Consider the following 57,671-nt stretch of genomic DNA (forward strand, 5'->3'; position numbering starts at 1 on the left):
GATGGAAATAAGTATCCTGATCAGCGCCTTTTGCTATCCTTAAAATATCGAGGTCTTCGTTTGCTTTATTGTTATTATTTGCAAAACTGCCAAAAATATTGACATTTTTATCCCGGTGGTTGATGGAGATCCCAGCATCGCTTTTCGCGTTTTTTCCGTATCCAAAGCCCAGATCTATACTTCCATTTGTGCCGTAACTGGTATTCTTTTTTAACTTGATATTGAGTATCCCTGCATTCCCTTCGGCATCATATCTGGAAGATGGGTTAGTCATCAGTTCGATCATTTTAATTTCATTACTGTTTAACGATCGCAGCCTTGTAGCCAGTTGTTCTGCTGATAAATATGTCGATTTTCCATCAATCAGCACATTTGCGCCTGATTTTCCTTTTATACTAATGATCCCATCCTGATTAACGGATACGCCTGGCATTTTAGCAAGGATTTCGAGCGCTGTATTGCCGGTTGCAACAATGCTGTTTTCTACATTCATTACCGTTTTATCGTTATGCCTTTCAATTAATGCTTTACGACCAGCAACCACAACGCTTTCGAGTTCTTTTACCCCAGCTTCGAGGTTAAAACTTAAATCCATATCGGTTTTGCCTGCAAATGACTGAAAAGTTTCTTCAACCATTTTATAACCCACTGCATTAACCACAACCTTGAAATTACCTTGTGGAAAGCCTTCCAATACATAATTGCCTTCTTTATCGGTGCTAACTATTTTAACAAACGAGGTATCTTTCAGGCTGGTGAATTTAAGGTTAGCTAAAACCTTAATTCCGTTTTTGGTAACCACCATACCTGTAATGCGGATTTTTGTATGCTGTGCATAAACGGTATTCCAAAATAATAGAGAGAGCATAAAATATGGAGCAAATATTTTCATTGTTAATTAGGGATCTGATGATTAGTTTTCCTTTTATCTGATTAGGAATTAAAACGAAACTAAATCATTAGGTGCATTAAGCAGTGGTTTTTAACAATGTTTAACCCAATTAACATTTTTTTACATAAAATAGTTCAGTGGTTCATTGGTCATTTGTTCATTGGTCTTTTCCAAAGTTCAGAGTTTAGTACAATAGCGATCGCTTTAGTTGAATCCCACTCGATTGGTTACGCTGAGCGGAGTCGAAGCGTATCTAAAGTTTCCGTGTTCTCTGTGTTTCCGTGGCAAAAAAAAAATCAATTGTTTATCGGTCATTTGTGTTGTGCAAAGTTCAGGGTTTGTTGCCAATGGCGGTGGTATTATTTAAATTCAATTCGGTTTGTCACGCTGAGCGAATTAGGAGCGTAAAGGTTTCCGTATTCTCTGTGTTTCAGTGGCAAAAAAAAATACAGGGTCTTAGCGGGACGCTAAAACCAGAACTAGTATTAATCTGTGTTCATCCTTTTTATCTGTGGTTCATAAAAACAAAAAAGTCGTGGCGAAACGCCACGACCCGTATGATGTAAAACGAGGTGAAAACCTTCCAGCCCTCCACCTTCAAACCTTTCACCTCTCCTTATCCCAGTTTCTCCAGTTCTGTTTTCACAAAACCGGCCAGTTCTTTCACATATTCTGCGCTGAAATCAAATTTAATACCTGCAGTTTCATATATTTCGTTCATTGGTTTGGTGTAGCCCAAAGAAAGTGCAGCCAGGTATTGCTCCAAAGCTTTTTCAGGATTTTCTTTATAGTTTTTCCAAACGGCAATGGCACCTAATTGCGCAATGGCATACTCGATATAGTAAAATGGAACTTCGAATAAATGAAGCTGTTTCTGCCATCCGTTACCAAATTGCTGTTCCAAATCTGTCCAATCGGCAAAACCAGCGCCAAAGCGGTTATAAATCTGTTTAAAAGTTTCTTCGCGGTCGGAAGCGGTGTGGTTAGGGTTGGTATAAATCCAGTGTTGAAACTGATCGATTACCGCAACCCAGGGTAATGTTTTTAACACATCGGCCAGCTGCTCTTTTTTAGCACGGTTTAAATCTTCTTCATTGTCGAAATAAACATCCCAGTTATCCATTGAGATTAACTCCATACTCATAGAGGCCAGCTCAGCAACCTCAGACGGACAGTGTTTAAAGTCGTTCAGCTCCAGGTTAGCTGTTAAAAAAGTATGGATGGCATGTCCTCCTTCATGAACCATTGTAGTTAAATCGCGCAGCGAGTTTGCCGAGTTCATAAATATAAATGGCGCTCCGGTTTCGGCCAGAGGATAATTGTAACCACCCGGTGCCTTGCCTTTTCTGCTCTCTACATCAAAAAGATTATTGGCTTTCATGGTAGCCAGTTTTGCACCCAATTTTTCGTCAATGGCGTTAAAACAGGCAATACTTTTATCTATCAGTTCTTCACCATTATTAAAGGGTTTTAAAGCTGGTTTACCACTTACGCTTACCTCCAGGTCCCAGGGTTTTAGTACCTCTAAACCTAATGCTTCGCGGCGTTTTTCAGCCTGTTCTTTTAAAATCGGAACAATTTCTTTTTCAATCGCATTGGCAAAATCATAACAATCCTGAGGCGTATAATCAAAACGGCCCAAAGCCTGGAACATGTAATCGCGGTAATTTTCGAAACCTGCATTTAACGCTACCTGGTTACGTAGCTTAATTAACTCATCAAACAGGATATTTAAGTCATCTTTATCAATCAAGCGGCGCTGCTGGATCGTTTTCCATGCATTTTCACGAACCTCGCGGTTTAAATCTTTAATGAAGATCGAAGCCTGCTCCAAAGTATATTCCTGTCCGTTAATTTGCACGCTCATTGCACCTGTGGTGCTTTGGTATTTCTGTTGTTTTACCTGTAATTCAGTAAACAGCTCAATGTTTTCGTCGCGGTAAAGTTCTAAAGCTTTTTTAATTGCACGGCTGTAAACGAAATACTTTTCCTTATCAAGTGCCTCCATAAACGGACTTTCTACAAACTTTTTATTCAGTTCGTTGCCTAACGGAGAAATTTTCGGTTCTATTTCTGTTGCAAAATATTGAAAGTTCTTTACCAGCTCTTCATTAGCGGTATCGCAACTCATTTTAATGTATCTCCACGCAAAATCTTCTTCCAAAGCGGCTTCCAGTTCCGAGCGGTCTTTTAGCCATTGCTCCAGTTCAGCTGCGTTGTTTATTTCGCGGTGTTGTAATTCAGTAAAAATCGGTTCTAAATTTTCCCAGGTAATGGTTAGTTCCTGCGGAATATATGTTCTGGGTTTTTTCGTTATCATCATAATATTTAATTATTGAATGTGAGAAGGATTGAATCAGAGAATGGTCATCACTCACTCATTTAAAACTCATTCATTCTCTCATTTTATTTATGTCTCAAATACGCATCTATTAAAAAGCATACGGCAAATACTACCGATGCATAACCATTTAAGGTTTGAAAAGCCCTGTTTACTTTGCTGATATCGTTAGGTTTAACCAATAAATGCTGATAAATCAACATCGAACAGAAAAACACAATACCTACGTAATAAACCCAGCTGAAAGATGTAAAAAACACTGGTAAAATTACACAGGTAGCCGATAACACATGTAGCAGCACTGAAACATTTAAAGCATTTTTGATGCCAAGCGCAGATGGAATGGAGTGTAATTTTTCTTCACGGTCAAATTCTTCGTCCTGTAGCGCATAGATAATATCAAATCCGCTTACCCAGAAAAGTACCGTTAACGAATAAAGTACAGGAACGAGGGCAAAATGTCCGGTAACGGCAATATAGGCACCAATTGGCGCCAGTGCAAGTCCTAAGCCTAATACCAAATGGCATAGTGCAGTAAATCTTTTAGTATAACTGTAAAATAAAACCACAAACAGCGCTACCGGAGATAAATAGAAACAAAGCGGGTTGATAAAGTATGTGGTAATGGCAAACAGGACACAGTTGATTATGACGAAAATCATCGCCTCATTTGCAGAAACCTTACCAGCCGGAATGTCCCTCATTTTTGTACGCGGATTTTTAGCATCGATATTCCGGTCCAGATAACGGTTAAATGCCATGGCAGAATTCCTTGCGAAAACCATGCAAAGCAAAACCAGAATCAGTTTATACCACGAAAATGGACTTTCGGTAGTGGTAACGCCCAGAAAGAAGCCAATCATGGCAAATGGAAGCGCAAAAACTGAGTGAGCGAATAATACGAGTGAAAAGTATTTTTTCATTTAATAGAAAGGGTTAACTGTATAAATTGGTTAACGGTTAATTGTGTTAGTTGGTTCAATGGTTTGATCGTTATAGTTGAAAATTTAATAGTTTAAAGAAAAATCAGTCGTTAAATAGATTTCTGAAACTTGCTATCGACAACCCAACCATGGACCATGAACTACAAAACTATTAACCATTGACCAATAAACTAAAGACTAATGAACTACTAAACCATCTAAAACTTTTTATAATCTGTCGGAACAACAAAGTCTTTATTCACCTCATAAATGAAATTTAAAACATCATCTTTTCCGTTTCCTTTTTCAGCAGATGTAATAAAGGTTGCCGGGATTTCTTCAAAAAACTCCCCTAATTTTTTCTTAAAGGCAGCTACATTTTTCTGGGTGGTGGTCATTCCCTGTTTATCGGCTTTAGTGAAAATCAAAGAAAAAGGAATCTGTTTTTCACCTAACCAGTAGCAAAATTCAATGTCAATTCCCTGAGGCTCCAAACGGCTATCAATTAAAACAAAAACGCACTGTAAGCTTTCTCTTTTGGTAATGTAAGCGCGGATAAATTTTTCCCATTTTTCTCTGCTTGTTTTCGAAACCTTGGCATAACCATAACCCGGCAAATCGACTATATACCATTTCTCATTAATTAGAAAATGATTAATTAACTGGGTTTTTCCTGGTCGCTGGGAAGTTTTGGCCAATCCATGCTGATTTACCAACATATTGATCAGGGAAGATTTACCCACGTTAGAGCGGCCAATAAATGCATATTCAGGCATTAATGGCGCCGGTAAAGCCGAAATCTGGGTATTGCTGCAAACAAATGTTGCCGTTTTGATAATCATAGGCGCAAAGGTAGGGTTTTGAGTCGGAAGTCCGAAGACCGAAGTCCGGAGTCCAATTTGATAATCTTTTTTAATCTCATTTTTGACAATACACTGAATACTTTGCGTCAAAGACTTCTGACTCCGGACTAAAGACTCCCGACTTTTATCTATCTTTGCCTCATATCATGAATCAGAATATCACCCCATACCAAGTAGAAGATGCAACTAAAAAAGAGCAGGTTGCAACCATGTTCAACAACATTTCGGGCACTTACGATTTTTTAAACCATTTTCTGTCGTTAGGCATTGATGTGTTGTGGCGTAAGAAAGCCATTAAAGAACTGGTTTCCATCCAGCCACGGATTATGCTTGATGTAGCTACCGGAACAGGCGATTTTGCCTTTGAAGCCATTAAAAAGCTTCATCCCGAAAAGGTAATCGGTGTAGATATTTCTGAAGGCATGCTTGATGTAGCCAGAAAAAAAATCAACGAGCGTAATTTGAACGAAACTTTTACCGTTCAGGTGGGCGATTCGGAGGGTTTACACTTCGAAGATGATACTTTCGATGCCATTACCTGTGCTTATGGCGTGCGTAATTTCGAAAACCTCGAAAAGGGATTAACCGATATGTACCGGGTGCTAAAACCCAATGGAAAAATGGTGATTTTAGAGTTTTCCAAACCAAAGGTATTTCCGGTAAAACAATTATATAACTTCTACTTTAAGCACATCACGCCGTTTTTTGGTAAACTGTTTTCTAAAGACCACAGGGCTTATACTTATCTGCCCGAATCGGTAGCGGCTTTCCCTGATGGAGAGGATTTTACAGGCCTGATGCAAAAAATCGGTTTCAAAAGTACCAAACAAAGAATTTTAACGTTTGGAATAAGTTCGATATACATAGGGACCAAATGATCAGAAAATTAAGCCTCATTCTTTCATTCTTCGCTGTTTCTGCAACTGCTTTTGCCCAAAACTGGGGTGGTGGTATAGATGATGAAGACTGGAGTTTTGGTTTTAATTTTCAATACATCTCTGCAGAATACAAAATCCTTAAAAAAACAAACTGGCGTGAGCCTTTTTACGAAGTACCAAATTCATTAGGGGTTTCTTATGATCCCAATTCGGGCATTCCTGTTACTTCGCGTTTAAATGCGATTTACAGTACCCCCTCGCAAGGGTTTGGACTGGGCTTTGTAATGAACCGGATGATTTCCGATAACTTTGATATCCGTGCAACCCCTTCACTTATATTCAGCGATAGGGTAGTCAGTTACGAATATGAACCAAAGGAACCGATTAACCTGGGTAACGGACAGACCAAAAATTTTCAATCACTGGTTGAGCGGAAAGTGCAGGCTACCATGTTCGAATTTCCACTGGGGATAAAAGTAAAATCCAACCGCCTGAACAATTTCAGGGCTTACTGGCTCGGTGGTGCAAAATACTCGATAGATATTGCCTCGAAGAAGAAAACCTTCGATGAAGGTGAAAGTCCGGTAAACAAATTGTTAAAAAATCAGCGTAATTATCTTTCTTACGAAACGGGGATTGGCTTTGATATTTATTTCGAATATTTCAAAATGTCGCCCGAAATTAAACTGTCGTATTCTAAAGGCGATCTGCTCCAGCATGACGATACCGTTTATGCCAATCCGATAGATAAGTTGAAATTACGTCAATTAACATTCAGTTTGATTTTTCAATAGTCCTGCAATTCAAAAAAACTTACCTTTGCTGATGTAGGTAAACCTTGAAGTGTTAGCTTGGGGCTTACCGTGACTTAAAATTCATAAACATGTCTAAAATTGCATTAATTACAGGCGCAACTTCTGGTATTGGCGAAGCCTGTGCACATACATTTGCCCAACAAGGTTACAATTTGGTGCTATTGGCGCGCAGAGAAGACCGACTGGCTAAAATTGCGCATCACCTTGAAGATAAATATGCCATCACCATTAAACAGGTTCTTGCTGATGTACGCGATAAAGATAGCCTTACCGCGGCTTTAGCAATTTTGCCTGCAGAATGGAAAAAAGTAGATGTGTTAGTTAACAATGCAGGTTTAAGTCAGGGTTTAGATCCGATTGATAAAGGCGATACCAACGATTGGGATACGATGATTGATACCAATGTGAAAGGTTTGCTTTATGTAACCAAAATTGTTTCCAACTGGATGATCCCTCATCAATCAGGCCATATCATCAACATCGGTTCTATCGCAGGTAAAGAGGTTTATCCAAATGGAAACGTATATTGTGCCAGTAAACATGCGGTTGATGCTTTAACCAAAGGCATGCGCATCGATTTGCTTAGCCACGGGATAAAAGTGACTGCAATTAACCCGGGTATGGTAGAAACCGAATTTTCGGTGGTGCGTTTTAAAGGCGACGAAGAGCGGGCAAAAAAGGTATATGAAAATTTTGAACCTTTAATTGCTGATGATATTGCCGATGCCATCTGGTACGTGGTGAGCAGACCAAAGCATGTAAATATTAACGACATGCTGATAATGCCAACCGCACAGGCAACAGCAACGATAGTGAATAAAACCCCCTAACCCCCTGAAAGGGGGGATTACGTGGGAAATTTAATAAGAAATAATTCAAATTAATAAAAAGAAAGCCCCTTTAGGGGTTTGGGGTAATAAAAATGATATCAGATACTATAAATCAGGAAATGAAAACAGCCATGTTGGCTAAAGACCAGGCAACATTACGAGGTTTAAGGGCAATTAAAGCTGCTTTACTTTTGGCTAAAACAGAAAAAGGTTCAGCCGAAGAAATTACAGAAGAAGCTGAGCTTAAAATCCTTCAGAAACTGATTAAACAACGTCGTGAATCTGCTGATATTTATAAACAGCAAAATCGCGAAGATTTATACCAGGTTGAAGAAGAAGAGATTGAAGTAATTAACCGCTTCCTGCCTAAACAGCTGGACAGGGCAGAAGTTGCCGCAATTATCGAAGAGGTAATCAAACAATCTGGTGCTACATCGGTTAAAGATATGGGGAAGGTAATGGGCCTGGCAAATAAAGCACTTGTTGGTAAAGCCGATGGAAAATTAATTGCCGAAATTGTTAAAGAAAAACTGGCTTAATTAAGGTAAAAGGTAGAGGTTTGAAAGGTTTAAGGCTAATTTATCGCCAGCTGCTAGCCGCTTTACGCATTACAAATGGAGTTTTTATACCGTTTTCGATTTTATTTCAGAAAAATGGCATAGAAATGCATAAATTTAATTTTACTCTACTAACTTAGTAGCACAATACCATCTAAATATATATGACTTACCCGATAATAGAAGAAGACGGATTTAAATACATCGAAGCTGGAAAAGGCGAGACACTGGTATTGCTGCACGGCTTAATGGGCGAACTAAGTAACTGGGAGCTTGTTATAGAGCACTTTAAAGACCGTTACCGTGTAATTATCCCGATTTTACCCATTTATGATCTGCCTATTTTAACCCTCGGTGTAAAGGCTTTATCCAGGTACATTCACCGTTTTTTAAAATATAAAAATTTAAACCAGGTAGTGCTTGTAGGCAATTCGCTTGGTGGCCACGTTGGACTGGTATTTACAGTTGCACATCAGGAATTTGTAAAAGCCCTGGTACTCACCGGAAGTTCGGGCTTATACGAAAATGCTTTTGGGGGTTCTTTTCCGCGCAGGGAGAGTTACGATTACATCAAAGAAAAAGTAGAATTTACTTTTTACGATCCGGCAACGGCAACCAAAGAACTGGTTGATGACGTATTTAAAACCGTTAACGACCGCTCGAGGGTAATCAGGATTTTAACCATGGCTAAATCGGCAATCCGCCACAACATGGCCAAAGAACTTTCAAAAATTACCATCCCTGTATCATTGATCTGGGGAAAAAACGATAAAGTTACCCCACCGGAAGTGGCAGAAGAATTTCACCAGTTGTTGCCAAATTCTGAATTAAACTGGGTAGATAAATGCGGGCATGCGCCTATGATGGAACATCCCGAAATATTTAATACCTTTTTAGATAAATTTTTAGATAGGATATTATTGAAATAATGTTTGCTGCAGAAATCATATCAGATGCAATTCCATCATTAAGAACCGCTGACACGGTGCAAAAAGCTTTAGATCGCATGAACGATTTTAAACTAAAGCATTTGCCGGTAGTTAACGAGGCTACTTTGCTGGGTTTGGTTTCTGAAGATGATTTATTAAATATCCCTGATCACGATACCCTTTTAAGTGATGCTGCCGTAAATACACTTAATGTTTTTGTGCTCAACAATGCACATACTTATGATGTAATCAGGCTGTTGAGCCAGTTAAAACTTACTGCTGTTCCGGTACTGGATCAACAGAAAAATTATGTAGGCTTAATTTCCATCAATAATATGGTTAATGCCGTAGCAGAACAATACGCCGTAAATGAACCCGGTGGAATTATTGTGCTCGAAATCAGCAACCGTGATAATTCACTTGCGCACATCGCTCAGATTGTTGAAGCCGATAATGCACAGGTACTCTCTTCTTACGTAAACGCTTTCGAAGATTCTACACGTTTAGAAGTAACGCTCAAAGTAAATAAAACAGAAATTACTTCATTGGTAGCTTCTTTCGAAAGGTACGATTACCTCGTTAAAGAAGTATATAATAACACACAGATTGATGATGGGTCGCAGGAGCGTTACGATTCTTTCATGAATTATTTAAATGTATAAACCTGCTTTATGAGGATTGCAATTTACGGGAGAGATTTTAATGATACGGTTTTGCCCTATGTTCAGGAGGTTTTTGATCATTTTGCCGAACATCATATCCAACCCGTTTTATATTCTAAATTTAAGACATCCCTTCACGGCAAAATCAAACTGCCCTCAAATACCCTTATTTTTCATGACCACGCCGAGCTTAAAGACCATGCTGATGTATTGCTGAGCCTGGGTGGTGATGGGACCTTGTTAGATACATTATCGCTAATCCGCAATTCTGGGATCCCCGTAATCGGGATTAATTTTGGCCGTTTGGGTTTTCTGGCGAGTATCAATAAAAATGAAATCGGACAGGCATTAAAGGCCTTGAGCAATGGCGAATATACTTTAGATTCCCGCTCGTTATTAACTTTAGAATCGGATAATGGCTTATTTGGCGAAGAAAACTTTGCTTTGAACGATATTACGATCCACCGACGCGATAATTCGGCCATGATGATTATCCATGCCTCCATGAACGGTGAGTTTATTAATTCTTACTGGGCAGATGGATTGATTATTGCCACCCCAACAGGATCTACCGCTTATTCACTAAGCTGCGGCGGGCCGATTATTTACCCCGATTCCAAAAACTTTGTAATTACGCCCATTGCACCACATAATTTAAATGTTAGGCCGGTAGTGGTTCCTGATGGCAACACCCTCTCTTTTGAGGTAGAAGCCAGGGAATCGAAATTCCTCGTTTCCTGCGATAGCCGCACGGTAACAGTAGAGCGTTCGGTTAAAATCAGCATCAAAAAAGCCGATTTTTGCATAAATCTGATCCGCCTTAACAATGAAACGTACTTAAACACGTTAAGGAATAAATTATTATGGGGCATTGATACCCGTAACTACTAAGTATGACGCCAGGCAAACAGCTATTCATTATCCTCTTTTTCTTCTTTAGCGGGCAGCTTGTCCATGCACAGCGTGCACCTATAGGCGAACCCTCCTGGGAAGTTGGGCTGATGGCTGGTGGGGCAGGTTATATTGGTGATCTCAATCAAAACAATCCTTTATATATTAGTGGTTTATCTGGCGGGGCTTATGTGAAGCGGAATTTTAACCAATACCTGGGTGTTCGTTTAAATTATACCTATGGAGAGGTAAAAGCTGATGATTCCTATTCGAGCAGTGAGCAGTTCCGTGAGCGGAACCTGCGTTTTAGAACTTCATTGAACGAATTTAGCGGACTGGTGGATTTTAATTTTTTTAATTTCAACCTTGGTGGCGGAACGAGGCAATTTACGCCATACCTCTTCACCGGGGTGGGTTTACTGGTATTTAAACCAACTGTAAAAGTAAACGGCGAGCGGTACCGGTTAGATCGCCTGGCTACTGAGGGGCAGGAAAACGGCTATAAAAATGCAGTTTTAACCATTCCATATGGCCTGGGCTTAAGGTATAATTATAAAGATACCTGGAGTGTTTTTACCGAACTGGGTTACAGAACACCTTCTACCGATTATATTGATGATGTAAGCGGCCGCTATCCGGTTAATCCCGTATTTGTTGGAAATGGCCAGAATCAGGTGAATTTATCCGATCCTTCACGTTATCAAATTGGACAGCCAGGCACACAAAGAGGCGATTTTCGAAAAAGGGACACTTATCTATTTGTTAGTGTTGGCATATCTTTTACCTTTGTATCCTCAAAATGCTATTCCTTTTAAGCTGATTTTGACATAATTAATGGGATTTAAAGAACAAATAGACTATAGCCGCCTGCCAAAGCACATTGCCGTAATCATGGACGGTAATGGAAGATGGGCGAAAGGCCAGGGTAAAGTGAGGGTTTTTGGCCATGAACAAGGTGTACTTTCTGTGAAAGACATTGTAGAAGGCTGCGTGGAAGTAGGTATCGAGTACTTAACTTTATATGCATTTTCTACCGAAAACTGGAACCGGCCTAAAGAAGAAGTGGATGCTTTGATGCAGATTCTTATCTCCACCATCAATAAAGAAACCGAAACACTTAATAAAAACAACATTAAGCTTAACGCGATTGGCAACATTGCATCTTTACCGCAGGAGTGTATTGATGATTTGAAAGAAGCCATGGAAAAAACGGCCCATAACGAGAAATGTACACTAACACTGGCATTAAGTTATAGTGCAAAATGGGAAATTATAGAGGCGGCCAAAAAAATAGCATCAGCTGTAAAAGATAATGCGATATCGTTAGATGATATTGATGAAAACCTGTTTTCGTCTAAACTCACCACCGTAAATATACCCGATCCGGAGTTGATGATCAGGACCAGCGGAGAGCATCGGATCAGCAATTATCTGCTTTGGCAAATGGCTTATACAGAGTTTTATTTTACCGATGTTTTATGGCCGGATTTCAGACGTGAGGATCTTTTCGAGGCTATTGTAGACTATCAAAAACGCGAACGCCGTTTTGGCAAAATTAGTGAACAATTAAACTAATTTTTCTTTTAACACTTTTTAACAAGCGTTTAAACTAACTTAGCACCACTTTTATACGATAAATGAAACCATAATAAGGGAAACACAATAAAGAAAAATTTGCTTTATAAAACATTGTTACCTTCGTGGCCATTACTGAACAAATTATTTTAATGAAAAGAATATTTCAAGTTTTAATTCTACTAGTTTTAGCCGCTCCGGCCTTCGCTCAAGTACGTCCACAAGGTCAGGCACCGGCAACCCCTTCTTTAAAGGTTGGTGGCTTAGATCTCGATTATTTTAGTCCAAAAGAATATATCATCGGTGGTACCACAGTAACAGGAACCCAATATTTAGATAAAGAAGTTTTAATTACACTATCTAAATTAACCAAGGGCGATAAAATCGTTCTTCCTGGCGAAGCAACTTCCGATGCAATTAAAACGCTTTGGGCGCAGGGATTGTTTGATGATGTTAAACTTAATATCCAAAAATTTGTTCAGGATTCTGTTTACTTCGAAATCGAAGTAGTAGAACGTCCGCGTTTAAGCTCCATCGATTTAAAAGGTGTTCGTAAATCTGAAAAAACCGCCATTCAGGAAAAACTGAATGATAAAACCGGTAAAATCGTAAACGATAACTTATACAACACAACTTCAGCCATTGTTAAAAAGTACCTGTTGGATAAAGGCTTTTTCTTTACCAAAATTGATTATAAAACCCGTAAAGATCCAAATGCCGAAAACAGTGTGGTGTTAGAAGCCTATATTGATAAAGGTCACCGTGTTAAAGTTCAGCATATCGATTTTACCGGTAACAAAGATTTTAAAGCAGCAAAACTTAGAAAATACCTTAAAAACCCTAAACAGTTTACCTGGTGGCGTTTTTATGGTTCCGGAAAATTCTCAAAAGAGAAATATGAAGAAAATAAGGTAAAAATGATTGCTAAAATGCATGAAAAAGGTTACCGTGATGCTGAATTATTAAAAGATACTATCTACCAGTACAATAAAAAGAAGGTTAACATCAGGATGGACCTTTATGAAGGTAAAAAATATTATTTCGGTAACATCACCTGGGCTGGTAATGCCATTTACCCGGATAGTATTTTACAGAAAGTATTAACCATCGAAAAAGGTGATGTTTTTAGTGAAGAAAGATTAAACAAAAAATTAAACGGTGGTGGCGAAAACGGTGGCGACATTAACAGTATGTACACCGATAACGGATACTTAACTTTTAACATCGATCCGGTACAGACCAAAATTTACGGCGACACCGTTGATGTGGAGTTACGCATGTATGAAGGTCCGCAGTACACCAACAACCGCATTACTTTAAAAGGTAACACCATTACCAATGATAAAGTGGTTTTGCGTGAGATCCGTACTAAACCGGGACAAAAATTTAACAAAAGTGATTTGATCCGTACCATCCGTGAGATTGGTCAGTTGGGTAACTTTGATGAATCTAAAACGGTTCCTACGCCTCGCCCTAATCCGGCCGATGGTACTGTAGATATCGAATATGCAGTAGAAGAAAAACCTTCAGATCAGATTGAGTTATCAGGTGGTTTTGGTGGTGGCCGTATCATTGGTACACTGGGCTTAACCTTTAACAACTTCTCATTACGTAACCTGTTTAACTTAAAAGCTTACAAACCTTTGCCAAAAGGCGACGGACAGAAATTAAGTTTACGTGGACAAACCAACGGTAAATATTACCAATCGTACAGTTTCTCCTTCTCACAACCCTGGTTTGGTGGCGAGAAACCGGTTAGCTTTGGTGTAAGTGCATTTACCTCATTACAATCAAACGGTTTAAGTAATGGTGATGCAGCTTTTCAAAAAATCCGTTTAAATGGTGTAACCGTTAGTTTAGGCAGAAGGTTAAACTGGCCGGATAACTATTTCCAGTTAACCCACGCGGTGAGTTTGCAACAATATATCTTAAATAACTATACCGGTTATTTATTTAACACCGGTACTTCTTATAACTTAAGTTTATCGCAAGAAATCAGCCGCGATTCAAGGGATTCGCCAATCTTCCCTAAATCAGGATCGTTCTTACGTTTTACTATTCAGGCTACGCCACCATATTCATTGTTTAACAAAGTGAATTACGCTACGGCATCCGACAGGGAAAAATACCGCTTTACCGAATACCACAAATGGAAATTCGATTCGCAGTGGTACCAACGTGTTGCTGGTAACTTAGTAGTAAAAGCACAGGCGCAATTTGGTTTCTTAGGTCAATACAACAAAGCAGTGGGCCAGTCAGCATTCGAGCGTTTCAAACTGGGTGGTGATGGTATGCAGGGATTTGATTTCTTACAGGGTTCTGAGCTGATCGCTATGCGTGGTTATGCAAACAACACCGTTATTCCAAATGGTTCTGATCCAAGTATTGCGCAGCAGTCTGGTAGCCCGATTTACACCAAATATGTATTAGAGGCGCGTTATCCGGTAATTGCAAGTCAGCAGGCTACCGCATTTGTTTTAGCCTTTGCTGAGGCGGGTAACACCTGGAACAGATTTGGTGATTTTAATCCTTTTAACGTTAGGAGATCAGTTGGTGTAGGTGCCCGTATTTTCTTACCGATATTTGGTTTATTAGGTATCGATTACGGACATGCATTTGACAGGATCCCTGGAGTTGCAGATGGAGGAAAGCAAAACTTTACTTTTAGTATCGCACAACAATTAGGTGGATTTTAATTGATAAAGAACAAAAAAATAACTAATTATGCAATAAATCGTTGCAAGATGAGTTTAAAGAAAGCTTAGGTTATTAATTATCATTAATACACACAAAAATGAAGAAATATCTTTTTATCGCATTGCTGCTTTGCACTTCTATTGGTGCCTTTGCACAGAAGTTTGCTTATGTAGACACCGAGTATATCTTAAAACATTTGCCAGAATATAAATCGGCATTAAGTCAACTCGATGTAGCCTCTAAACAATGGCAGCAACAGGTTGATCAGAACTTTTCTGAAATCGACAGGATGTATAAAGCTTATCAGGCAGATCAGGTTTTATTAACAGATGATATGCGCAAGCGCCGTGAAAACGAAATCATCGAGAAAGAAAAACAGGCTAAAGAATTTCAACGTTCTAAATTTGGCCCCGATGGTGATCTTTTTCAAAGCAGAGCCAAATTAATTAAGCCCATTCAGGATAAAGTGGCTGAAGCCATTAAACAAATTGCAAAATCCAAATACTTAGATTTCATTTTCGACAAGAGTAGTGAAGCTACCATGATGATTTATGCAAGCAGCAGTTACGACGTTAGTAATGATGTAATTGTAAAATTAGGTTACAAGCCAGGGACTGTAAATAATTAGTATATTCGCCCCTGATTTTTAGAAAAAACAATTAGAAAAAAATAAAAAAGTAAAATAGAACGATGAGAAAGTTAATTAACGTATTCTTTGTAGCAGCAGGTTTAATGTTTACAGCGAATATGGCAAGTGCACAACAAAAATTGGGTCACATTAATTCTGAAGAGGTATTCGCAAATTTACCAGAGGCTAAAGCAGCTCAAACAACTTTAGAAACCTTAGGTAAACAAAAACAAGCTGATATTGATGCAATGATCAAAGAATATCAGACCAAATTGTCAGCTGCTCAGGCTAAAGAAAAAACTTTGAGCGAAGCTAACAAAGAAACTGTAGGAAAAGAGTTACAGGTTGCCGGACAGGAATTACAGGATCTTGAAAAACGCATCACTGATGCACGTACTAAAGCTTCACAGGATATAGGTACAAAACAAGGTGAGTTGTTCCAGCCAATCCAGGCTAAAGTTGCAACTGCAATTTCTGCTGTAGCTAAAGAAAAAGGTTTAGCTTACGTTTTCGATATCGCAAACGGACAAGGTGGTAACAATTTGGTTTTCTGGGAAGGTGGTGATGATATCACTGGTTCAGTTAAAACTAAATTAGGAATCACTGCTACTGCTGCAAAACCAGCTGCACCTAAAAAGTAGTCGTGAGTAGTGAGTTAGGAGTCATCAGTCTCCTTACCAATTCAAGATATAAAGCGGAATTAAGTTTATCTTAGTTCCGCTTTTTTTATAGAGGAGTTTAAAGATTGGGAGGTTCCATTCAGGGTGTTTTAAGGTTGAAAAGTTTAAAGATTGGAAGGTTTTGTCCGAAAGATGTTTTAAGGTTGAAAGGTTTAAAAGTTTTATTCATAATGCCATTAAAACATTTCAACTATACCAACGTTTAAACTTTCCAACAACACCAACATTTCAACTTTTCAACCTAACTTTACAACATTCCAACTTTTTAACATCAACCCATGCAAAACGCTTCGCCTATAGGTATTTTCGATTCCGGTTATGGTGGTTTAACGGTATTCCGTTCGATAGCCGATAAATTGCCCGGTTATAATTATATCTACTTAGGTGATAATGCGCGTTCGCCCTATGGCGATCATTCTTTCGATACCATTTATAAATATACTTTAGAATGCGTGGAATGGCTCTTTGCAAAGGGATGCCGTTTGGTCATTCTCGCCTGCAATACAGCCTCTGCAAAGGCTTTAAGGACAATCCAGCAGAAAGATCTTCCTGTTAAATATCCAGATAGGAGGGTGCTGGGCGTAATCAGGCCTACGGCCGAAGTAATCGATAGCTATACCCAAAGTAAACAGGTTGGTGTAATGGGCACCCGGGGAACGGTTAATTCGCAATCCTATCTGTTAGAGATCAATAAATTTTTTCCTGAAATTAAGGTGTATCAACAAAGCTGCCCGATGTGGGTACCGCTGATCGAGAATAATGAACATTTACAATCAGGAGCAGATTTTTTTATCAATGAGTATTGCGATCAGTTATTGTGTCAATCCAAAGATATTGATTGTGTTCTGCTGGCCTGTACCCATTATCCGCTGTTAATGCCCAAACTGAAAAAGGTATTTCCAGATCATATCAACGTGCTAACGCAAGGGGAAATTGTTGCTGATAGCTTGATCGATTATTTGGCAAGACATCCTGAGATAGAAGAAAAACTGGCCAGAAATGGTGAAAGGCATTTCTACACCAGCGGTGATCCAATTGCTTTCGATGAGCACGCCTCGATATTTTTCGGTGAAGCGCTGAAATCGGGTAAAATGTAGATGTGGTTAATTGCTGAGAACGGTTAATCGGTTAATTGTTAACTGAAACAATGGTTAAAATTGCTGAATTGTTACTGCCAGCTCATGATTTTACAGCCGTCCGTGGTGCAAGGTTTCTAAGTCATTATGCCTTAAAATCGGCTAAATCTACTCCAAACGCTCAACGACAAACTTCAAACTGTTTACTCCGGCAATTTCTCTACACGAACAAGAACGGTGGGCGAAGACAAGGCCTCTAAAAATGCAACAACGGCATCTTTTTCTGCAATACTCAATTTAAGGCCTTTTAGTAATTTATCGTTCTTTGGCAATAAAGGATCATTAACCTGCTCCGGTTTTACGCGTTGTACCGGCATGCCCACATTGTACATATTCATCACACCATCCATATCAGGGAATAAACCATTGTGGAACCATGGAGCGGTTTTCATTACGTTTCTCAAACCTGGCGTTTTAAATTTGCCCACATCTTCAGGTTTCTTGGTAACATTATACAAACCTAAATCCTCATATTTACGGCCAAAATAGGTTAAGCCATCGTTATGAAATTCGTTATCCGTAAAAAATGGTCCGTTGTGGCAATTAATACAGCGTGCCTTGGTGCGGAATAAATGCAGGCCCATCAGCTGTTGGTCGGTCAGGGCTTTTTTATCTTTCGCCAGGAAACGATCAAAAGGTGTTCTTCTGCTTACAATACTGCGTTGAAAAGTGGCCAGGCTTTCGAAGATTCTTTTATTGGTAATTTCTTTTGAACCAAAGGCAGACTTAAAATAAGGCTGATAACCTTTAATCTTGCTGAGTTTTTTAGATAAGGCTTTCATGTCCTGGTGCATCTCGTTATGTGCCGCCACCGGACTTCCGGCTTGCTCTTCTAAATTTGTAGCCCGGCCATCCCAAAACAGGCGTTTGTAAAACCAAACATTCTCTAAAGATGGTGCATTGCGGATATTGGCCAAATGATCGTGCCCGATTGAAACCTGGCGGCCATCCGTCCAATGTAAATCTGGTGCGTGGCAACTGGAGCACGAAATCTGGTTGGAACCCGATAAACGCGGATCAAAAAATAAAATTTTACCCAGCTCTACTACATTCTTTACCGAATCGTTTTTAAGATCAACAGGAGAGGGTGGAAGTTCGCCCAGTTCCTGAAAAACTGCACCTTTATCTACCGTTGGTTTTGGCCATTGATCGGTAGGTTTTGAATAAACTTTGCGGAGGCTATCTATGCTCAGTTCATCGTCGTTATTAAAATCTGCTGATTGAAAAGAAAACAGGATTAATCCGGTAAGGGCAAGAGCAAGAAGGGCAAAAATTTTATTCATGGGCTAAAAATACAGGTTTAAGCTGATATTGGAAGAAAAACGATCTTTGCCGGGGCTGTAAGTAAAATTATTGTCTTTTACCTTTTCCTTGTTTAAATAGGTGGCACTAGCTTTTAGCCCAGCCTGAATCTCATTAAATACTTTAAAGCTATAATCTGCTGTAAGGCTTCCTCCAAGCCTGGTCGAAGTGTTATAGATATAATCAAAATAAATTACTCTTTGCGTAAATTGACCGATGTTGACAGCTGGTATGTTAAAGTAATTATTTAACGGTATATTGTAAATTCCTGTTAAGCTAAAACCTAAAATATTGTTGTTTTTAATTATTCTATTATAGCCAAATCCAACATGTAAATCCAACCTATTGTATTGAACGTCATTGCCTGTTAAACCATCTTTCCTTTGCTCTTCGTATTGGTTTGTGTTGATAAAATAATTATAGATGTTGTTGTTGTTGTTAACTGATAAATTGGTTTTTAACGATAAACTATTGTGGTTGTATATATAGTTATTGGCCATATAAACGTAGTTTAAATCTTTACCTTCAGTATTGGCATAACTAACAACTGCAGAAAATTTACTATTCTTTAAATGCTTTAGCCATAATAAAGAAAATGTATTTGTTTTTAGGTCAAAGTCATCAAAATAAGTAAAACCTTCGCTGCTGGTATCTAAAAATCTTTGTTTCTCATTTAAATAGGCATACGTAAAATAAAAATCTCCAAACATTGATTTGGTGAAGTTTAAATATCCATCTATTCCACTGCGTTTTTGATCGTCTTTATAACCCATGGCCGTAGTTTTTATATATGCCTCACCATAACCTTCAATCAAATAATTATAATATGCAGGGAGTAGCGTAACCTGGGAGTAGCTTGTAGATTTATAGGCAATATTAAATCGCTCCTGACCATATCCATAGCGATATGCTGCACCTATTTTTAGCTGATCGAAGAAAGTATAACCCAGGGTTCCAACTAAATTTAACTGAAAGTCATTAACCGAACCCCTTGGATCATTTGTAGAGAAGTGATTTCCTATCCTATAATCTGCACCGACACCGATGGGCAAATTTTTATTGATTAAATTCTTTTCTGCAAGTGTTTTTAGGTTATAAACAACCCGTTCGTAACTTGAGTTGATTGGGGATCCAAAATAATAAGGTGCTGTAGGGGTATTTCTGGTTTGGTGGTTATAAATAGTGCTATCCTCAAATGTTTTTGTATAGCTGAAAGAGCCCCAAAGATTTAATTGCTTTAGTTTGGTAATACCTTCGGTTTTTAAAAACATTGAGTTAAACTTACTCGCATCCTGTGCAGCCATTAAAGTCCCTTTAGCGTAAACGTAGCCTAAATTAATAGAACTGTATTTGGCAGGCATTAAATCATTAATATTAAAAGGAGAGTTTTTGGCAAATTCATATCCGTTAAATGAAACTGAATCAATATTAAATAATTTGTTTTTTAAACTGATATTGGTTGCAGATGTATCTATGTGCTGGGCAAAAACTACTGAACATAAACAGTGTGTGGACAACCATAATAAAAATATTTTTTTCATCTTGTATATTGATTAACCGATCATTGATAAAAAATCGGTTAGGTATTTATAGTTATTTAAATCCTCTTGGGTTGGCTAATGTGAAATAATCAAAATCTTCAGAAGAATTGTTTGTATCTTTTAAAATGATCCTGCCGTTTTCTGTTGCGGCTGTTTTTCTGATTACAGATTGAGAACTGTAAGAACTATTGGGCACATAAGTGTAGCCTGCATCTAATGAAGCCACCAGTTTTTTTGGCACCCTTGCCGAAGCTGTACTTGGTTGTATTTCTACGGCATCAATAATCAGTTTGTTCGGAATCTGATAATATTTATCTGCTCCTGATGATGGCAAAGCAATAGTTGGGTAAGGGAATTGAGGTAATTTTTTAACTTCGGTAATACCATCGCCTTTAAATATGGCATAACCTGTTCTGCCTGGTGCATCCAAAATTAAATCTGTACCAAAGTAAGATAGTACTTCAACATTTGGTACCGCAGGATTGTCTACATCAGAAGCAAGAGGTTTAGCTAGAAATGGAGCATAGTAAGCTTCAAAATCAGCACCGCTTAAATCGATGGTTAACGAAGGATCCCGTACCGTAATTGTTTTACCATCGCTACCTGTAAAAGGCGCTTTATGATTGATGGCTGTTTGTGCAATTACAATACTTTTACCCGGCTGAACAGGATATTGTTTTCCTGTTCCGGGGATCATTAACAGGGCCCGGGGATAAATGTAATCATTGTTTGCATCTACATTGGATGGCATGTTCTGCGATTTATTCCAATCATACTGTCCATTAGGTTGGGTATAATAGGTCGAGCCTGTGTAGTTCTGTTTTCCTGTTAATTCGCCGATATATAAGCTGTCGGCATAAAGTACAGAGTCCGTATTGTTGTAAATTTCAATAAACTGATCGCGGAAACTTGCTCCCGTAGTTGTATTGGAACCGGCATAATAAATTTGTTTGATAAGCCAGTTGCCTATGGTGCCCGATACCAGGTTAAGCTGGATGTTGCCCGCATTGCTTTGGGTAATGGTAAGATTTTTACTCGAAGCATTAAATATTATTGGTTTATCAACGATTTCGCCGGTTAAACTGGTGTAGCTAGCAGCAGAAATGGTAATGCTTGCGCTAATATCATATTTGCCCTGGGCGATACCCGAAAGCGATGCCGTACCGGTTGCATCTGTTTTTAATGTTTGGGATACGTTGGTATTGATATTTTTTATATCGATTTTTATATCCAATAAGGGCAGTTTTTTCCCAATCTCATCTGAAGCATATTTAGTTGCTATTTTGAGATCAACAGGTTTTATCTCCGGCTCCTGATTTTTTTTACATCCGGAAATAACGATTGCCGAAAGAAGAAATATTAATAATTTTTTCATATCACGGATTATTATAGTTTTAATGATAATTCTGCACCGAATGTTGGAGCACTATTTGGAAATCTGTAGGTAGTGCCACTGATATAATAAGGTTGATAATTAAATATATTGTAAACATTAAAGGCGAATTTGAACCGCTTTTTAATTTCTTTGGCAATGCTGAAGTGATAGTTTGAGATGATTTTTGGTAGATCATTTTCTGTTTGCTCTTGTGGTGTGATGTACAAATGGCCATAAGATGTATTACCTTTATCGAAATTTGATATAGCGATGTACCTATTGTCTCTTGTATAATAGCCGATCGGAATCCTCGAACTTTCCTCTTGCACTGTTTTACTTAACAGGTCAAATTCGGCAACAAATTGTATTACTAAACTCAATTTTGGTATATGTGTAATGCTTGTGATACGGCCATTGCTGTAATAAGTCCGCTTGTTTAAAGGTTCATAAACACCAAAAAAAGCATAATTAGGATCGGTTGATATTGTTGTAGGTATTTTGCTTGTAATTGTGTTCGATTTTGAACCATATCTTGTGGCAAACAGGCCACTGCTAACATTAAATGATGTTTTTAACGATTTTATTTCAGGGGTACTCAATATCATCTCAAAACCCTGATTATCTGAAGAAAGATCGTTTTTAAATTCGTAATGGTTAACTGCATAGTATTTGCTGCCATTTTCTGTAATAGTTGGCTTTGCCCCTGGGTTTAAGGTTGCTGTATAAGTTGGTAAAAGTACTGCCAGCATATTTTGCGAAGTATTTATACCATCTCTTGATTTTTTATTGAATGCAGTAAGCGATAAGTTGAATTTATCCAATTTAATCTGGGCTGATAACTCTATACTTTCGCTCTTAGATGGTTTCAGGTTCGCAGCAGTTGGAACAAAACGATCTACATAAACCAGATATGTACTTTCGTTAACTTTTCCATTATAAGCACTTAGTAAAGGGATTTCATAAAATGTTGGCCCAGGGTACAGTTGGGCAAGTCCTGGTGCTTTAAACGATAAACCATAAGCAAGTCCTAAACGTATATTTTTGTTCAGTTCATAATTAATATTTGTTCGTGGAGCAAATGAACCATATCCATTTTGAAGGTCTGATCTTACACCGGCCCTTACATTTAAGGGTTTTTTCCATATTTTGGTTGTGAATACATCTTCAATATAAAAACCAAGATTTTTTTGTGCCAAGGCCAATCTATAGTCATAAAACCTTTCCGAACTCGTGGTCGATAAAGATGTAGTTACAACCTTTGTTCCGCTCCGTGGTTCATTAGGATCTATGGTTTGCCCTAAACCTTTATTAGCGCTATAACTAAAACTTCCACCGAACGAGATATTATGAACAAGATTACCGGTTTCAAATCCTCCGGTAAAATCCAGGTTTGCATTAGCGGTAATCGGTCTACCATCAATCAATGATTTTGCTGTATAAACTCCCGTGTCGTAAGTTCCTTCGTGGATACCAGTAGTTGTTGCTGTAGTATAGGCAACAAATGCTTCATTAATCAATTGTTCCTCGTAACTTACCTGGTGCCCTTCCGAATACCTCAGGTTTAAACCTACGTTTTTCAAAAAACCATTTCCAAAGCGGTAATTACTACGGTTGGCTACACTAAAGTTCCAGCTATCAAACCGGGTTTTTGTACTCTTCGGGTCGTCAGGATCCTGTTTAATGCCATCCAAGTTTTTGCCGTAATCTACGCTCAGTGTATTTTTTAATTGTTTGGCCGTACCAAAGCTATTTGTCCACATGGCGTTGGTATTTACACGTCGGTAAGCTTTTAATTTATCCCTGTTGTCCTGAAATGAATTGACATAATTTACACCTACATTAAGGGCACCGAGTTTAGGGGGTAACTGAAAACCTTTTGAAAAACTATAGGATGTTGCATTATCCCTCAATTGCATGCGAACATAAGCCGGCGATTTACCTGCCTGGCGCTCAATAATTACAGCACCATCGGTTAAGTTGCCATATTTTACAGGAGCAACCCCAGCAATAATTTCTATACTTTCAATATTATCTGCCGGGATTTGTCTTAAATCGGTACCTCCAAATGTATAATCGCCAGAATAACTTGTAACAGGAAAACCATTTATAGATGGGCTATCAGCTCCTTTTAAACCAAAATTGGTGTACGAACCCCTAACAAATGATCCGCTAACACCTGTTTTCAATGGATTATAACTTTGCATGTTGGCATCATTGCTGATCACGTTTCCATCCATTACAATGGCTATACCAAATGCATTGTTCAGTTCAAATGCACCTTTACCTGTAGTAGTCAGCTCATAGGCAGACCTGAGGTTAAGGTTTTGTACCGATTGTAAAGATGGCGGCTGAATTTTTCTATTCGGAATCTGGTTTAATAAATCGTTTACACTCAAAGCCGGTGTTTGTTCAATTAAATCTCTCGTAATGATTAATGATGAGTTGGTTTGGCCCGTGTAATTTCTCTTGGCATTAATCTCAATATTCTCCAAACTTAAATCAAGCACTTTTAAAGCAATATTGCCCAAATTGGTTTCGCCTTCTTTTACGGTTAACGGTAACCTTAACCTTTGAAAACCAATGAACGAGAATTCCAACGTTAAAATGTTGTTGGTTTCTGTTCCATTTACCCTGAATAAACCGTTTTTATCGGTTACGGCATACTGGTTGGTTTCTACAATTTTAATGTTAACAAGTTCTAAGGGCTTGTTCTGCGGGTCGGTTACTTTTCCGACCACAACGTTTCTTATTTGCGCCAGCGCAGTGAAGCAAATAAAAAAGAATAATAAGGATGTGTAAAGTTTCTTCAATTTAGACTAAATCTTAATAATAGCGCAAAAGTGTTAATTTTACACTAACTATGCAAATTATTTAGAAAGATTCTAATTAATAATACACGATTCTAAGTAAGAAAGGCAGTTCAACGTACATTTGACACATCTGTCAGCTTAAACTCATCATCTTAAAAGAAAACATTTTTGTTTAGGTTGTAATGGTTTAAAAGGATAACTTTGCGGCTTCAAACCCACACAATGAGTGATCAGATAAAACACGAATGCGGAATCGCTTTTATTCGCCTGTTAAAACCACTTTCTTACTACCAGCAAAAGTACGGTACAGCACTTTACGGCCTTAACAAATTATACCTTTTAATGGAGAAACAGCATAACCGGGGCCAGGATGGCGCAGGCATTGCCACCATTAAGCTGGATATGAAACCGGGCAGTAGGTACATTAGCCGATACCGGAGCATGGCATCAAATGCGGTAGCGGATATCTTCGAATATGTACAGAACAAATTTGTTGATATCCAGGAAAATACACCTGAATTAATGCAGGATACAGAATGGCTCAAAAACAACGTAAGCTTTATCGGCGAGGTGTTAATGGGCCATTTGCGTTATGGTACACATGGTAAAAACAGTATTGAAAATTGCCACCCTTTCTTAAGGCAAAACAACTGGATGACGCGTAACCTGGTAATTGCAGGTAACTTTAACATGACCAATGTTGATGAGTTATTGGAGCAATTGTACGAGTTAGGGCAGCATCCAAAAGAAAAAGCAGATACCGTAACGGTACTGGAAAAAATCGGCCACTTTTTAGACGATGAAAACCAGGAGCTTTTTGATCATTACAAAAAAGAAGGACACGATAACGTTGCGATTACGCACAAAATATCTGACAACCTTGATATTGCGAATATTCTGCGCCGCTCGGCCAAAACCTGGGATGGAGGTTATTCTATCTGTGGTATGGTGGGTAATGGCGATTCGTTTATTATGCGCGATCCGGCAGGTATCCGTCCGGCATATTATTATTATGACGATGAGATTGTAGTAGCGGCTTCCGAAAGGCCAGCTTTACAAACTGCATTTAATATCCAGTTTAAAGATGTTAAAGAGATCGATCCGGGTCATGCTTTAATCATTAAGAAAAATGGTGAGGTGAGCATGGAGCAGTTCCGCGAGCCTACCGAAAGGTTATCTTGCTCATTCGAACGCATCTATTTCTCGAAAGGAAGTGATGTGGAGATTTACCGCGAGCGTAAACAGCTTGGCCGTTTATTAAGCGATAAAATCCTTAAAGCGGTTAATTACGATTTAAAAAATACGGTATTCTCTTTTATCCCGAATACAGCTGAAGTGGCATTTTTTGGGATGGTTGATGGGGTACAACGTTATGTACGTAACCACCAGAAAGAAACCCTTTTACACCGCAAAGAGCAGTTAACAGACGAGCAATTAGACAACTTATTGTCGCTTGCTCCTCGCGTTGAAAAACTGGCGGTAAAAGATGTAAAACTGAGAACTTTCATCACTCAGGATGCCGATCGTAGTGAAATGGTGGCACACGTTTATGATACTACTTATGGTATTATTAACAATCACCAGGATACTTTAGTTGCTTTAGACGATTCTATTGTTCGTGGTACTACCTTAAAGCAGAGTATCATTAAAATTGTGGATCGTTTGCACCCTAAAAAGATCATTATTGTTTCTTCTGCACCTCAGATTCGTTACCCTGATTGTTATGGCATCGATATGAGCAGAATGGGGCAGTTTGTGGCTTTTGATGCGGCTATTCAGTTGTTAACTGAGCGTGGCATGTGGCAGGTAATTGAAGATGTTTACACCAAATGTAAAGCTTCGTTACTTTTACCGAAAGAGGAAATTGTAAACCACGTTAAAGAAATTTATAAACCATTTACTCCGGAAGAAATTTCGGCCAAAATTGCGCAGATTATTACCCCAAAAGGTACTGTTGCAGAGGTTGAAGTAATTTACCAAAGTTTAGAGAACTTGCATGAGGCTTGTCCGAAAAATAAAGGTGACTGGTATTTCTCCGGAAATTATCCAACCCCAGGCGGTAACAAAGTGGTAAACAAAGCTTTTGTTAACTGGAAAGAAGGAAATAACCAAAGGGCTTATTAATCCCTAAAATATTTTGAATAAAAAGTAGCTCATAGTAATATGGGCTATTTTTTTGCGCTCATTTTTATCACCGGGTAAACTGAGTTTTCACAGAGGAAGGATGCCCTTCAACTACGCTCAGCGTGACAAATGCGCGGTTATATTTTTAATTTTTAACTACAAAAGACAAAGCAGGTTTTCATCTTTATTTAATGTTGCTTACTTCTCCTGTCTAAACCTGACATTCGCGGAAAGCCCGGAGGCAAATTCTTCATTTGCCGAGGACTTGCAGCATTGGCAGGACTAACGATAATAGTTGTACTGCACCTGCTTTTCAAAAAAAGTACTTCACTACCTAAAACATCGAGGATAGAAACGCAATGTATTATGCGTAAAATTTCAGATAAGTTTTAACGATAAGCCAAATGGCGAAGAATATGATGACAACTCCTGCAATTTTATTGAGTTTTTTCAGCGCATCTTCTTTTATTTTATAACGGAGTTTGCTGGAGTAAAAACTCTTTGCGCCATCGATAGCCAATTGGGTAGCCATGGCAATAAAAAAGCAGACCAACTTTTCGTTTAACATGTTGTTGAGCTTTACAGAGATGATTCCGCTAACAATAATCCAGAACATGAGGGTAGAAGGGGTGAGGATGCACATCAGAAATCCCTTTATTACATAACCCCGTTTACTCACTTTTTGTAAGGTTGAGCTATCGTAATGTACCGTTATTTTGGAAACCAGGTAATAGATACCTACTGCTAATAAAAAGAGGCCCCCGATGGAGCCTACATATTTATCAAATTCTGCTTTATAATCGAAAAACTGGCTGCCGAAAAGGACCAGGCCAATTAAGATTACATCACTGATAATCACTCCTATGGCTAAAGAAAAACCAGCTTTGAAGCCTCTCTCTATGCTGGTTTTGATCATTGCAAAAAATACCGGCCCTGTTAAAAACGACGAAATAATCCCTGCTCCTATTCCTAGTAATATGGCTTCAAACATGCATTGTATTGTTTATAATATGCGAATATGCAATTTTATACCTAAACATATAACATTTATTTTTGTTGCACGGGTTGTATAAAATTTAGTGGTTTTCATTTTTTTTTATTTATGTTTAGAGCCACTAAAACTAAATTTTAAAAATGAGTTCAGAACAAACACAAACCAAGTGGGGGCAGTTTATTCCCTTGGTCACGGTATTCTTTTTTTGGGGCTTTGTGGCCGCCAGTAATGATATCCTAATACCGGTATTTAAAAAAGCTTTTGATTTATCCCAGGCCGAAAGTCAGTTGGTTTCATTAGCATTTTACATTGCTTATACTGTAGGCGCGTTAATTTATAATGGTATTTCTGTTATCATCGGACAAGATATCGTAAACAAACTGGGCTATAAAAATTCGTTGGCCTTAGGCTTGGTTATTTCTGCTCTTGGAACTCTATTATTTTATCCGGCGGCTAACCTGCACTCATTTCCTTTAATGCTTTCGGGCTTATTTATTGTTGCACTGGGTTTTTCATTGCAACAAACGGTAGCCAATCCTCTGGCTATAGCATTAGGGCCAATTACAACAGGTTCGCAGCGTTTAACTTTGGCCGGTGGTATTAATAACTTCGGTACAACAATAGGTCCGCTTATTGTGAGTTTTGCCATTTTTGGTTCTGCTGCAAATGCAAGTACCGATATCAGTATCGAAAGTGTTAAAATTCCTTATTTAATTTTAGGTGTAGCCTTTATCGCTGTTGCAGTTTTCTTAAAATTATCTTCATTACCTGATCGACCAACTTTGGTTGAAGCTTCAGCAGAAGATACTAAATCGATTAAGGGCTCAGCATTGAAATATCCGCAATTGGTTTTGGGTATGATTGCAATTTTTGTTTACGTAGGTGTTGAGGTATCAACTGCAAGTAATTTACCTGCTTACATGGAAAAAGACCTTGGCTTTGCCATTAAAGATATTGCGCCTTACATCTCCTTATACTGGGCGAGTATGATGATCGGGCGGTGGACCGGTGCTGTTGAGGCTTTCACCGATAATGTGAGTACACAAAAAATATTAAGGTTTATTGCTCCTTATCTGGCATTCGGAATCTTTTTAGCGGTTAACGCAATTGCGAAACATGATCTGGCTCCATTTTATGTATATGGTTTAATTATATTGGTATTAATTGCAGCTGATATGGCAAGTAAAGGAAATCCTGCCCGTATGCTGTTAATTTTCTCTGCAATAGGTATTACGGCGTTGCTAATCGGCATGTTTACTACCGGTATGACGAGTGTTTATGCCATTACCAGTGTAGGCTTATTCTGTAGTACATTATGGCCTTGTATTTTTACTTTGGCTGTAAGTGGTTTAGGTAAACATACCAGCCAGGGAAGTAGCTTCTTGATCATGATGATTATGGGTGGTGGTATCATCAGCTGGGCACAGGGTGCGGTATCAGAATTTACAGGTATCCAATACAGCTATGTTGTGGGTATTATCTGTTTCTCTTATTTAGCATTTTATGCCTGGAGAGTAAGTGGAATTTTGAGGTCGCAGGGAATTAGTTTCGACAAGAAACTTTCTGGCGGACATTAATTTTTAATAAAGTATTTTTGTAGCCACAGGGATTAATGCTCTGTGGCTTTTTTGATTTTATACATGACAGATAAACCAAGTTTCGATTCTATATTTATGAACCTTGCCACCGATCTGGCTGCCCGTTCGCATTGCGTGCGTGCCCACGTTGGTGCAGTATTAACAAAAGATACCCGGATTATTTCCATCGGTTATAATGGTCCACCGGCCGGAACGCATAACTGTGATGAGGAATGGCCCGAACGTGGCTGTGCACGAGATAGTAAAGGAAGTTGTTCTTTAGCTTTACATGCAGAAGAAAATGCCATCCTCTATGCTTCTAAAAACGGATCGAAGATAGAAGGCTGTACCTTATACACCACTTTATCGCCCTGTATTGCCTGCGCAAGGTTAATTTTATCATCAGGAATTAAACTGGTATATTATTCAAAATCTTACGCCGCTTACAAAGGTTTGCCTAGCGACGAGGGTGTAGATTTTTTAAGGAAGTTTGGGGTAGAAGTGAATTTGATGGAATCTTAAGGTTTTAGTGGTCATTGGTTAATTGGTCATTAGTCATTGGTTCATTGATTATTCGTTTATTGGTAACTTTAAAATGCAAATTGATAACTGTTTATAGGGTTAATTGTTAAATCGGTATTGTAATTCCCACTTAATCCGTCCTCCTGAACTTGATTCAGGATCTATTTCTGGGACGTCCATCTATAACTGTAAACTGCAAATTGAAAACTGTTTAATGTCAACAAATAGATTAACCGACTTTGTCTTTCGAATCCCTGACTCCGACTAAGTCACGATAAAATTCTATCTTGACAACTTGACAAGTTTTGTTTATCTTTGATTATAAAACTATTAACTATGAAAACAATGTCGGTTGGAGAATTTAAAGCTCATTTTTCTGAAGTACTTGAAGATGTTAAAGCGGGTATTGGTATTGCAGTAACTTATGGGAGGAAAAAAGAAGTTATTGGTTACTTTGTTCCTGATTTAGAAGAAAGCAATAATCAACGTAAAATAGGTCTGCTGGATGGGAAAGCTGAAATTATATTTAAAGATAATTTCAAAATTACAGAAGAAGAATTTTTAGGCCTATGATTTACCTGTTAGATACCCATGTGCTAATTTGGTCGTTAATGTATTCGTCTAAGCTTTCAGATGTCTCTTTAGAAATTTTAAAGAATAAGAAAAACACAATTCTTGTAAGTACTATCAGTTTTTGGGAAATTTCTTTAAAGCATTCGATGAATAAACTTGACATTTTAAGAATCGTACCGGATGCTTTACCTGGACTTGCAGTCGAGGCTGGCTACGAACTTTTGCCTCTTTTACCAGATGATGTAGCTAATTATCATCAATTAAATGCCACCTGGCACAGAGATCCTTTTGATAGAATGCTTATTTGGCAAGCCATTCAAAAAAATATAACTTTAATCAGCAAAGATGAAGACATTAATAAATATCAATCGGCAGGTTTAAAGGTTGTTTGGTAATCATTATTCACTGGTTCATTAGTCCTGCAAGTCTTCTATTGGTTAATCAGTTAATTGTTTCAATCGGTTAATCGACTCGAAACGCCTAGCGCTAACGCTTATTGCTATGCCCTCTGCTCAAACTCTCCGCATACTGCTAAAAATCTCAAATCTCCGCTCTCAAATCTCATATCTAATTGGTACCTTTGCGGATGCTAGAAAAAATCATTATCGTCGATTTTGGTTCGCAATTTACACAACTCATTGCCCGCAGGGTTCGCGAACTAAATATTTACTGTGAAATATATCCATATAACAATCTTCCTGAGATTACCGAAGATGTAAAAGGTGTTATCTTTTCAGGTAGTCCTTATTCTGTCCGCCAGGAAGATGCTCCTCAGATTGATTTATCAAAATACCATTTAAAATATCCATTATTGGCTGTTTGCTATGGTGCACAATATATTGCCCAGCATTCTGGCGGTTCGGTTCAGCCTTCTTCAACACGCGAGTATGGCCGCGCCAACTTAAATTTTGTAAACCAGGAGAATAAATTATTCAAAGGTATTAATCTGGGTTCTCAGGTTTGGATGAGCCATGGTGATACCATTACTGATATCCCTGAAAATTTCGAGCTGATTGCCAGTACCGATAGCGTAAAAGTAGCCGCTTACCACATTAAAGATTCTGATACTTACGCCATCCAGTTTCACCCGGAAGTAACGCACAGTATTGACGGAAAAATCCTTCTAGAAAATTTCCTGGTTGATATCTGTGGCTGTAACCAGGACTGGACTTCTTCTGCATTTGTAGAAACCACCATTGCCGATATTCAGGCTACTGTGGGTAATGATAAAGTTGTTTTAGCGCTTTCAGGCGGTGTTGACAGTAGCGTTGCTGCGGTACTTTTACATAAAGCCATCGGTACCAACCTGCACTGTATATTTGTTGATAACGGTTTATTGCGTAAAAACGAATACGAAAGTGTTTTAGAACAATACAAGGATTTCGGATTGAACATTAAAGGTGTTGATGCGAAAGATAAATTCTTAAGTCAATTGGCCGGGGTAGAAGATCCTGAACAGAAACGTAAAATTATAGGCCGTGTTTTTATCGAAGTTTTCGACGAAGAATCACACCTGATCCAGGATGTGAAATGGCTGGCGCAAGGTACTATCTATCCCGATATTATCGAGTCGGTTTCGGTTAAAGGTCCTTCGGCAACCATTAAATCGCACCATAATGTTGGTGGTTTGCCGGATTTTATGAAACTTAAAGTAGTAGAGCCACTTAAAACTTTATTTAAAGACGAAGTAAGAAGAGTGGGTACTGCTTTAGGATTAGAATCATTTATCTTAGGTCGTCACCCTTTCCCCGGGCCGGGTTTAGGTATCCGTATTATTGGTGAGGTTACTGCCGAAAAAGTAGCGATTTTACAGGATGCAGATAAAATTTACATCGATAACCTGAAAGAAGCCGGATTATACGATCAGGTGTGGCAGGCAGGAGCAATCTTTTTGCCGGTAAGATCTGTTGGGGTAATGGGCGATGAACGAACTTACGAAAATGTAATCGCCTTAAGAGCAGTTGAATCATTAGATGGTATGACGGCAGATTGGTGCCACTTGCCTTATCCGGTACTGGCTAAAATCTCTAATGAAATCATCAATAAAGTTAAAGGCATTAATAGGGTAGTGTACGATATCAGCTCTAAACCGCCTGCAACCATCGAGTGGGAATAGTTTAGTTGCAAGTTTTCAGTTTGGAGTTTTCAGTTCAAACTGTATAAAATAAATAGTATGCTAGCAAGGTGGAATAAACTTTGCTAGCATATTTTGTTAAAAACGATAGGTATGATTTATAAAAAGGTTTACTGGTTGCCAGTTTTATTGATGTTGGTTTTGGGTGCTTGTTCGCCAAAAGTGAGAACGCCTAAGCCAGAAACAAGTAAACCGGCCGAGAAGGAAAAACCGGCAGATAAAAAGCCCTTCAAAAAGTTTACCCAGGCCAGTGTTTCATTACTTGTGCCTTTTAAACTGGATGAACTGAACTTAAAAACCGCTACAAAGGCCGATATTGAAAAATATGCCATGCCCATCGATTTTTATCAGGGTTTTAAATTAGGTCTGGATTCTGCTGCGGCCCAGGGTTTAAACTTTAAACTCAATGTTTTTGATACTCAGGATGATAATGCACACATCTCTACCCTCTACAAAAACGAACGCTTTAAACAGAGCAATTTAATTATAGGTCCTGTTTTTCCCGAAGGTTTGAAATATATAGCGAATTATGCCAAAGAAAACAACGCTACTGTTGTTTCGCCGCTGGCTGCTACTGATCCGGGGGAATTTAACAATCCTAATCTTGTTTCTGTGGTCAATAATATCGGTTTGCACGCGAAAAAGATCGGTACTTATATCGCCAAAAACTTTAATCCAGCCAATACCATTGTGGTGCTGATCAATCCAAAGAAAACGGAAGATGAGGCTTTTGCAGCCCCAATCAGGAACTATTTCCAGACTAACGGAAAATTTATTGTACAGGAATATGCTTCTGCTTATACTTTTGAAACCAAAATGATTAAAGGAAAGCAATACGTAGTAGTGGTAACCTCATCCGATCGTGCTTTTGTATTGCCAACTGTAGAAAAGCTTTATAAATTAAAGAATTTGCCAACCGGAGGATACGCCATTAACCTTTTTGGTCACCCCAACTGGGTAAAACAGAATTATCCTGCCGAGAAATTACAAGACCTGAATACCATCATCAGTTCATCTTATAAAATAGATTACAAAAGCAGTGCTGTAATTACTTTTATCAAAAAATACCGCTATAAATATGGTTTTGAGCCTGGTGAATATGCTTTTAAAGGCTTTGATATAGGTTATTATTTCGGTAAACTATTGGTAAATTATGGCGAAGATTACAGAGATTATCTTTTAAAGGATAAATATAGAGGACTTCATAATAGCTTTTCATTTATTCATGATGAAAAATTAGGTTATATTAACACCAGTTTAATGCTATTGAAATATAAAAACTTCGCCTTAAATATTGTTGAATAACCAATTATTCCTTCCATTTTAATTATTGCATGAGAGCAGACCACCAGTTAAGAGCCTTTGAGCAGATTTTAAGCAGTTACGATGGAAGTTTGCCTTTGCATCGATTTTTACCTGCTTATTTTAAACAGCACAAGCAAATGGGTTCATCCGACAGAAGATGGGCCACACGACATATTTATAGCTTTTTCAGGCTTGGTAAAGCTTTAGCTGCTCTGCCAAATGAAGAACGGTTGAGTATTGCCGATTTTTTATGTCAGGATACTTTAAGCCAGATTGTGGAGAAAAACCTTCCTGAGTTGAAGGATAGTATTAATTTATCCTTAGCAGCTAAATTAAACCTGATTAAGGCTAAATACCCTGATTTTAATGCGGAAGACGTATATCCTTTTCATACTGCGCTTTCCGGCGATATCGATAAAGAAGCCTTTTTTGCTTCCTTTTTCAAACAGCCTGACCTGTTTATCAGGGTGGTGGCTGACGATTCTAATGCAATTATTGCGAAACTAGAGGAGGAGAATATAGCCGTTAAAGCGATTTCTGATACTGCATTGGCTTTACCAAACGGTACCAAACTCGAAACCATTTTAAAAGAGGGTAGTTATCAGGTGCAGGATTTATCTTCGCAGCATACCGGTGAATATTTTAAGCCGAATAAATGGGATAAATGGTGGGATTGCTGTGCGGCATCAGGCGGAAAAAGTTTGCTTTTGCACAGTTTAGAACCCGTTATCGAGCTTCTGGTTTCTGATTTACGTGAAAGTGTACTGTTAAACCTTGATGAACGTTTCCGTTTGGCCGGTATCAAAAAATACCATAAAAAAGAAATCGATCTTTTGCAGAACAATGATCAGATTTTGCACCACTATCAATTTGACGGAATTATCCTGGATGCCCCTTGTACTGGTTCAGGAACATGGGGAAGAACGCCCGAAATGCTTACTTTTTTCGAGGAACGTAAGATCAATCAGTTTGCTACTATTCAGAAAGGCATTGTACAGAATATAGTGAAATATTTAAAGCCTGGTAAACCATTGGTTTATATTACCTGCTCTGCTTTCGCTAAAGAAAATGAAGAGGTTGTGCAGCATATGTTAAACACACTTCCTTTAGAATTGGAAAAGATGGAATTAATAAAGGGCTACGAAAATAACGCCGATACGATGTTTGTGGCAAGGTTAATTAAGAAAAGCCAGGATTAATCAGGATTAAGGGATTGTAGGATTTTTAAGATCGGGACGTTTATTAATTTAAGTCATTTCGAGTGCAGTGCAACGTAATCGGGAACCACGTAGGTGCTCAGCGAAGCTAAATCTATCTCGGGGTAGATCTCTCCGTTCCGCTTTGCTACAGTCGAGATGACGGCCGCTTTGAGACATTATGTATGCTCAAACCAGGACCTAAAATTCTTCTTTAGGTACTTCACAGCTTCAATTAAAACGGCGATGGCTCCAATAATTAAGGTATATTCTTCAAAGCTTTTCATGTGGTGAGCTTTTATGTTTAGATGAATATACGGATTTATTGTTACAGTTTGGTGAGTGGATTGTCATTTATAGTAAAATGGTCATTGCTACCGCGAGAGAAAAATACAACGACGTTATTAATTAGATTTCTCCATTCCGCTGCGCTACAGTCGAAATGACGAACTGGCTAATTTTACATTATACATCATCCATTTTCCATCTCACATTTTCCATCTTCTAAAGTCCTGTATTATTTCTGAACAGCTTAATGGCAATGGCGAGTAAAATTACTCCAAAAGCTTTACGCAAGATATTTAAACCCGATTTTCCGAAAAGTTTTTCCAGTCTGTTGGTATTTTTCAGTACGAAATAAACAAAAAGCATATTCAGGATGATCCCCACTAAAATATTTTGGGTATGGTATTCTGTTTTTAACGAAAGCAGGGTGGTCATGGTTCCCGCTCCGGCAATTAGAGGAAAAGCCAAAGGAACAATTGAAACCGTTTCTGGTGCTTCTTCTTTAAAAATAGTGAGTCCTAAAACCATTTCCATGGCAATGAAAAAGATTACAAAAGAACCTGCGATGGCGAAAGATTCTACGTCCAAACCAATTACTTTAAGTAAAGATTCTCCAAGAAATAAAAAGAGAATCATTAAGCCTGTGGCCACCAAAGAAGCCTTTTCTGATTCGATATGGCCAGCTTTTCTACGCAGCTCGATTACCACCGGAATGGCGCCCAAAATATCAATAATTGCAAAGAGCACCATCGTTGTCGACAGGATCTGGCTTAAGTTGAACTTCATAAAATCGAATTTCATAGCAGGACAATTTTAAGCAAAGGTAGCGGAATTTGTATCAAATCCTCAATTGTAAAATTATTTATTAGAAATAGAATTGTGTTCTTAAAGTGAGCACATTATCTTTCCGGTCAGCCGTATAATCCTGAATCTGGGTAGCCTCATTTCTGATAATATCGTAATACAGTACGGCTTTAAAATGTGTATTAAAGTGATGTAAAAAACCAAAGCCAAAAGTATCAAAACGTACATCGGCGGGAGAAAGTCCTTTAGCGCTGCTAATATCCATTCCCTTCACTTTCGAATTTGGATCGTACCAGTCGTATTTTAAAATAATCTGGTTATCGGTACTGTTCAGGGTTTGTACAAAGGTGAGGTAGGCACCGTTAAATGTTCGGGTATAATAAGGAAGGGCGATCGATTTATTATCAACAGGATAAGAACCCGGCGTGGTAGAATTGGTGGAGGTACCCGTTTGCAGGCCAGAAACTACCTCTGCCCGAAGTTCAGATTTCCAGCTTTTGGTTTTGGTAGCCAGCTGAATATCGGCACCATAATACCTGCGTGGAGCAACTTTATTAATGGTGGCGGCCGACGAATCTTTAACCATGTTCCATTGATTGTTAATTTTGTCCATTTTATAACTTACAGGCAAACGATGATTTAAACCACCCTGTAAGGTGCTGATGCCGCCCGCAATGGTAAAATTATTAAAAGCATAGGTTTTGTGGCTTAGTCTGAAGATGAAATCCTTGCTGTTATCAAATTCTGCAGGACCAGCCAGACCCTGACCGTTGTAAATACCAAAATCCAGCACAATGTTTTTAAGTGTGGCATCTTTCCAGCGGGGATTTAAGGTAAAGGTAACCCCCAGGTCGCGCTCAGTTTTCATTAAAATCTGCGACATCCGGCCACGTTCCGGTGCCTCACGAACCGAAGATGATAACTGAAGTTCATTTCCGAACGGCCGGCCGGAAAGCCCTAGAGTAACCGCTAAAATCTTCCATTTGTTTTCATAATAACGTCCCCAGAAATCTCTCACCGCAACGCCTTGTTCTGTACCGTCGAACTGCAGTACAAAATAGGTTGATGGAGCACCATCGTCTGTTAACAGCATATAATCGGCCCTTAATCGGCCTCTTCTTAACCTAAACCGGTTGTTGGTAAATTCGCCAAAATTTCCGCCCTGGTATTCTGCCTGCGTACCATTTGATTGCGCCATTTGAAACTGTGGCTGTAAATATCCGCTAAACGATAATGAACCATATTTTTTGGAAATAATGAGTAAATGGTTAACCGTTGTAGAGTCCATTACATCATTAATTGTTCTTTGCGCATAACTTATTGAAGAAAACAGCAGGAAAAAGGCAATGATCAGAAAATTTACCTTTTTATATCCGGTAGAATGGCGGTTCATGTTATCGATTTTTTGCAAAGGTAGTTTTATTAACAATTATTTAACACAAAAAAAGCCCCAACTTGCGTTGAGGCTTCAAAAATATTTAAATTGCTTACAATTCTGGTTTAGGAGGATCTACTGGTTTTACCACTCTGCCACTGTTTCCAAGAACCGAGTTCTTTTTGCCATAGAAGAAGTAAATAGCCACACCCAGGGCCATCCAGATGGCTAACCTGATCCAGGCTTCAATTGGAAGTGAAGACATTAAGTACACACAAACAATGATACCCATAATTGGCACAAATGGCACAAATGGTGTTTTGAAAGGACGAGGCCTGTCAGGATCTGTTTTGCGTAATAACATTACACCAATACATACCAGTGAGAATGCGAATAATGTACCGATAGAAACCATGTGGCCTAAGTCGGTTACAGGAACAAAGCCAGCAAAAATGCTTACAAAAAGCATAAAGAAGATATTGGTTTTGAAAGGTGTTCTGTATTTAGAATGGATGTTGCTGAAGAATTTTGGTAACAATCCGTCTTTAGACATGGTATAGAATACCCTCGATTGTCCCATTAGCATCACCAGTATTACTGAAGTGTAACCCGCTAAAATGGCAATAATTAAACCCATTTGCAACCAGCCGTATCCGGTAACTTTAAAAGCGGTAGCTGCAGGAGAAGCATCACCTTTAAAAACAGTGTAAGGTACTAAACCTGTCATTACGTGAGCAAAAAGCACATATAATATCGTACAAACTACCAGAGAGCCCAATATACCGATTGGCATACCTTTTTGTGGATTTTTTGCTTCCTGAGCTGCAGTAGAAACGGCGTCGAAACCGATAAATGCAAAGAAAACCAATGCTGCGCCCGCTGCAATACCCGAAATACCAAATTCTCCTTTAACACCTGTATTTGCAGGGATATAAGGCGTGTGATTAGCCGGATTAATAAATTTCCATCCCAATGCAATGAAAATAATTACTACAGCCACTTTTACAATTACTAAAATGTTGTTAAGGCTTGCAGATTCTTTTGTACCGCGGATTAACATCAATGAAAGTAGAGAAACTATCACCACAGCCGGTAAATTGATTCCGCCACCATCTACTTCTGCAAATGATTTGGTTAAGTAGAGTGGCATTTCGAGGCCAAACTCATGCAATAATTTATTAAAATATCCAGACCATGAAACGCCAACGGTTGCGGCCCCTAAAGCGTATTCCAAAACCAGATCCCAACCGATTACCCATGCCATGAACTCACCCATGGTTGCATAAGAATAGGTATAGGCACTTCCTGCAACAGGAATCATTGATGCAAATTCTGCATAACACAATCCTGCAAAAGCACAGCCTACAGCCGCCAGTACAAATGATAAAGTTACAGCAGGTCCAGCGTGATCAGCTGCAGCAATACCGGTTAAAGAGAATAAGCCTGCACCAATAATAGCTCCAATGCCCAATGCAACAAGGCTTGTACTACTCAGTGTCCGTTTCAGCGTGCCTTCACCGCTTTCAGCAGATTCTGCTATAAGCACATCAATAGGCTTTTTTAGATTCATAAGTTGTTTAGTCTTTTATGTTTGTTGATTTTATGATAATAAGCGGTAAACCTAAATAAAAATTACCAAAAAGAAAAAGGGATTCTGTTAAAATCCCCCTTTCAGTTGTATTATATCTGCGATTTTACAACTAACGACTTAAAGTATCGGTTGTATTGATTAAAGTATCGGTTTTTATGCTGCCCGAAGCATCGGTTTTTTGTTCAATTCTGATTTCTTTCCTAACTTCTTGTTTGTGTTCGCCCGCAATTGCCTTAACTGCGATGTATGGAGCAATAACCAGTGAAACAATAGACATTAATTTAATCAAAATGTTCATTGAAGGGCCGGAAGTATCTTTAAAAGGATCACCAACCGTATCGCCGGTTACAGAAGCCTTGTGTGGTTCTGATTTTTTATAGTGCATTTCGCCATTGATCATTACACCTTGCTCAAAAGATTTTTTGGCATTATCCCAGGCACCGCCCGCATTGCTTTGGAAAATCCCCATCAACACGCCGGTTACGGTTACTCCGGCCAATAAACCACCTAAAACCTCAGGGCCAAAGATAAAGCCTACAATAATTGGCGTAATTAAGGCAATGGCTCCCGGCATCATCATTTCACGGATGGATGCTTTGGTAGAAATGGCCACACATTTTTCGTATTCCGGTTTGGCCTTATATTCCATTATTCCCGGAATTTCCCTAAACTGGCGGCGAACTTCCTGTACCATGTCCATAGCAGCTTTACCAACCGCCTGGATACATAAAGCAGAGAAAATAAATGGAATCATTCCACCCACAAATAAGCCTGCAAGCACAGGGGCCTTATAGATATCAATAGCTGTAATGCCTGCAATTCCTACGAAGGCAGCAAATAAAGCCAGCGAAGTTAATGCAGCAGATGCAATGGCAAAACCTTTACCTGTAGCAGCAGTTGTATTCCCAACCGCATCTAAATTATCGGTACGTTCGCGAACTTCTGGTGGCAACTGGCTCATTTCTGCAATACCGCCTGCGTTATCGGCAATTGGTCCAAAGGCATCAATTGCCAATTGCATCGCTGTGGTGGCCATCATACCCGCTGCGGCAATAGCCACACCATATAAACCTGCAAAGTGGTAAGAGGCCATAATCCCTCCGGCCAGAACCAAAATCGGGATCACTGTCGATTTCATACCCACTGCCAAACCTGCAATAATATTGGTGGCGTGCCCGGTTGAGGATTGCTGAATAATAGAATTTACCGGTCCTTTACCCATTGCAGTAAAATATTCGGTAACAATACTCATCATGGTCCCCACCACTAAACCCACAATAATGGCATAAAATACATTTATACTGGAGAACTCATAACCGCGAAGATTAAGTGTTTCCGGTAACATCCATTTCACAATAAAAAATGAAGCTACCGCTGTGATCACAATTGACGACCAGTTGCCCAGGTTCAATGCATTCTGCACGCTCGATTTTTCATCCTTGATGGTAACGAACCAGGTTCCGATAATCGAAAATATAATCCCCAATCCACAAATCACCATTGGAAGAAGGATAGGCGACATGCCTCCGAATTTATCTGTTACAGTAATTTCTTGTCCTAAAACCATCGTAGCTAATATGGTTGCCACATACGAACCGAATAAATCGGCGCCCATACCGGCCACATCACCTACGTTATCGCCAACATTATCGGCAATAGTTGCAGGGTTACGTACATCATCTTCGGGGATACCGGCTTCTACTTTACCTACTAAATCGGCACCAACATCAGCAGCTTTAGTATAAATACCACCGCCAACACGTGCAAAAAGTGCGATTGATTCGGCTCCCAGAGAAAATCCGGTTAAAACCTCAATAGCAGTTCTCATTTCTACACTATTGGCATTAGTTACGTGGAAAAGCTGTAAAAACACAATAAATAATCCACCTAAACCTAAAACAGCCAATCCGGCCACGCCTAAGCCCATTACCGTACCTCCGGTAAATGAAACTTTTAAGGCTTGTTTTAAGCTGGTTCTGGCTGCCTGTGTGGTTCTTACATTGGCTTTAGTAGCCGATTTCATACCGATATAACCCGCAGTTGCAGAAAATACCGCTCCGATAATAAAGGATAAGGAAATAATCCAGCTTGAATGCATCGGAATGCCTTTAATTTCGGTAATTGTTCCCGAATAAGCCAATAACGCTGCTGTAAAAACAGCAAAAATGCTCAATACCCTCCATTCGGCTTTTAAAAAGGCCATAGCACCATCGGCAATATAGCCGGCAAGCTCCTGCATGTTTTTATCGCCTGCATCCTGCTTATTTACCCAGGCGCTTTTAATTAGCATAACTATAATCCCGACAAGGCCCAAAGCCGGGATACAGTAAATTAAATTGTTTTGTAAAAAATCCATAGTTAATAATTGGTTTTATATTTGGTTAGTTGTTTATTGGTTCAATAGTCATTGGTCATTTGGTTAACTGGTTAATTGTTTAAATCGGTTAATCGGCGCTGGTTGCCAAATGCCCGGCGCTAAGCTCATCACTCCAAACTCTTCGCTAGCAACGCTCTAGCAAGATAACAAAATATTCTTGTGGTTAAAATTTTACAAGGTGTATGAATAAAATTTTGTCATCGTAAAATAATATCCTACAATTTCTTTTTTTTAAATAAATTAGCCCCAAACTAAACAGAACTAAAATGAAAATTCAAAAAGAAGGAGAACCTTCTAAAAGAAAATTAAGCCTTTTCGATGCTACAATGCTGGTAATGGGCTCAATGATTGGTAGCGGTATTTTTATCGTAAGTGCCGATATCATGAGAAATTTAGGTTCTGGTTACTGGTTGATTGTGGTTTGGGTAATCACTGGCGTAATGACAGTTGCTGCCGCAATCTCTTATGGAGAACTTTCTTCTATGTTTCCTAAAGCGGGTGGGCAATATACTTACCTGAAAGAAATTTTCGGCAAAATGATGGGGTTCCTGTATGGTTGGGGGCTGTTTACAGTGATTCAAACAGGTACTATTGCTGCTGTTGCCGTTGCTTTTGGTAAATTTACAGCCTATTTAATACCTGCCTTAAACGATGCCGCGCCGATTTTTCAAAGTGGCGGTTATAAAATTACCTGGATCCAGATTTTAGCCATTGGTGTTATTCTGCTGCTTACCTATATCAATACAAAAGGTGTTGAAAGTGGTAAAATACTGCAGAATATTTTTACAGGATCTAAAATTGTTGCTCTAATTGGCTTAATCATTTTAGGCTTTCTGCTGGTGAAAAACAATTTTTGGAACGATAATATGGGGCTGGGGTGGAAAGCTTTCAATAACCTCAAAACAGATTTTAGTGGAAATTTCCTGAAATCAGGCTGGGAATCTATCTCCGGAGTAACAATTATGGGTGGCATTGCAGCTGCAATGGTAGGTTCGGTATTTTCGAGTGTAGCCTGGGAAAACGTAACTTTTGTTTCAGGAGAAATCGAAAATCCCAGGAAAAATGTAGTGCGTTCCATGGTTTTGGGCACCACCGCAGTAATGATTCTGTATTTATTGGTCAATTTTGTATATCTCAATACCTTAAACCGGGATAGTATTGCTTTTGCATTAAATGATCGGGTAGCTGTTGTAGCTTCAGAGCAGATTTTTGGAAGCGGGATTGGTACCATTGTAATTGCTGTACTGGTGATGATTTCTACCTTTGGTTGTGTTAACGGGATTGTATTGGCCGGTGCCAGGGTTTTTCAGAGTATGGCAGAAGACGGCATGTTTTTTAAAGCAGCCCTTAAAAACAATAAAAACGGAGTGCCGGAAAAATCACTTTGGATGCAGGGCATCTGGGCTTCTGCTCTATGTTTAAGCGGACAGTATGGTAACCTATTAGATATGATCTCTTTTGTTATTGTACTCTTTTATATGATTACCGTTTTTGGCGTTATTTATTTAAGGATAAAACAGCCTGGTTTGGAAAGACCTTACAAAACATGGTTATATCCGATAACACCGGTTATTTACTTATTAATTGGTGCAGCGTTTTGCATTCTGTTATTAATATACAAGCAACAATATACCTGGCCGGGGCTGGTTATTGTTTTACTGGGGCTTCCTGTTTATTTTTTCATCAATAAAAAAGAGCAGCAGCCTTAGGTTACTTTAGTTTAATATTAAACCTCGCAAGTTTCTAAATCTGCGAGGTTTTTTTATGCCAGAATAATTTAAAATTTTTTTGAAAAGCAAGGTTCGGTTTTAATCGGTTCCGAAAGCCCCGTTATCCGCTTTACTCACCCGATAGAAAAAATCGGGATCGTGCCCGCTGCTACCGGGTTTAGCGTACACCGGCGGGTGCTGAAATTGGGTGAATACAACGTATTAAACGTATCATTTTTTAGTCATAATCTTTCAAAGTTGTAGCTGTTTAATTTTGCAGCCTAAAAAATTATTAACAATATATTAAACCTATAAAGTTAGTTTTAATGTGTCCTGAGCCAATTATCAACCAATTTTTTTCTTTTTCCACCAACGTTACTACTTGTTAATGAATAGTATATCGCATAATTGGCTTAATATTTGGTTTGATAACGGCGGTAGCTAGCCTGCCTTAACCAAATTTATAACCTTTAAATTTTAAAACTATGGCTTTCAAAGCTAGATTAAACTTTTCAGGCAAGGAGTACGATGTACTTCATTGTGCCTATGCATTAAACCGTGATGTAGATGCTAAAGGAAGACCCTCTTCCGGAGTTTACGGCGGTACCATCGACATTGAGATCGAATCAACCGAAGACACCTCAATCATCGAGGCGATGGTAAACAACCAGTACAAACCCATTACAGGAACCCTGCTGATTAAAAAATCGGAGGAAGATGCCAAAATGAAAGAAGTTAACTTCGAAGACGGCTACATTGTTAAATATTCCGAAGGAATTAACATTGTTGGCGATCACCCGATGACGCTCAAATTTCAGATTTCAGCGCGCAAGCTTAAATTAGGTAGCGCCGAGCACATTAACGATTGGCCAAAAGCCTAAAGAGGGGTTTAAGGCATAAGGTTTAGGGTACGAGGCAATAGAACGCCTTACGCCAACCCCCATACGCTTATCGCCAACCACTCACCGCAATTCATCTTCCACATTAAAACATTACTACAATGGCATTCAAAACCCGTTTAAACTTAGGATCAAAAGAATTTGATGTACTACAATGCAGCTTTTCATTAAACAGAGATGTTGACGCAAAAGGCCGTCCATCGTCAGGTGTTTATGGTGGTACCATCCACATCGAAATCGAATCAACTGAAGATACTTCAGTAATCGAATCAATGGTTAATAACCAGTACAAGCCGCTTTCCGGAACAATTGTTTTCAAAAAAGGCGAAGAAGATTCAAAAATGAAAGAACTGTCTTTCGAAGATGGTTACATCATCCAGTATAACGAGGGTATTGCGGTAAACGACAATACACCAATGACTTTAAGTTTCGTAGTATCGGCCCGTAAGCTAAAGCTGGGCAATGCAGAACACGAAAACGACTGGCCAAAAGCTTAATCATTATTTAACAGACGAACGTTAGATGAGTTCTAAACGTTCGTCTGTTAAGTCTCAAATCTCCCGTAAAGTATAAATTAATGTTCCTTTTTACTCAAAAAGGCAATTGATTTGAGTCATGATACAACTTACCAGCATGTTGCCAGGTAAGTTGGCGTATTAAATGGTAAGAAAGATGTTTTTAGGTTATTTTTATTGTACATGGAAAAGATGCGTTTACCTTCTTGTTTTAAGCTGTTGCCTGCTATTACTGGTGCGTTAATATTGATCTGTTGTTTAAGCTGTAATGAAGACCGTACAAAAAATAAAAATGTCCGCCTGACAGATAAAAAGAGTGAAAGTACTACCCGGTTATTCCTTAATTATACAGATTCGGTAACTAAACTCCCTTTGGCAAAGCTGAATGAGGCTGGCATAATATCATTAAACAGGAAATTTACAGGTAAACTGCCGCTGGCCATTTATAATGGTGAACAACAACATGATAATCAGAATATTATTGTACAGCCTTATCAGAATAACGGTACAGAAAGTAAGGTAAAAGCAGGAGTAATATTACTGGTGCCAAAATTCCTAACAGATTCTTTGCTTATTGGTGATTTTACCCGCCATTTTGGAAATATAGAGGAAGAAAAGCAAACGATAGGCACAACAGAGCAGCCACTACCTGTAAAGATAAACGTTGATGCCAATACTGCTATAAAATTAACTTTTAATCCTGGTAAAAAACTAGAACTCGCCCACGTGATTATGGTTGAGGTTTTAAAGTACAAATAATAATCAATGAATACGCTCGTAAAAATTAAAGAATATGATGCACATGGCGGACCTTCAAACGAAAAAATGGGAGGCGATGGTCATGCGCAAACTTCTACAACTACCGGCAGGTTTGTAATTAAAAGTATCGAAAAGCATGTAAGTTATGGTCGTTATGCCATATGGTCGGGTATAGCATGGGGAACTGAAGTAAAAATAAGCGGAAATATTGTGATGATTAAACAGCTGGGAAGCTGGAAAAAATTAACAGATGTAAATGCGCAGTGGGGAGCTTATAAAAACGATCAGAAAAAAGTTACCCAAGCTGTACTTAACTATCAGCGTAACCTTTATCCTAATTCTCCTATACCAACCAAATGGCTGTTTAACGATTTTGGACATGTTTCGGTTAAATACTTCAAAGACCTTAACAACGATCGGAAAATGAATGGAAAGGAACAGGTAATGGGCGATTTTATCCATACCACACCTCCTGATGAAGCTGCAACTGCAAGTGGAAGGATTTTCCAGCTGGCAGAATCACATGGTTGCATCCATGTACGGCCCGGCGATATCGATACCATGATCGGCAACGGCTACCTGAAAAAAGGCAATACCATAGAAGTGCATCCCTACACTAAAAAAGCCATAGATGCTTCGCACAAAAGAAATACAGCAGGTATGCCATTTGAGGTGCATTTTTATCCGGGACTTTATAAAATTGCCATTTATAAAACTATGTAGCTTAAAACGCTACGGCTACAATTAACGAATACATTATGGAAAATAAACTTCTCGTAGAAATCAGTATAGAAGATACAGCAATTGCACACTTTGCATCTTTTAATCTGCTACAGGCTTTTAACCAGCACCATTATTTCGAACTACATCTTAACCACGATCAGTTGGGTGCTCCCGGTTTGATCAATTTGGATGACAGTCGCGATTTTGTGGGCAAAACCCTAACCGCTTCTTTTGGTCATTCTTTAGAAAACCTGCAGCATTTTGCCGGACTGGTTACAAAAGTAGAACTCTCACAAAGTCATGGCTACCATGGCGTACTCATTGTAAGTGGATATAGTCCTACTATTTTAATAGACCGCGGACCAGATTTAGGGTCATATTTAGATAAAGATCTGGATACCATTGTTAAATTGGCTACAAAAGATACCCCGGCTAACGATTTGGCTATTGTAACCAATGCTTCCAGAAAAGCGGCAATCGATTATCTGATCCAATACCGTGAGAGTGATTTCGCATTCCTTAACCGCTTATCGGGCGAATATCACGAATGGTTCTACTATGATGGTAAACAGCTTAATTTCGGAAAGCCCGATAAACAAAAGGAAATAGCCCTTTTTTACGGTCGTGATGTACATAACCTGCAGTACGCCATGGAAGTTTCGCCTATAAAATATAAGCGTTTTGCCTACAATCCTAAACAGGATGAAATGCTGCATAGCGAAAGTACCGGCAAAGCAGATGGAAATCCTGATCTGGCGCATGCCATTAAGGCATCTAATACGATGTACAGCAAAACCTTTAACCAGCCATCCTTAATCAGGGTTGATAATGGCAGCGACATAAAAAGTCATGTAGAAAACGAAGAAAAAGCACATATCAGCGAATTGTTAAAGATAAATGCAGGTGGCGATAATGCCTCTCTCAGCATTGGCAGCATTGCCGAAATTACCATGAGTGTAAGAAAGGAGCTTGCTTTTGCAACCGAAAGCCTCGGTAAATTTCTGATTACCAATATCAATCATCAGATAGATGGAACAGGCAAATACAGCAATACTTTCGAAGGTTTGGTGGCTACCACTGAGCGTATTATGGTTAGGAATTACGAAAAGCCACATTCGGATATGCAGCTGGCGGATGTGATAGATAATGATGATCCTCAGGGGCAGGGCCGGATTAAAGTTAAATTTAAGTGGGAATGCCAAACCAACGACCCGACGGAGTGGCTAAGGGTAATCAGCCCGAATGCAGGTAACGGAGATACCGGAAAAAACCGGGGCTTCCATGTCATCCCCGAAAAAGGAGACCAGGTAGTAATTGCTTTCGAAGAAGGCAATGTGGCCCGGCCTGTAGTAATGGGCAGTGTTTACCATGGAAAAAGCGGCGATAGCAGCGGGTTTAAAAATAGTAATACCAAAGGCTTAACATCGAGAAAGGGAAGCTGTTTAAGTTTTGATGACCTAAACCATGCGCTGAATCTGGGTACCAATGCAGCCAATTTTGTAAAAATAGAAAATGGCCCGGGGCTGATTACAGCAGAGTCTGCTGAAACGATCGTAATTAAAACCGGTTTAAGTAGTATTACAATGAAGAAAGACGGAACGATTGATATTATTGGTAAGGTAATCAATATTCAGGGCACTCAGGTAATTAATGCCAACGCTGGCGAAAAGCCGGGTGATGCGGTAAATATTGGTAAAAATGCCACTACTGCGGTAACTATTGATACAAAAAATATCGATTCCAAAGCGAGTAATGGTATCGCCATAAACTCTCAAACAACTATTTCGCAAACTTCAACAGGCGTACAAACCATAACCGGTAGCCAGGTAGATATTAACTAATTATGAGCAGATTTAAATTTTTTGAAGACGAAGATACTAAGTCATCACCTAATAACGCTTCAAATCCTTTTGTACAGAAAAGTGAAAATGAAGAAGTAGCGAATGATATACTGGTAGAAGCGCGTTACCGTTGTGAACAATTAAATACGACAAAGGTTGAAGATAATATAAGCTTTCATTGTACGACTAAAAAACAGTATCATTTAAAGTACGAAGATAGCAACAAAGCGAAAGTAAGTTTGGAACAATTTTTATATAAAATTAATCCAGAACCATTAAAAGATGCGATTATAGCTACTGAACCATTAGAATATAGTAAAGAAAACGTAACGGTGGGCTTAAGCAAAGAAAATACAATTAATAGCATACTTAATTTTGAAAAGATAAAGCAAAAATGGAAGGATTTCAAACCTGAGCTCATGAAAACCGCTTTTTATAAATCACTGTTGCAGCATGATTTTAACGCAGCAGAGAGTTTTCTTGCTGGTGGAGATACAGAGTTTGGTTCGGAAGAAAATCTTATAAAAACTTACGAAAAATCATTCTTTTTTCATGTTCTCTTTAATGATTACGATCCATGGATAGATAGGGAGAACAAGCAAAAGCTAAAGTTTTCTTCCCAGATATTTGTTAATGTTCCGATTGAGCTGGAATTAACACACGGTGTTATTGATGAGAATAGTGAGTTTGTTGAGATTATGACCGTGGGAAAATTGACTAGAGAGGGCTTGGATGATAAAAAAATGGAGGAGCAATATAATCAGTTTTATAAACCAATGATTGAATATAATTACACTGAATATAATTATGAGTATATTATAAGGCGTGTTGTGGAAAAGAAAACAGCCTTATTGTTAAGTGCAAAGGCAAATCTAAAAGAAGAAGTGAAATATAATTATCAATGTATTACACAATTTGATTTAAAGAAAATAGATTAATTGCACATGGGGCGGGTTTGGATTTTTAAACCGTACGTTTCAGTAATTGGTATTTAAAAACATAATATTTTATCAATATAATTAAACAGTTGTCTTTGACATAATGAAACAGGAAAGTAATAAAGATTTTGAATTTAATGAAATTATTACATTAAAGCCTTTACTAATAAGCTTAATGGTATTATTGGTAGTGGTCTTTTGTATGTCTGTATATTATTTTGTATTGGGAGTGAATTTTAAACTTTCTTTTGTGATGATCACTTTTTCAATAATGATTTTAGGTGTAATGTTAATTCTTAAAGCTAATTCTTCAACAGTAAGTTTTTCCTTTACCGAAGATTCGCTTATTGTTAACATTGGAGGAAGAGCCAGCGTTTATATTAAGGAAGATATAATAGGTCTGTATAGCTTAAATTATAATCTGTCTAAATCATCCAGAATGGCATTTGAAATTCTTTTAAATAATGGTCAATCTCTGTATTTTTCTGATATACAATTTAACGATAAAAAAGAAGCATTAAAGCATGCTGCATTAAAAAGGTTTCTCAATACATTTTTGAAAGAAATAGATTTGCACGAATTTAAAGAGATAAAATCATTAAATATGAATAGAATGGGGCAATATTACTTTTATAAAAATAATGAATCATGAGTGTATCTTACATACCTAAAAATGTTTATGCTGTTTGTACCTTTCAAACAGATAGTGAGCCTAGAAAATTTATTGACACGAGGCCAGAAATTAGTGTATTCTTTAAGAAAGGTTCAAGGACATTACTTACTATAGAAGATAGGAATATCAATAAAGAATTTCCATGCAAAAGTGCAAAAAACTCGATGTGGAGTTTCCTAGCATTTGGTGCAGGATTGTTAGTTGGAGCTGCTTTGCTTGCATTGGGGCCGGTAGGTTGGCTTATCGTTGGTTTAGTGGCAGCAACTAGTATAGGCTTGGGCATCTATCATGCCACCCAAATCAATCACAAATGTTCAGGATCTTTAGGGAAAGGTAGTTGGAAGGTTGAGCATCAAACCGTAAGGTTTAATAAGCAAAATGCAATTACACAAAATTCCATGTTAGTATGTGATGCAGGGGGAATATTATCTCCAATATTTAGCGAAGCCGTTGCGAAAAAATATGCTGAAAAAATTAATTCTTTAAACAATAAAGAAATTTGGACAAACGGGATTGCGTCATTTTTTGGGGGTGCCGGTGCAGTATTGGCATTTGGTGAAGCAGTTGGTGCCTGGGGTGTAACTAAAGTAGTTTTATGGATGGGAGGGACAATGACTGCGGTAACAGTAGCATCTTATGGAGAGAAAGAAGTCATTCGTTCAACATCCCTAAGTGATAACGAACATTATCAAAGGATGAACGATGTTGACCAAAATGAAATACTGCCCGGTTATGTCAAGGATCCAACTGGCTCAACCCCTGGAGATTTAGGGAGTCCAGACGTTTTAGAGCTCGATGGTAAAACAGGCTGGTTCGCCAAAGATCCCGACGGAAAGCTGATTGTTTTTTTTAATGGCAAACAATATGTTAAAGACATTAAAGGCAATTATACAGAGCTTAAGCAAGGCTCACAGCTGGCTAGTGATTTAAAAAAAATCGAAAATGTTGATCCAAGAGAGATGTATAAAAATCCAACCGCTAAACAGATTGTAAATGATATACGGCAGGGTAAATATTCAGAAAGTTTAGTTAAATCATCAATAGATGGTAATCAGGTGGTAAGACCTAGAGATCTAAATAAGGTATTACCAGATCTTAAGTCTGTTAAACTGCAGAATATGAAAAGCCTGGGTAAGCTAGCTGTTAAAGGCGGTGGACTAATAGCATTTGTTTTCCCTTTTGTTGCGACCTGGTTTTCTGAACAGGCTAGAATGGAATTGGCAAGTGCTATGGCCGAAGATATGAACAATGGAATAAACGTAATTTCTGGATAATTAAGTTTTACCATTGATATTTAGTATGGACCGTAAAAGAATTAGCTGTTAGACTGATGAATTATTATGTGATCAATAATAATTACGTTAATTTATTCTTGATTATGTAAATTAATATATTTATCTCATTCCAATTATGGGCAAAAAACAACCTTTAAGTAACACAAAGCTAATCATATTCGGTATCTTGTTTACTGCATTCATGCTCATTGTTGGCTATAAAATTCTGTTCAATGCTAATGACGAAACAAATATTGCTTCTATCAATCAAAAATTAGAACAGGGTAAAGGGCTTAGTCAGTTTGATAAAGGACTTGAATTGTATGATCAAAAAAAATATGCTGAAGCCGGAAAATATTTTGAAGAATCAATAAATAATGGCTTTCCTGTAGCTCATGCTTTACTGGGCGAGTGTAAATTGCATCTTAACGATTTAAAAGCAGCACAATATCATTTGCTAAAGGCTTTAGCGGTAGAAAATGGGGAAAATGAACTAATCGGATATTATTCAGGAGTAGAATTCAATCTGGGAGTGGTTTATGATATGCAGAAGGATGCCAAAAATGCAATAGCACATCTGCAAAAGGCCATACAATTGGGAAATAAGGATGCGGCTGCGTATTTGTCTAAAATAAAGTAAGGTTAGTAAATATCATCTTTAAATATGGTAATTTTAAATTTAATGTTATGAACAGACAGATTGACCGACAATAGGTTCGGCAAGTGGTATTCTTTTTTCTTTATAAACGACTGGCTTTTGACAGAGTTACAAATGAAAAAGAAGTTATTTTAACAATGATGGCTTAAATAAACCTAACTATGGCACCAAATAAATCCAATACCTGTTTTTAAGGCAAGGGAGAACCTGCCAGATTCGGTTAGTAAAAATAGAGGCTATGAAGATGGTTGGAATGTTGATATTACTGAAAACCAGTTTAAATGTAATGTAGAACAATACTTAACCTACATCATGCCAAAAGAAGAATTTAAAAAGCGTTTTGAAAAAACAAATGAGTAAGCAATTTCTAGGATGGATAATTGGTGCTCCTTTACAGCTTTTTTTATATTATTCACAGCAAAGGAATATCTAGAGTTTTGTTTTTGGTAATGCTTGTTTTTGTTGTTTGGCTATGGTTTCCCTAAATACAAAAATCTTTAGACCATTTTTGGGAGGAGGCTTCTATATAAAAGGAGAAATGAATCACAGCAAAAGGTATTGGCTAGTGCTATTGACAATAGGGAAGCGTCTCTTCCTGAACGTACACTTTCAGGTGACGCCGAAGGGGCATTGAAGCAGGAGGCTGTTAACCAACCTGTGGGTATTGCTACCGGTACAACAGAAGAACTGCTAGAACTAAGAAAAGCCCAGAATAGTGCTGAAGCATTGAGCCAGCAAAGGCAAGCTGCCCATTTTGAAAGGCAGGCCGCCCAACAGGAGGCCCGTGCAGCGCGCTTGGCGCAGAATGGCGCGACCGAACAAGCAGAAATTGTATCGCGTAGGGCAGCCAGCTCGCGTTTGGCAGGCAATATTGCTACACGCGCTCAACCTAAATTTAAATGGACCAAGTGGGGAGTAGGCATAGGAGTAGGTATAGCTGGGGCTTTTGTTAATTTCTTTATTGAACGTGCCGCAAATAAAGAGGAAGATAGGCTCTTCGATGGAGTTTTGGTAGCATTTAAGAAATCTCAAGAACAAAATAAATCAAAACAGCAAGGTGTTAATATAGTTTCAATCAATTAAAGATATGAGATGGTTACAAAATATGGGTGGAGCTTTAGGCTATATTATTGGCGCCATGATAGTCTTACCTTTAATAATCTTTATTTATAACAAATATTTTATCAAAGAAAACGATCATGTAGAGCCATTTATAAAGCCTTATATAGAAAATGTTATAGAGTTGAAGTTTAAAATGCCGAACACTAGTGAGATGCCATTTGATAAAAACCCTTTTATAAGCGAACAAATTGAAACTAAGTTGGTTAGAAAAAATATGACAGGGAGCAACAGCAAGTTATCCTATTATCGTTACCAAGATATTTATTCGCCACTTTACAAAAAGCACGTTAGGATTGGAATGGTAGATTTGACCACACTTTTTTGGAATGATATCGGAGACTCTACCGTTATGCTTAAAATAAACAAAGATGATTTTAACAATCCAAAATACGGCACCAAAGAAAAACCCTTAATGTGCTTTAGTTTAAGGGGTGCAAATGGGCCATTAACAGCTATTGGAAGTGGAGTTAAGGATAGCGGTAAAGTTTATAATATAGATACTCCACCCGAACAATTTGATTATAATGTATATATGTACCTCACTTATGTAATGCCTAAAGAAGAATTTGAGGAGCGCTTCGAAAAAAAGAAATGAGTAAGCAATTTCTAGGATGGATAATTGGTGTTTTTATATTATTTCCTTTATTCGTGTTTTTATATAATAAGATTACCGTAAGGAAAAATGATGGTAAAAAATATTACAATATTTTTTTAATAGCATAGCTCCCATGAAGTTGTCGATACCTAAAGAGGATCCATACTATCTGTCAGAAGATAATGTTGGGTTTGATAGTTATCGGGCAGGAGTCAGCGCAATCGGGTTTAAAAGTCTAAATGGAAATATTATTTCGGTTAGATTTCGTGAGCCGAATATTAAAAAATACTTTATAGTAAGTGTTTATGATGTCAATGATCAATTGTATTTTCCTCTATCTGAATCGATGTATGGTAAAGAAATAGCTGCATGGGTAAATCAGGATGATTTAAAAGATCCTAGCTACGGTACTAAAGAAAAGCCTATTCCTGTTTTTAATTTTAAAGGGATAGGTGAGCCAATTAGAACGTGGGGAGGGGACAAAACTGGTTCTAAAGTAGTCTATCAAAATCTTGAGCCCACCAATGAACAATACAAACACAATGTTCTAACCTATTTAACCTACATCATGCCAAAAGACGAATTTAAAAAGCGTTTTGAAAAAACAAATGAGTAAGCAAACTTTAGGATGGATAATCGGTGTATTTGTATTGTTTCCCTTATTTGTGGTTTTGTATAATAAAATTACGGTAAGAAAGAATAATGGCGCAAAATTCTTTTCAGCATATTACAAAAAAATAATTCCCGTTCAATTAAGTGTCCCAAAATTGAGAGGCGGATATTCTGATACTTTAAATGTTGAATTTGATCATTACAGGGTTGGGGGCAAGTCCAATAGGATATAAAGGTTTAAGTGCAATATAATTGGTGTCCCGTTTTTGGATTTGAATCAACATAAATTTTATAAAATAAGAATGTATGATATTGACAACCAAAAATATCATATTCTGTCAGATGTATTGGAAGGTCAGGGAATAACTGCATGGGTAAATCAGGACGATTTAAAAGATCCTAGCTACGGTACTAAAGAAAAGCCGATTCCTGTTTTTAATTTTAAAGGAATAGGTGAGCCAATCCGAATTACTTCTGAAAGCGAGGGGTCAGTTAATGGATATGAAAGTTTAGAGCCCACCAATGAACAATATAAACACAATGTTCTAACCTATTTAACCTACATTATGCCAAAAGACGAATTTAAAAAGCGTTTTGGAAAACAATAGCCATTTCCAGCTACCGCTAATTGTTTGCCCAATCTCACATCTCATGCCTAATATCTCGCAACCCATCTTACCTCTCAAACAAAAAGCGTATTTTTGCAGCAAATGGGAACACTAGTAGATTCAGGTATAAAAGGTTATAAAAATTACGGCACGCACCTGCGCGAAAAATATAAAGGGCAGCGCGTGTTTAAAGTAATTGTAGATGGAGGTTTTACCTGCCCCAACCGCGATGGAAGCAAAGGTTATGGCGGCTGCACTTATTGCAACGTAGATTCTTTTACGCCTGAGCCTTCACGTAAAAACCCGAATATTAAAGATCAGCTCGAAGAGGGCATGCTTCGTGCCAAAACTTCTTACAAAGCCGATAAGTATATTGTGTATTTCCAGCCCAATACCAATACTTATGCCCCTACGCATTATTTAAAAATGATGTATGATGAGGCTTTATCTGTAAATACCGAAGATATTGTGGGTTTTGCTGTGGGTACCCGTCCAGATTGTATTGATGCCGAAAAAGTGGCTTTGCTGGAAAGTTATACCGATCGTTTTGACGTGGACCTGGAGATGGGGATGGAATCTATTTATGATGAAACCCTCGATCAGATTAACCGGGGCTGCAGTCATGGAGAGTTCGTGGCTGCCGTAGAACTTTTAAAAGACAGCAAACTCGATCTTTGCGTACATACCATTTTTGGCTTCCCCTGGGAAACCCGAGAGCAGATGCGTGGCTATATTCACGAAATTAACCGCTTCCCGCAGATCAAATTTGTGAAATTTCACCATTTACATGTGGTAGAAGGATCGATTATGGGGGCGAAATATAAAAAAGAACCATTTAAACTGTTTTCTTTAGAAGAATATACAGATCTGCTTTGCGAACTGATTCCCCTTTTGCGTCCGGATATTGTGATACAGCGTCTTTTTGGAATTTCCGACTGGGATTTACTAATTGCACCAAATTGGGGGCTTAATAAATCGGCAATTCAGACCTATATGGATAAAGAAATAGAAAAAAGAGGGGTGGTGCAGGGCTCTGAGTATTTTTAATGAAATATCAAATTTTAATGTGATTTTTTGAAAAACCAGTGAAATTTCACTGGTTTTTCTATTTTAAGATAGTTTTTTAAGCTAATTTATTATAAATTTTAGGTAAAATGATATAAAATACAATTAATGGTGTGTTTTGTTTTTATTAAAAACTTGCATTAAAATCGGCTGTTTTTTTTGTTATTTTTATTTTTGAGGTTAATTTTTGCTTTGTTTTATAAAAATCACTGTTTTTTGTTAAAATATTTCAATTTAATAGTGTAAAAAATACATTATGTCGTATTTTTATAAAAATAAATAACCAAAAATCACATTATTTAAATAATATTAACAAATTAAACTAAAAACTATGAGTAAATTTTCCTTTAAACAGTTTGCGCCCTTCGCGATTTTAATGATCGTCGCGATTTTCGCTCTATTTATTCCACTTCTTCCAAATTTCGACGAGGGTAAATACAGTGCGCCTGATATTGCATTTATTTTAATCGCTGCAGCGCTTGTATTTTTAATGACTCCAGGTCTTGCTTTCTTTTATGGCGGTATGGTTCACCGTAAAAACGTACTGTCTACCATGATTAAAAGTGTGGTAGCAGCAGGAGTAATTACCGTTTTATGGACAGTTGTTGGTTTTAGTTTAGCTTTTGGTGATACCATTGGCGGTTTTATCGGAAACCCATCAACATTTCTGTTTTTTAAAGGTGTAAATTCTGGTGCACCACATCTTCAGGGCGGTGCTGATTTAACCATTCCACTTTCTTTATTTGCTGTATTTCAGTTAATGTTTGCCATCATTACCCCAGGTTTAGTGGTAGGTGCTGTTGCAGAACGTATCCGTTTTACTTCTTATATCTTATTTATCGTTTTATTTGCCATTTTCGTTTACTCTCCGTTAGCACACTGGACCTGGCATCCACAAGGTTTCCTGTTTAAAATGGGTGTTTTGGATTTTGCCGGTGGTACTGTAGTGCATATCTCTGCAGGTATGGCCGCTTTGGCTGGTGCACTGGTTTTAAAACGCAGAAAATCTCACTTAGAGCATAAAGAAGTTCCGCCTGCAAATATTCCTTACGTATTAATCGGTACAGGTTTATTATGGTTCGGTTGGTTCGGTTTTAACGCAGGTTCTGCATTAAGTGCCGGTAGTTTAGCTGTTTCTGCATTTTTAACTACAAATACTGCTGCGGGTGCTGCTGGTTTATCGTGGATGTTCTTCGATGTTGCAAGAGGTAAAAAACCTTCTGTTTTAGGTTTTTGTATTGGTGCAGTGGTAGGTTTGGTTGCCATTACGCCAGGTGCCGGTTTTGTAAGTATTTCATCAAGTATATTTATCGGTGCCATTGCCGCTGTTATTTCTAACCTTGTGGTTTCATGGAAACAAAAAACCAGCTTAGATGATACTTTAGATGTTTTTCCTTGCCATGGTGTGGGCGGTATTGTTGGGATGTTATTAACAGGTGTTTTTGCTACAAAAACGGTTAATGCTGCCGGTGCTGACGGATTATTTTATGGTAACCCTGCTTTCTTTATTACGCAGTTAAAAGGTGCGGTAATCGTAATTGCTTTCAGCTTTGTGGTATCGTTCATTATCTTTAAACTGGTAAACCTTATTAATCCGATCAGGGTTTCTGAAGAAGAAGAAGAATTAGGATTAGATGCTTCTCAACACGATGAGAAATACTCACAAGGTACCTTATTAGTTGAAGAAAGAGCGATCTATATCGAAAGAAACAGCCCCTTAACAGAACCAATTTCTTAAGGATTTTATAATATCTAAACTCAAATCAAGCTCAAACATGAAGAAACTTTTAACTGCTATTTTCGCAATGGCCAGCGCAAGCTGTGCCCTGGCGCAAGAAACCACCACGTCACCACTTGAAATTTCAGGGTCGGTTGATACGTACTTTAAATATGATTTTGCGAAAAATCCATTAAACGGAAAAACGTCTTTTGTAACTGACCATAATTCGGTTTCGTTGGGTATGATTGATATTGCCTTGAAGAAAAAAACAGGCAAAGCCTCATTTGTAGGAGAGTTGTCTTTTGGCCCAAGGGGGCAATCGCAATCTATTCCTGATGCTGCGGCTGGCGGTTCGTCGTTCAATATCCAGAATTTATATGTTAATTACGATTTTACTGATCAGTTTAGCATGACTGCTGGTTACATGGGTACTTTTGTCGGATATGAAGTTATTTCTCCGGTTGGAAACTTTAATTATTCAACTTCGTATTTATTTACAAATGGTCCGTTCCAAAATGCGGGTATTAAAGCCACTTACAAATTCAGCGATAAAGTAAGCTTAATGGCCGGTTTATTTAACGACTGGAATGTTTACAGTGCAACGCGTGGTGTATCAGCAATTGGGGGGCAGTTAATGGTTGCCCCGGTTGAAGGCTGGACGGCTTATATCAATGCCTTATCAGGTGCCGGTTATGGCGGTTACGGAACCATTATCGATTTAACTACTTCTTATCAGATTACAGAGAAATTTAAACTAGGTTTAAATGCCGCTAATTAT

The 57,671-nt window shown here is 38.3% G+C and carries 52 protein-coding genes (2 of these 52 only partly in view); 39 read left to right on the forward strand and 13 right to left on the reverse strand.

Annotated features, from left to right (window positions below; all coding sequences use genetic code 11):
• From ACTJKC_RS14345 to yihA, 4 genes are all read right to left on the reverse strand, one after another.
• A protein-coding gene (locus ACTJKC_RS14345) for an outer membrane beta-barrel protein (RefSeq protein ID WP_440792870.1) crosses the window boundary here: on the reverse strand, positions 1-892 show its 5' end (the start). The gene continues 1,532 nt to the left of window position 1, outside the view; the window shows 892 of its 2,424 coding nt (coding positions 1-892); the start codon lies at positions 890-892; the stop codon falls past the left edge of the window.
• Positions 893-1,508: 616 nt separating this feature from the next.
• Positions 1,509-3,215, reverse strand: coding sequence for a M3 family oligoendopeptidase (locus tag ACTJKC_RS14350; RefSeq protein ID WP_440792872.1), 1,707 nt, complete (start codon positions 3,213-3,215; stop codon positions 1,509-1,511).
• Between the two features lie 83 nt (positions 3,216-3,298).
• A complete protein-coding gene (locus ACTJKC_RS14355; protein WP_440792874.1) occupies positions 3,299-4,156 on the reverse strand; it encodes a UbiA-like polyprenyltransferase in 858 nt (285 codons plus the stop codon).
• Between the two features lie 218 nt (positions 4,157-4,374).
• Complete coding sequence (gene yihA / locus ACTJKC_RS14360; protein WP_440792876.1) at positions 4,375-4,998, reverse strand: ribosome biogenesis GTP-binding protein YihA/YsxC; 624 nt, start codon at positions 4,996-4,998, stop codon at positions 4,375-4,377.
• 167 nt (positions 4,999-5,165) lie between these two features.
• Here yihA and ubiE point away from each other — a divergent pair, with 167 nt between their 5' ends.
• From ubiE to murI, 13 genes are all read left to right on the forward strand, one after another.
• Complete coding sequence (gene ubiE / locus ACTJKC_RS14365; RefSeq protein ID WP_344853048.1) at positions 5,166-5,897, forward strand: bifunctional demethylmenaquinone methyltransferase/2-methoxy-6-polyprenyl-1,4-benzoquinol methylase UbiE; 732 nt, start codon at positions 5,166-5,168, stop codon at positions 5,895-5,897.
• Positions 5,894-6,691 (forward strand): outer membrane beta-barrel protein, encoded by a 798-nt coding sequence (locus ACTJKC_RS14370; protein WP_440792878.1) that lies wholly within the window; start codon positions 5,894-5,896, stop codon positions 6,689-6,691. Before ubiE ends, ACTJKC_RS14370 begins: the two co-directional genes overlap by 4 nt.
• Before the next feature lie 89 nt (positions 6,692-6,780).
• Positions 6,781-7,542, forward strand: a complete 762-nt coding sequence (locus tag ACTJKC_RS14375) for an SDR family oxidoreductase (protein ID WP_440792880.1) — start codon at positions 6,781-6,783, stop codon at positions 7,540-7,542.
• A gap of 92 nt (positions 7,543-7,634) precedes the next feature.
• The gene (locus ACTJKC_RS14380; protein ID WP_344853051.1) at positions 7,635-8,081 is read left to right on the forward strand and encodes a GatB/YqeY domain-containing protein; all 447 of its coding nucleotides are present in this window, start codon (positions 7,635-7,637) and stop codon (positions 8,079-8,081) included.
• A 182-nt stretch (positions 8,082-8,263) separates the two neighbouring features.
• Positions 8,264-9,028 (forward strand): alpha/beta fold hydrolase, encoded by a 765-nt coding sequence (locus ACTJKC_RS14385; protein ID WP_344853052.1) that lies wholly within the window; start codon positions 8,264-8,266, stop codon positions 9,026-9,028.
• A complete protein-coding gene (locus tag ACTJKC_RS14390) occupies positions 9,028-9,690 on the forward strand; it encodes a CBS domain-containing protein (RefSeq protein WP_344853053.1) in 663 nt (220 codons plus the stop codon). The genes ACTJKC_RS14385 and ACTJKC_RS14390 overlap by 1 nt, the downstream gene beginning before the upstream one ends.
• 9 nt (positions 9,691-9,699) lie before the next feature.
• On the forward strand, positions 9,700-10,581 hold the full coding sequence (locus ACTJKC_RS14395) for an NAD kinase (protein WP_440792883.1): 882 nt from the start codon (positions 9,700-9,702) through the stop codon (positions 10,579-10,581).
• A gap of 2 nt (positions 10,582-10,583) precedes the next feature.
• Positions 10,584-11,396: a DUF6089 family protein gene (locus ACTJKC_RS14400; protein ID WP_344853055.1), complete on the forward strand. Its 813-nt coding sequence runs from the start codon at positions 10,584-10,586 to the stop codon at positions 11,394-11,396.
• A 19-nt stretch (positions 11,397-11,415) separates the two neighbouring features.
• Positions 11,416-12,156, forward strand: a complete 741-nt coding sequence (locus ACTJKC_RS14405) for an isoprenyl transferase (protein ID WP_344853056.1) — start codon at positions 11,416-11,418, stop codon at positions 12,154-12,156.
• A 152-nt stretch (positions 12,157-12,308) separates the two neighbouring features.
• Positions 12,309-14,852 (forward strand): outer membrane protein assembly factor BamA, encoded by a 2,544-nt coding sequence (gene bamA / locus ACTJKC_RS14410; protein WP_440792886.1) that lies wholly within the window; start codon positions 12,309-12,311, stop codon positions 14,850-14,852.
• A 98-nt stretch (positions 14,853-14,950) separates the two neighbouring features.
• Positions 14,951-15,481, forward strand: a complete 531-nt coding sequence (locus ACTJKC_RS14415) for an OmpH family outer membrane protein (RefSeq protein ID WP_344853058.1) — start codon at positions 14,951-14,953, stop codon at positions 15,479-15,481.
• Positions 15,482-15,543: 62 nt separating this feature from the next.
• Positions 15,544-16,122, forward strand: coding sequence for an OmpH family outer membrane protein (locus ACTJKC_RS14420; RefSeq protein WP_344853059.1), 579 nt, complete (start codon positions 15,544-15,546; stop codon positions 16,120-16,122).
• A gap of 317 nt (positions 16,123-16,439) precedes the next feature.
• A complete protein-coding gene (murI, locus tag ACTJKC_RS14425; RefSeq protein WP_440792889.1) occupies positions 16,440-17,258 on the forward strand; it encodes a glutamate racemase in 819 nt (272 codons plus the stop codon).
• A gap of 182 nt (positions 17,259-17,440) precedes the next feature.
• Here the strand turns inward: murI and ACTJKC_RS14430 are convergent, their stop codons facing one another.
• The 4 genes from ACTJKC_RS14430 to ACTJKC_RS14445 are packed head-to-tail and all read right to left on the reverse strand — an operon-like array spanning position 17,441 to position 24,253.
• Positions 17,441-18,580, reverse strand: a complete 1,140-nt coding sequence (locus ACTJKC_RS14430) for a cytochrome-c peroxidase (protein ID WP_440792891.1) — start codon at positions 18,578-18,580, stop codon at positions 17,441-17,443.
• 3 nt (positions 18,581-18,583) lie between these two features.
• Entirely contained in the window at positions 18,584-20,140 is a 1,557-nt protein-coding gene (locus ACTJKC_RS14435; RefSeq protein WP_440792893.1) for a DUF6850 family outer membrane beta-barrel protein, read from the reverse strand.
• 52 nt (positions 20,141-20,192) lie between these two features.
• A complete protein-coding gene (locus tag ACTJKC_RS14440; protein ID WP_440792894.1) occupies positions 20,193-21,515 on the reverse strand; it encodes a DUF4876 domain-containing protein in 1,323 nt (440 codons plus the stop codon).
• 11 nt (positions 21,516-21,526) lie between these two features.
• On the reverse strand, positions 21,527-24,253 hold the full coding sequence (locus ACTJKC_RS14445; protein ID WP_440792896.1) for a TonB-dependent receptor domain-containing protein: 2,727 nt from the start codon (positions 24,251-24,253) through the stop codon (positions 21,527-21,529).
• Positions 24,254-24,547: 294 nt separating this feature from the next.
• Between ACTJKC_RS14445 and ACTJKC_RS14450 the strand changes: the two genes are divergently transcribed.
• Positions 24,548-26,449: an amidophosphoribosyltransferase gene (locus ACTJKC_RS14450; protein ID WP_440792898.1), complete on the forward strand. Its 1,902-nt coding sequence runs from the start codon at positions 24,548-24,550 to the stop codon at positions 26,447-26,449.
• 364 nt (positions 26,450-26,813) lie between these two features.
• Here the strand turns inward: ACTJKC_RS14450 and ACTJKC_RS14455 are convergent, their stop codons facing one another.
• Complete coding sequence (locus tag ACTJKC_RS14455; RefSeq protein WP_344853069.1) at positions 26,814-27,440, reverse strand: LysE family translocator; 627 nt, start codon at positions 27,438-27,440, stop codon at positions 26,814-26,816.
• Between the two features lie 143 nt (positions 27,441-27,583).
• Between ACTJKC_RS14455 and ACTJKC_RS14460 the strand changes: the two genes are divergently transcribed.
• The 7 genes from ACTJKC_RS14460 (at position 27,584) to ACTJKC_RS14490 (ending at position 34,753) form a co-directional block, all read left to right on the forward strand.
• Positions 27,584-29,020, forward strand: coding sequence for an MFS transporter (locus tag ACTJKC_RS14460; RefSeq protein WP_440792901.1), 1,437 nt, complete (start codon positions 27,584-27,586; stop codon positions 29,018-29,020).
• A 63-nt stretch (positions 29,021-29,083) separates the two neighbouring features.
• Positions 29,084-29,542: a deoxycytidylate deaminase gene (locus ACTJKC_RS14465; protein WP_440792903.1), complete on the forward strand. Its 459-nt coding sequence runs from the start codon at positions 29,084-29,086 to the stop codon at positions 29,540-29,542.
• A 336-nt stretch (positions 29,543-29,878) separates the two neighbouring features.
• Positions 29,879-30,115 carry a type II toxin-antitoxin system Phd/YefM family antitoxin gene (locus tag ACTJKC_RS14470; protein ID WP_113950660.1) on the forward strand — a complete coding sequence of 79 codons (237 nt, stop codon included), beginning with the start codon at positions 29,879-29,881 and terminating at the stop codon, positions 30,113-30,115.
• Positions 30,112-30,510 carry a type II toxin-antitoxin system VapC family toxin gene (locus tag ACTJKC_RS14475; protein ID WP_440792905.1) on the forward strand — a complete coding sequence of 133 codons (399 nt, stop codon included), beginning with the start codon at positions 30,112-30,114 and terminating at the stop codon, positions 30,508-30,510. The genes ACTJKC_RS14470 and ACTJKC_RS14475 overlap by 4 nt, the downstream gene beginning before the upstream one ends.
• Positions 30,511-30,701: 191 nt before the next feature.
• Positions 30,702-32,231 (forward strand): glutamine-hydrolyzing GMP synthase, encoded by a 1,530-nt coding sequence (guaA, locus tag ACTJKC_RS14480; protein ID WP_440792907.1) that lies wholly within the window; start codon positions 30,702-30,704, stop codon positions 32,229-32,231.
• 111 nt (positions 32,232-32,342) lie between these two features.
• The gene (locus ACTJKC_RS14485) at positions 32,343-33,554 is read left to right on the forward strand and encodes an ABC transporter substrate-binding protein (RefSeq protein WP_440792909.1); all 1,212 of its coding nucleotides are present in this window, start codon (positions 32,343-32,345) and stop codon (positions 33,552-33,554) included.
• A gap of 29 nt (positions 33,555-33,583) precedes the next feature.
• Positions 33,584-34,753 (forward strand): RsmB/NOP family class I SAM-dependent RNA methyltransferase, encoded by a 1,170-nt coding sequence (locus ACTJKC_RS14490; protein ID WP_440792911.1) that lies wholly within the window; start codon positions 33,584-33,586, stop codon positions 34,751-34,753.
• Between the two features lie 501 nt (positions 34,754-35,254).
• On the opposite strand, the gene ACTJKC_RS14495 is transcribed toward ACTJKC_RS14490, so the two are convergent.
• The 4 genes from ACTJKC_RS14495 to ACTJKC_RS14510 form a co-directional block, all read right to left on the reverse strand.
• Positions 35,255-35,821, reverse strand: a complete 567-nt coding sequence (locus ACTJKC_RS14495) for a MarC family protein (protein WP_025145664.1) — start codon at positions 35,819-35,821, stop codon at positions 35,255-35,257.
• Between the two features lie 79 nt (positions 35,822-35,900).
• Positions 35,901-37,250, reverse strand: a complete 1,350-nt coding sequence (locus tag ACTJKC_RS14500; protein WP_440792913.1) for a porin — start codon at positions 37,248-37,250, stop codon at positions 35,901-35,903.
• Between the two features lie 76 nt (positions 37,251-37,326).
• Positions 37,327-38,784, reverse strand: coding sequence for an amino acid permease (locus ACTJKC_RS14505; protein ID WP_344853078.1), 1,458 nt, complete (start codon positions 38,782-38,784; stop codon positions 37,327-37,329).
• Between the two features lie 130 nt (positions 38,785-38,914).
• A complete protein-coding gene (locus ACTJKC_RS14510) occupies positions 38,915-41,161 on the reverse strand; it encodes a sodium-translocating pyrophosphatase (protein ID WP_440792915.1) in 2,247 nt (748 codons plus the stop codon).
• Positions 41,162-41,448: 287 nt separating this feature from the next.
• On the opposite strand from ACTJKC_RS14510, the gene ACTJKC_RS14515 reads away from it, so the two are divergent.
• The 18 genes from ACTJKC_RS14515 to ACTJKC_RS14600 form a co-directional block, all read left to right on the forward strand.
• Entirely contained in the window at positions 41,449-42,891 is a 1,443-nt protein-coding gene (locus ACTJKC_RS14515; protein ID WP_344853080.1) for an APC family permease, read from the forward strand.
• Between the two features lie 485 nt (positions 42,892-43,376).
• Positions 43,377-43,772, forward strand: coding sequence for a type VI secretion system tube protein TssD (tssD, locus tag ACTJKC_RS14520; RefSeq protein WP_440790890.1), 396 nt, complete (start codon positions 43,377-43,379; stop codon positions 43,770-43,772).
• A 119-nt stretch (positions 43,773-43,891) separates the two neighbouring features.
• Positions 43,892-44,287, forward strand: a complete 396-nt coding sequence (gene tssD / locus ACTJKC_RS14525) for a type VI secretion system tube protein TssD (RefSeq protein ID WP_344853081.1) — start codon at positions 43,892-43,894, stop codon at positions 44,285-44,287.
• Between the two features lie 201 nt (positions 44,288-44,488).
• A complete protein-coding gene (locus ACTJKC_RS14530; RefSeq protein WP_440792918.1) occupies positions 44,489-45,064 on the forward strand; it encodes a hypothetical protein in 576 nt (191 codons plus the stop codon).
• Positions 45,065-45,070: 6 nt separating this feature from the next.
• Positions 45,071-45,787 (forward strand): hypothetical protein, encoded by a 717-nt coding sequence (locus tag ACTJKC_RS14535; protein WP_440792920.1) that lies wholly within the window; start codon positions 45,071-45,073, stop codon positions 45,785-45,787.
• Between the two features lie 35 nt (positions 45,788-45,822).
• On the forward strand, positions 45,823-47,628 hold the full coding sequence (locus ACTJKC_RS14540; protein ID WP_440792921.1) for a type VI secretion system Vgr family protein: 1,806 nt from the start codon (positions 45,823-45,825) through the stop codon (positions 47,626-47,628).
• A 2-nt stretch (positions 47,629-47,630) separates the two neighbouring features.
• The gene (locus tag ACTJKC_RS14545) at positions 47,631-48,566 is read left to right on the forward strand and encodes a hypothetical protein (RefSeq protein WP_440792923.1); all 936 of its coding nucleotides are present in this window, start codon (positions 47,631-47,633) and stop codon (positions 48,564-48,566) included.
• A 103-nt stretch (positions 48,567-48,669) separates the two neighbouring features.
• A complete protein-coding gene (locus tag ACTJKC_RS14550; RefSeq protein ID WP_440792925.1) occupies positions 48,670-49,218 on the forward strand; it encodes a hypothetical protein in 549 nt (182 codons plus the stop codon).
• On the forward strand, positions 49,215-50,513 hold the full coding sequence (locus ACTJKC_RS14555) for a hypothetical protein (protein WP_440792927.1): 1,299 nt from the start codon (positions 49,215-49,217) through the stop codon (positions 50,511-50,513). The genes ACTJKC_RS14550 and ACTJKC_RS14555 overlap by 4 nt, the downstream gene beginning before the upstream one ends.
• A gap of 136 nt (positions 50,514-50,649) precedes the next feature.
• Positions 50,650-51,153: a hypothetical protein gene (locus ACTJKC_RS14560; RefSeq protein WP_440792929.1), complete on the forward strand. Its 504-nt coding sequence runs from the start codon at positions 50,650-50,652 to the stop codon at positions 51,151-51,153.
• 576 nt (positions 51,154-51,729) lie between these two features.
• Positions 51,730-52,254: a hypothetical protein gene (locus ACTJKC_RS14565; RefSeq protein WP_440792931.1), complete on the forward strand. Its 525-nt coding sequence runs from the start codon at positions 51,730-51,732 to the stop codon at positions 52,252-52,254.
• Positions 52,255-52,258: 4 nt separating this feature from the next.
• Complete coding sequence (locus ACTJKC_RS14570; RefSeq protein ID WP_440792933.1) at positions 52,259-52,888, forward strand: hypothetical protein; 630 nt, start codon at positions 52,259-52,261, stop codon at positions 52,886-52,888.
• A gap of 133 nt (positions 52,889-53,021) precedes the next feature.
• Positions 53,022-53,504, forward strand: a complete 483-nt coding sequence (locus tag ACTJKC_RS14575; protein WP_440792935.1) for a hypothetical protein — start codon at positions 53,022-53,024, stop codon at positions 53,502-53,504.
• Complete coding sequence (locus ACTJKC_RS14580) at positions 53,497-53,733, forward strand: hypothetical protein (protein WP_440792937.1); 237 nt, start codon at positions 53,497-53,499, stop codon at positions 53,731-53,733. The genes ACTJKC_RS14575 and ACTJKC_RS14580 overlap by 8 nt, the downstream gene beginning before the upstream one ends.
• A gap of 69 nt (positions 53,734-53,802) precedes the next feature.
• The gene (locus ACTJKC_RS14585; RefSeq protein WP_440792939.1) at positions 53,803-54,108 is read left to right on the forward strand and encodes a hypothetical protein; all 306 of its coding nucleotides are present in this window, start codon (positions 53,803-53,805) and stop codon (positions 54,106-54,108) included.
• 102 nt (positions 54,109-54,210) lie between these two features.
• Entirely contained in the window at positions 54,211-55,155 is a 945-nt protein-coding gene (locus tag ACTJKC_RS14590) for a TIGR01212 family radical SAM protein (protein ID WP_440792941.1), read from the forward strand.
• A gap of 349 nt (positions 55,156-55,504) precedes the next feature.
• Complete coding sequence (locus ACTJKC_RS14595) at positions 55,505-56,911, forward strand: ammonium transporter (protein WP_344853092.1); 1,407 nt, start codon at positions 55,505-55,507, stop codon at positions 56,909-56,911.
• 37 nt (positions 56,912-56,948) lie between these two features.
• Positions 56,949-57,671 carry the 5' portion of a porin gene (locus ACTJKC_RS14600; RefSeq protein ID WP_440792943.1) on the forward strand. The gene runs 303 nt beyond the window's last position, so the window shows 723 of its 1,026 coding nt (coding positions 1-723); its start codon is at positions 56,949-56,951; its stop codon lies off the right edge, out of view.

This window comes from Pedobacter sp. 22226 (genome assembly GCF_052045455.1).
GTDB lineage: Bacteria > Bacteroidota > Bacteroidia > Sphingobacteriales > Sphingobacteriaceae > Pedobacter > Pedobacter jeongneungensis.

Bases quoted from the DNA above. Each gene is read 5' to 3' on its own strand.
- ACTJKC_RS14350 (WP_440792872.1), bottom strand. From the start codon at position 3,215: ATGATGATAACGAAAAAACCCAGAACATATATTCCGCAGGAACTAACC.
- ACTJKC_RS14355 (WP_440792874.1), bottom strand. From the start codon at position 4,156: ATGAAAAAATACTTTTCACTCGTATTATTCGCTCACTCAGTTTTTGCG.
- yihA (WP_440792876.1), bottom strand. From the start codon at position 4,998: ATGATTATCAAAACGGCAACATTTGTTTGCAGCAATACCCAGATTTCG.
- ubiE (WP_344853048.1), top strand. From the start codon at position 5,166: ATGAATCAGAATATCACCCCATACCAAGTAGAAGATGCAACTAAAAAA.
- ACTJKC_RS14370 (WP_440792878.1), top strand. From the start codon at position 5,894: ATGATCAGAAAATTAAGCCTCATTCTTTCATTCTTCGCTGTTTCTGCA.
- ACTJKC_RS14375 (WP_440792880.1), top strand. From the start codon at position 6,781: ATGTCTAAAATTGCATTAATTACAGGCGCAACTTCTGGTATTGGCGAA.
- ACTJKC_RS14380 (WP_344853051.1), top strand. From the start codon at position 7,635: ATGATATCAGATACTATAAATCAGGAAATGAAAACAGCCATGTTGGCT.
- ACTJKC_RS14385 (WP_344853052.1), top strand. From the start codon at position 8,264: ATGACTTACCCGATAATAGAAGAAGACGGATTTAAATACATCGAAGCT.
- ACTJKC_RS14390 (WP_344853053.1), top strand. From the start codon at position 9,028: ATGTTTGCTGCAGAAATCATATCAGATGCAATTCCATCATTAAGAACC.
- ACTJKC_RS14395 (WP_440792883.1), top strand. From the start codon at position 9,700: ATGAGGATTGCAATTTACGGGAGAGATTTTAATGATACGGTTTTGCCC.
- ACTJKC_RS14400 (WP_344853055.1), top strand. From the start codon at position 10,584: ATGACGCCAGGCAAACAGCTATTCATTATCCTCTTTTTCTTCTTTAGC.
- ACTJKC_RS14405 (WP_344853056.1), top strand. From the start codon at position 11,416: ATGGGATTTAAAGAACAAATAGACTATAGCCGCCTGCCAAAGCACATT.
- bamA (WP_440792886.1), top strand. From the start codon at position 12,309: ATGAAAAGAATATTTCAAGTTTTAATTCTACTAGTTTTAGCCGCTCCG.
- ACTJKC_RS14415 (WP_344853058.1), top strand. From the start codon at position 14,951: ATGAAGAAATATCTTTTTATCGCATTGCTGCTTTGCACTTCTATTGGT.
- ACTJKC_RS14420 (WP_344853059.1), top strand. From the start codon at position 15,544: ATGAGAAAGTTAATTAACGTATTCTTTGTAGCAGCAGGTTTAATGTTT.
- murI (WP_440792889.1), top strand. From the start codon at position 16,440: ATGCAAAACGCTTCGCCTATAGGTATTTTCGATTCCGGTTATGGTGGT.
- ACTJKC_RS14430 (WP_440792891.1), bottom strand. From the start codon at position 18,580: ATGAATAAAATTTTTGCCCTTCTTGCTCTTGCCCTTACCGGATTAATC.
- ACTJKC_RS14435 (WP_440792893.1), bottom strand. From the start codon at position 20,140: ATGAAAAAAATATTTTTATTATGGTTGTCCACACACTGTTTATGTTCA.
- ACTJKC_RS14440 (WP_440792894.1), bottom strand. From the start codon at position 21,515: ATGAAAAAATTATTAATATTTCTTCTTTCGGCAATCGTTATTTCCGGA.
- ACTJKC_RS14450 (WP_440792898.1), top strand. From the start codon at position 24,548: ATGAGTGATCAGATAAAACACGAATGCGGAATCGCTTTTATTCGCCTG.
- ACTJKC_RS14455 (WP_344853069.1), bottom strand. From the start codon at position 27,440: ATGTTTGAAGCCATATTACTAGGAATAGGAGCAGGGATTATTTCGTCG.
- ACTJKC_RS14460 (WP_440792901.1), top strand. From the start codon at position 27,584: ATGAGTTCAGAACAAACACAAACCAAGTGGGGGCAGTTTATTCCCTTG.
- ACTJKC_RS14465 (WP_440792903.1), top strand. From the start codon at position 29,084: ATGACAGATAAACCAAGTTTCGATTCTATATTTATGAACCTTGCCACC.
- ACTJKC_RS14470 (WP_113950660.1), top strand. From the start codon at position 29,879: ATGAAAACAATGTCGGTTGGAGAATTTAAAGCTCATTTTTCTGAAGTA.
- ACTJKC_RS14475 (WP_440792905.1), top strand. From the start codon at position 30,112: ATGATTTACCTGTTAGATACCCATGTGCTAATTTGGTCGTTAATGTAT.
- guaA (WP_440792907.1), top strand. From the start codon at position 30,702: ATGCTAGAAAAAATCATTATCGTCGATTTTGGTTCGCAATTTACACAA.
- ACTJKC_RS14485 (WP_440792909.1), top strand. From the start codon at position 32,343: ATGATTTATAAAAAGGTTTACTGGTTGCCAGTTTTATTGATGTTGGTT.
- ACTJKC_RS14490 (WP_440792911.1), top strand. From the start codon at position 33,584: ATGAGAGCAGACCACCAGTTAAGAGCCTTTGAGCAGATTTTAAGCAGT.
- ACTJKC_RS14495 (WP_025145664.1), bottom strand. From the start codon at position 35,821: ATGAAGTTCAACTTAAGCCAGATCCTGTCGACAACGATGGTGCTCTTT.
- ACTJKC_RS14505 (WP_344853078.1), bottom strand. From the start codon at position 38,784: ATGAATCTAAAAAAGCCTATTGATGTGCTTATAGCAGAATCTGCTGAA.
- ACTJKC_RS14510 (WP_440792915.1), bottom strand. From the start codon at position 41,161: ATGGATTTTTTACAAAACAATTTAATTTACTGTATCCCGGCTTTGGGC.
- ACTJKC_RS14515 (WP_344853080.1), top strand. From the start codon at position 41,449: ATGAAAATTCAAAAAGAAGGAGAACCTTCTAAAAGAAAATTAAGCCTT.
- tssD (WP_440790890.1), top strand. From the start codon at position 43,377: ATGGCTTTCAAAGCTAGATTAAACTTTTCAGGCAAGGAGTACGATGTA.
- tssD (WP_344853081.1), top strand. From the start codon at position 43,892: ATGGCATTCAAAACCCGTTTAAACTTAGGATCAAAAGAATTTGATGTA.
- ACTJKC_RS14530 (WP_440792918.1), top strand. From the start codon at position 44,489: ATGGAAAAGATGCGTTTACCTTCTTGTTTTAAGCTGTTGCCTGCTATT.
- ACTJKC_RS14535 (WP_440792920.1), top strand. From the start codon at position 45,071: ATGAATACGCTCGTAAAAATTAAAGAATATGATGCACATGGCGGACCT.
- ACTJKC_RS14540 (WP_440792921.1), top strand. From the start codon at position 45,823: ATGGAAAATAAACTTCTCGTAGAAATCAGTATAGAAGATACAGCAATT.
- ACTJKC_RS14545 (WP_440792923.1), top strand. From the start codon at position 47,631: ATGAGCAGATTTAAATTTTTTGAAGACGAAGATACTAAGTCATCACCT.
- ACTJKC_RS14550 (WP_440792925.1), top strand. From the start codon at position 48,670: ATGAAACAGGAAAGTAATAAAGATTTTGAATTTAATGAAATTATTACA.
- ACTJKC_RS14555 (WP_440792927.1), top strand. From the start codon at position 49,215: ATGAGTGTATCTTACATACCTAAAAATGTTTATGCTGTTTGTACCTTT.
- ACTJKC_RS14560 (WP_440792929.1), top strand. From the start codon at position 50,650: ATGGGCAAAAAACAACCTTTAAGTAACACAAAGCTAATCATATTCGGT.
- ACTJKC_RS14570 (WP_440792933.1), top strand. From the start codon at position 52,259: ATGAGATGGTTACAAAATATGGGTGGAGCTTTAGGCTATATTATTGGC.
- ACTJKC_RS14575 (WP_440792935.1), top strand. From the start codon at position 53,022: ATGAAGTTGTCGATACCTAAAGAGGATCCATACTATCTGTCAGAAGAT.
- ACTJKC_RS14580 (WP_440792937.1), top strand. From the start codon at position 53,497: ATGAGTAAGCAAACTTTAGGATGGATAATCGGTGTATTTGTATTGTTT.
- ACTJKC_RS14585 (WP_440792939.1), top strand. From the start codon at position 53,803: ATGTATGATATTGACAACCAAAAATATCATATTCTGTCAGATGTATTG.
- ACTJKC_RS14590 (WP_440792941.1), top strand. From the start codon at position 54,211: ATGGGAACACTAGTAGATTCAGGTATAAAAGGTTATAAAAATTACGGC.
- ACTJKC_RS14595 (WP_344853092.1), top strand. From the start codon at position 55,505: ATGAGTAAATTTTCCTTTAAACAGTTTGCGCCCTTCGCGATTTTAATG.